A 43,132-nucleotide genomic window follows, 5' to 3' on the forward strand; every position below is an offset into this window, starting at 1 on the left:
CTGCGGCCTGGCGCTGAAGATCGGGAAGGCGGTCGGCTATCAGAATGCCGGCACGGTCGAGTTCCTGATGGATATGGACAGCGGCCAGTTCTACTTCATCGAGGTGAACCCCCGCGTGCAGGTCGAGCATACCGTGACCGAGGAGGTCACCGGCATCGACATCGTCCAGGCCCAGATCAGGATCGCCGAGGGCGCGACCCTGGCCGAGGCAACCGGCCATGCCCGGCAAGAGGACATCACCCTGTCCGGCCACGCGCTGCAATGCCGTGTGACGACCGAAGATCCGCAGAACAACTTCATCCCCGATTACGGGCGGATCACGGCCTATCGCAGCGCCACGGGCATGGGCATCCGCCTCGATGGCGGCACGGCCTATTCCGGTGGCGTCATCACGCGCTATTACGATTCGCTGCTGGTCAAGGTGACGGCCTGGGCGCAGACGCCCGATCAGGCGATCAAGCGGATGGACCGGGCCTTGCGCGAATTCCGCATCCGGGGCGTCTCCACCAATATCGACTTTGTCATCAACCTGCTGAAGCATCCTGCCTTTCTGGATGACAGCTATACGACCAGGTTCATCGACACGACCGAAGAACTGTTCGAGTTCAAGAAGCGGCAGGACCGGGCGACCAAGATCCTGACCTATCTGGCCGATATCAGCGTCAACGGGCATCCCGAGACGGCGGGCCGCCCCCGGCCGCCCGCTCAGGCGGTCGCGCCCAAACCGCCCGCGCCTTTGGCCGAACCCGTGCCCGGCACGCGCCAGTTGCTGGAGGAGAAGGGCCCGCAGGCAGTGGCCGATTGGATGGCCGCGCAGAAGCGGTTGCTGATCACCGACACCACCATGCGCGACGGGCACCAATCGCTGCTGGCCACGCGGATGCGCTCGATCGACATGATCCGCGTGGCGCCATCCTACGCCGCGAACCTGCCGCAGCTGTTCAGTGTGGAATGCTGGGGGGGCGCGACCTTCGACGTGGCCTACCGCTTCCTGCAGGAATGCCCCTGGCAGCGGCTGCGCGACATCCGCGCGAAGATGCCGAACCTGATGACGCAGATGCTGTTGCGCGGGTCGAACGGGGTGGGTTACACGAATTATCCCGACAATGTGGTGCAGTTCTTCGTGAAGCAGGCGGCCAGGACGGGCGTGGACGTGTTCCGCGTTTTCGACAGCCTGAACTGGGTCGAGAACATGCGCGTCGCGATGGATGCCGTCCTTGAAAGCGGCAAGATCTGCGAGGGCACTGTCTGCTACACCGGCAACATGCTGGACCCGAACCGGTCCAAGTATGACCTGAAATACTATCTCCGCACCGCGCAGGAACTGAAGGCTGCGGGCGCGCATGTGCTGGGTGTCAAGGACATGGCCGGGCTGCTGAAGCCGGCGGCTGCGCGCGTCCTCATCAAGGCGCTGAAAGAGGAAGTGGGGCTGCCGATCCATTTCCACACGCATGACACCAGCGGCATGGGCGGCGCGACGATTCTGGCCGCGGCCGAGGCCGGGGTGGACGCCGTCGATTGCGCGATGGATGCGTTGTCGGGCAATACCAGTCAGCCCACGATGGGCAGCGTGGTCGAGGCGCTGGCCCAGACCGATCGCGACACGGGCCTCGATATCGGCGCCATCCGCGCGATCAGCAATTACTGGGAACGCGTGCGCGAGGGTTACGCGGCCTTCGAATCGGGCCTGCAATCGCCGGCCTCCGAGGTCTATCTGCACGAGATGCCCGGCGGGCAGTTCACCAACCTCAAGGCTCAGGCGCGTTCGATGGGGCTCGAGGATCGCTGGCACGAGGTCGCGCAGGCCTATGCGGATGTGAACCGACTGTTCGGCGACATCGTCAAGGTCACGCCCTCGTCCAAGGTGGTGGGCGATATGGCGCTGATGATGGTCGCGCAGAACCTGACGCCCGAGGACGTGGCCGATCCCGCGCGCGAAGTCAGCTTCCCCGAATCGGTGGTGGACATGATGCGCGGCAATCTGGGTCAGCCCCCCGGCGGCTGGCCCGAGGCGATCCAGCGCAAGGTGCTGAAGGGCGAGACCCCGATCACCGATCGCCCCGGCGCGCATCTGCCGCCCGTGGACCTCGAGGCCGAGCGCGCCAAGCTGTCCCAGATGCTGGACGGTCGCGCCATCGACGACGAGGATCTGAACGGCTACCTGATGTATCCCAAGGTCTTCACCGACTACATGGCCCGCCACGAGATCTACGGCCCGGTCCGCACCTTGCCGACCCGCGCCTTTTTCTACGGGATGGAGCCAGGGCAGGAGATCAGCGTCGAGATCGACCCCGGCAAGACGCTGGAGGTGCGGTTGCTGACCATTGGCGAGACCGACGAGAAGGGCGAGGTCAAGGTTTTCTTCGAGTTGAACGGCCAGCCTCGGCAGGTCCGCGTGCCGAACCGCAAGGCGGGCGGCGGCGCTGCGGCGCGCCCCAAGGCGGATTCGACGAATCCTGGCCATGTCGGCGCGCCAATGCCGGGCGTCGTGGCCTCGGTCGCGGTGACGGTGGGGCAGGTGGTCAGTCAGGGCGATCTGATGCTGACGATCGAGGCGATGAAAATGGAGACCGGCATCCATGCCGAGCGCGAGGGCACGGTCAAGGCCGTCCATGTCGCTCCTGGCCAGCAGATCGACGCCAAGGATCTTCTGGTCGAAATCGACTGACGGCGGCCTGCCGGCGCGATTGCGACAAGATGTCGGCCCCGACAGGGCGCCGCCGGGCTGGAACGACACTGCGCAAGGCCCCATATTCGTGGGCATCACCCCGTTCCGGGGTTGATGCCCGTCACGCCGTCCGGGCTGCCCCATCACCCGGATCATGGTCCAATTCGACGCGGAAACAGCCTTTCGCGCCCGTTGACCCGGATGTCTGCCGGGTCTAAACGGCACTCAGCCAACCCGTCGCGGGGGAAGCCAAGATCCCCGCGACCGACAAGGGGATCAAGCCCGTGGAAAATCTTCTGCAGGATTATCTGCCCGTCCTCGTCTTTGCGGGGATGGCTGCTGCGCTCGCGTTGATATTGCTGCTTTCGGCCATCGTGATCGCGGTCCGCAACCCGGACCCCGAGAAGGTCAGCGCCTATGAATGCGGCTTCAACGCCTTTGACGACTCGCGGATGAAGTTCGACGTGCGCTTCTACCTTGTCGCCATCCTGTTCATCATCTTCGATCTGGAAGTCGCCTTCCTGTTTCCCTGGGCCGTCAGCCTGTCGAACATCAGCGATACGGCGTTCTGGTCGATGATGGTGTTCCTGGGCGTGCTGACCATCGGCTTTGCCTATGAGTGGAAGAAAGGGGCCTTGGAATGGGCGTGATGGCTGGGGCGAATACGGCCGGTCCCGATCGCGAGGTCGCGACCGCCGCGCTGAACCGCGAATTGCAGGACAAGGGCTTCCTGCTGACCACGACCGAGGACATCATCAACTGGGCGCGCAACGGCTCGCTGCACTGGATGACCTTCGGGCTGGCTTGCTGCGCGGTCGAGATGATGCACACCTCGATGCCCCGCTATGACTTGGAGCGCTTCGGGACTGCGCCGCGCGCCAGCCCGCGCCAATCCGACCTGATGATCGTCGCGGGGACGCTGACCAACAAGATGGCACCCGCGCTTCGCAAGGTCTATGATCAGATGCCCGAGCCGCGCTATGTCATCAGCATGGGGTCGTGCGCCAATGGCGGCGGCTATTACCATTACAGCTATTCCGTGGTGCGCGGCTGCGACCGGATCGTGCCCGTGGACATCTACGTCCCCGGCTGCCCGCCGACTGCCGAGGCGCTGCTTTACGGCATCCTGCAACTTCAGCGCCGCATCCGGCGCACCGGCACGCTGGTGAGGTAATGATGGCCGTCTATCCCGATCTCGACGCGCTGGATCAACTGGCCGAACACATCAAGCTGCGCCGTCCCGACCAGGTCATCGACGCAGGCACCGCGCATGGCGAACTGACCGTGACCGCCACCGCGGCGGGCATTCTTGACCTGATCGAGTTCCTGCGCGGCGACAGCGCCTGCCGCTTCTCGACGCTGGTGGACATCACGGCGGTCGATTACCCGGCGCGTCCGCAGCGCTTCGACGTGGTCTATCACCTGCTGTCGATGTATCAGAACCAGCGCATCCGTGTGAAGGTGGCGATCCGTGAGGACGAGATGATGCCCTCTCTGACGGGCATCTTCCCCGCGGCCAACTGGTTCGAGCGCGAGGTGTTCGACATGTTCGGCATCCTCTTCACCGGGCATCCGGACATGCGCCGCATCCTGACCGATTATGGTTTCACCGGACATCCGCTGCGCAAGGATTTCCCGACGACCGGCTATGTCGAGGTCCGCTATGACGAGACCGAGAAGCGCGTCGTCTATGAGCCTGTCAAGCTGGTGCAGGAATACCGCCAATTCGATTTCCTGTCGCCTTGGGAAGGCGCGCACTACGTCCTGCCCGGCGACGAGAAAGGGGCCGCGAAATGATGGACGGCGACATCCGCAAGAAAGATTATGATGACGGCACCTCGGATTTTCTGACCGACGAGCAGCGCATCCGGAACTTCAGCGTCAATTTCGGCCCGCAGCACCCCGCGGCGCATGGCGTGCTTCGTCTGGTGCTGGAACTGGATGGCGAGGTGGTCGAACGTGCCGATCCGCATATCGGGCTGCTGCATCGCGGCACCGAAAAGCTGATGGAAAGCCGCACCTACCTGCAGAACCTGCCTTATTTCGACCGGCTGGATTACGTCTCGCCCATGAACCAGGAACATGCCTGGTGTCTGGCGATCGAGCGTTTGACCGGCACGGTCGTGCCGCGCCGCGCCAGTCTGATCCGGGTGCTTTACTCGGAGATCGGGCGCATCCTGAACCATTTGCTGGGCCTGACCACGGGCGCGCTGGACGTGGGGGCGCTGACGCCGCCGCTCTGGGGGTTCGAGGCGCGCGAAGACCTGATGATCTTTTACGAACGCGCCTGCGGGGCGCGTCTGCACGCGGCCTATTTCCGCCCCGGCGGCGTTCATCAGGATCTGCCGCCCGACCTGATCGACGATATCGAAGCCTGGTGCGAGAAATTCCCCCGGGTGCTGGATGATCTGGATACGCTGCTGACCGAAAACCGCATCTTCAAACAGCGTCTGGTCGGCATCGGCGTAGTCACTCAGCAGGATGCGCTGGATTGGGGTTTCTCGGGCGTGATGGTGCGCGGTTCGGGCATGGCCTGGGATCTGCGCCGCGCCCAGCCCTACGAGTGCTACAACGAATTCGACTTCAGGATCCCGGTCGGCACGAATGGCGATTGCTACGACCGCTTCCTGTGCCGGATGCAGGAGATGCGCGAGTCGGTGTCGATCATGAAGCAGGCCATCGCCAAGCTGCGCGAACCGGCGGGGCAGGGCGACGTGCTGGCGCGTGGCAAGCTGGCCCCGCCCAAGCGCGGCGACATGAAGCGCGACATGGAAAGCCTGATCCACCACTTCAAGCTCTATACCGAGGGCTTCAAGGTTCCGGCAGGCGAGGTCTATGCCGCAGTCGAGGCGCCCAAGGGCGAATTCGGCGTCTATCTGGTCAGCGACGGGACGAACAGGCCCTATCGCGTCAAGCTGCGGGCGCCGGGCTTCCTGCATCTGCAATCCATGGACTGGATGGCCAAGGGTCATCTGCTGGCCGATGTGCCCGCGCTGATTGCCACCCAGGATATCGTCTTCGGAGAGGTTGACCGCTGATGCTGCGCCGCCTGCACCCCGTCCAGCCGGACAGTTTCGAATTCACCCCCGCAAACCTGGAATGGGCGCGGGCGCAGATGACCAAATACCCGGAAGGCCGCCAGCAATCGGCGATCATCCCGGTCCTGTGGCGCGCCCAGGAGCAAGAGGGCTGGCTGTCCCGTCCTGCCATCGAATATTGCGCCGATCTGCTGGGTATGCCCTATATCCGGGCGCTCGAAGTGGCGACGTTCTACTTCATGTTCCAGCTGCAACCTGTTGGAACAGTGGCCAATATCCAGATCTGCGGCACGACGACCTGCATGATCTGCGGCGCCGAGGCGCTGATCGAGGTCTGTAAGCGCAAGATTGCGCCGACGCCGCACACCTTGTCGCCCTGCGGCAAGTTCAGTTGGGAAGAGGTCGAATGTCTGGGCGCCTGCGCCAATGCACCGATGGCCCAGATCGGCAAGGACTATTACGAGGATCTGACGCCCGAGAGTCTCGAAGCGTTGATCGACCGCATGTCGGCGGGCGAGGTTCCGCTGCCGGGCTCGCAGACCGGCCGCTTTGCCTCGGAGCCTGCGACGGGGCTGACCAGCCTTGCCAATGAGGCGAGGGACGAGAGCGCGAATGCCAGCGTGGCGCTGGCCCGCAAACTGGGCGAAACGCTCAAGCGGATCGACGGAACCGAAGTGCCGATCCTGACCAAGTGGCTGGAGCGCAAGCGTCCCGAGGCGGCCGCCGATGACCGTGAGGGTGAAAACACTGTCCCCGAGGCCGATCCCAAACCGTCCGAGGGCAAACCCGCCGACAAGACTGGCGTGACCGTGCAGGAGGCGCAGGCTTCCTCTGCCGCCCGCCCAGTATCGGCGCGCGAGCCGGCAGGCATCCGCGACGACGAGCAGGCGGCACAGAAGGACGGATAATCGGATCGAGGCCCGGTAGCAGGAGAAGGCGATGAACCGCGCGACGCGCAGCACATGCGGCATCTTCGGCGCCCTTGGCGGGGTGCTGGCAGTCTTGTCGCTTGGGCTTTTCGGCTGGCCGGCGTCTCTGCTTCCGGGCGCGATGCTGGCGATCATTCTGTCGGGGCTGCCGGTCTTGTTGAGCCACGCAGGCCAGACGGGCATGGATGGCGAGGTCTGTCCCCGGACCGTTCCTGCTGAGGTTGGCACTGCCCATGTCCTTTTGGTGACGGTGACGCAGGCCGCGCAATCGGAGGGTGCGCAATGACCCCCGAACAGCGTGATGCGCAGCAGATGCGGCTTGTGGGCATCGTGATCGCGGTCACGATGGTGGCCTGGCTGGGCATGCAGATGCTTGGCCGAGAATTTGACTTGGCGGCGCGATGGGCCTTTCTGGTCGATCTTGCCGCCATCGGCGCTTTTGTCTGGTCGCTTCTTGTGACCTGGCGTATCTGGCGGCGCAGGAATGCGTGACGCCCGGATGAGAGGATCGAGGAACGGATGCTGAAGGACCAGGACCGCATTTTCACCAACCTCTACGGGATGGGCGATCGCAGCCTGGCCGGCGCACGAAAGCGCGGCCATTGGGATGGCACCGCCGAGATCATCTCGCGCGGACGCGACAAGATCATCGAGCAGGTGAAGGCCTCGGGGTTGCGCGGCCGGGGCGGGGCGGGTTTTCCCACGGGTCTGAAATGGTCCTTCATGCCCAGGGAATCGGATGGGCGTCCCAGCTATCTGGTGATCAATGCTGACGAATCCGAGCCCGCGACCTGCAAGGACCGCGAGATCATGCGCCACGATCCGCATACCCTGATCGAGGGTGCGCTGATCGCCAGCTTTGCCATGGGCGCGCATGTCAGCTATATTTATCTGCGTGGCGAATATATCCGCGAGCGCGAGGCCCTGCAGGCCGCGATCGACGAATGCTATGATGCGGGCCTTCTGGGCCGCAATGCCTGCGGTTCGGGCTGGGATTTCGACCTCTACCTGCACCACGGCGCTGGCGCCTATATCTGCGGCGAGGAAACCGCGCTGCTGGAAAGCCTGGAAGGCAAGAAGGGTATGCCGCGCATGAAACCGCCCTTCCCGGCGGGCGCTGGTCTTTACGGCTGTCCGACCACGGTGAACAACGTCGAATCAATCGCAGTGGTGCCGACGATCCTGCGTCGCGGGCCGGAATGGTTCGCCAGCTTCGGGCGTCCGAACAATGCCGGCGTCAAGCTGTTCGGCCTGACCGGCCACCTGAACGCCCCCTGCGTCGTCGAAGAGGCCATGTCGATCCCGCTGCGCGAGCTGATCGAAAAACATGGCGGCGGCGTGCGCGGCGGCTGGAAGAATCTCAAGGCGGTGATCCCCGGCGGCGCCTCATGCCCGATCCTGACGGCCGAGCAATGCGAAAACGCCATCATGGATTATGACGGGATGCGCGAGCTGCGATCCTCTTTCGGCACTGCCTGCATGATCGTGATGGATCAGTCCACCGATGTCATCAAGGCCGTGTGGCGTCTGTCCAAGTTCTTCAAGCACGAAAGCTGCGGACAATGCACGCCCTGCCGTGAGGGGACCGGCTGGATGATGCGCGTGATGGAGCGTCTGGTCACCGGCGAGGCCGAGATCGAGGAAATCGACATGCTGCTGGACGTGACCAAGCAGGTCGAGGGTCACACGATCTGCGCCTTGGGCGATGCGGCCGCCTGGCCGATCCAGGGCCTGATCCGCAACTTCCGCGGCGAGATCGAGGACCGGCTGAAAGCCAGAAAGACCGGGCGCATGGGGGCGCTGGCGGCGGAATGATCCAGGGGGCGGCATATCACGCGACGCGCACGCGCTCGTGTCGGGCGAAAACCCGGTCCGGTGCTTATGTGGGGGCTCGAACCCATCGAAAGGACCGTGCCATGTTTCGCCCTCTGATCGCTGCTGCCCTGCTGGCCGCCACCCCTGCCGCTGCCCTGGAGCCCCTGTCCGAGAACACCTATGTCATTGACCGCCTTGTTCAGGCGCGCGTGGCAGACGTGCTGCGCCGGGGCTGTCCAACGCTGGATGCGCGCATGGTGCGCGCCTTCCGCGAGGCGCGCGCGCTCAAGCGCCACGCGCTGGACCAAGGTTACAGCGAGGCAGAGATCGACGCGTTTCTGGGCGATCGGGAACAGCGTCAGCGCATCTACGCAGAGGCCGACCGCTACATGCGCGCCAATGGCGTGGTGAACGGCCAGCCCGACACGTTTTGCCGCCTCGGGCGGGACGAAATCGCACGGCAGACGGTCGCCGGATCGCTGTTGAGTGCCAGGTAAGGATGAAATCATGGCAGAATTGCGGACAATCAGGATCGACGGCAAGGATATCGAGGTCGATCCCAACCTGACCCTGATCCAGGCCTGCGAACAGGCCGGGATCGAGATCCCGCGTTTCTGCTATCACGAGCGGCTGTCCATCGCGGGCAATTGCCGCATGTGCCTGGTCGAAATCGTGGGCGGTCCCCCCAAACCCGCGGCCTCTTGCGCCATGCAGGTCAAGGATCTGCGCCCCGGCCCCGATGGCGCGCCTTCGGAAATCCGCACCAACAGCCCCATGGTCAAGAAGGCCCGCGAGGGGGTGATGGAGTTCCTGCTGATCAACCACCCGCTGGATTGCCCGATCTGCGACCAGGGCGGCGAGTGCGATCTTCAGGACCAGGCCATGGCCTATGGCGTCGATTTCAGCCGCTATCGTGAGCCCAAGCGCGCGGCCGAGGAACTGAACCTCGGCCCGCTGGTCGAAACGCACATGACCCGTTGTATCAGCTGCACCCGCTGCGTGCGCTTCACGACCGAGGTCGCGGGCATCACCCAGATGGGCCAGACCGGCCGCGGCGAGGATAGCGAAATCACCAGCTACCTGAACCAGACGCTGGCCTCGAACCTTCAGGGCAACATCATCGACCTTTGCCCGGTGGGCGCGCTGGTCTCGAAGCCCTATGCCTTCACCGCCCGTCCCTGGGAGCTGACCAAGACCGAGACCATCGACGTGATGGACGCCCTTGGCAGCAATATCCGTGTCGATACCAAGGGCCGCGAAGTGATGCGGATCCTACCGCGCAACCATGACGGCGTGAACGAGGAATGGCTGTCGGACAAGTCGCGCTTTGTCTGGGACGGCCTGCGCCGCCAACGCCTTGACCGTCCCTATATCCGCGAGAACGGCAAGCTGCGCCCGGCTTCGTGGTCCGAGGCCCTGTCGGCCGCGGCCGCTGCGATGCGTGGTGGCAAGGTCGCCGGTCTGGTGGGTGATCTGGCTCCGGTCGAGGCGGCATTCAGCCTCAAGTTGCTGATCGAGGGCCTGGGCGGCTCGGTCGAATGCCGGACGGACGGCGCGAAACTGCCCGAGGGGAATCGTTCGGGCTATGTCGGCAACGCACAGATTGCGGATCTGGACGATGCCGCCTTCGTCATGCTGATCGGCACCAATCCCCGCGACGAGGCGCCGGTGCTGAATGCCCGCATCCGCAAGGCCTGGACACGCGGGGCCGATATCACGCTGATCGGCGAGCCGGTCGATCTGACCTATGACTACACCCATGCTGGCAATGACCGCGCGGCGTTGGCGAAACTGCTGGCCCAGGCTGGGCCGCAGGACAAGCCCGGCGTGGTAATCGTGGGGCAGGGCGCCCTGCGCGAGGCTGACGGCGCGGCCGTTCTGGCCCACGCGATGGCGCTGGCCGAGGCGACCGGCGCGCGCCTGATGGTGCTGCACCTGGCTGCGTCGCGTGTGGGCGCCATGGATATTGGTGCGGTCACGCGGGGCGGCCTGTCGGCTGCCATCGAGGGTGCCCAGGTCATCTACAATCTGGGCGCCGACGAGGTCGAGATCGCGGCCGGGCCGATGGTGATCTATCAGGGCAGCCACGGCGATCGCGGCGCGCACCGCGCCGATATCATCCTGCCCGCTGCCTGTTATACCGAGGAAATGGGCCTCTTCGTGAACACCGAGGGGCGTCCTCAACTGGCGATGCGCGCGAATTTCGCGCCGGGCGAGGCCAAGGAGAACTGGGCGATCCTGCGGGCGCTGTCGGGCGAACTGGGTCGGACTCTGCCCTGGGACAGCCTGACGCAACTTCGCCGCAAGCTGGTCGAGGCCGTGCCGCATCTGGCCGAGGTCGATCAGGTCGCCGAAAACGACTGGCAGCCTGTGCCGATGGCCGAACTGGGCCAAGCGCCCTTCGTCTATCCGGTGCGCGACTTCTATCTGACCAACCCGATTGCACGCTCTTCGCCGCTGATGGGGGAATTGTCGCGGATGGCGGCGGCGCGCAACGCGCCCGCCCTTGCGGCCGAGTGACGGTCATGGCGCGCCTTGCTCGCCAGATCTGGACGCGCGGCGCCCTTCTTCTGGGGGCACTGGCCTTTGCCGCCTGTGCCGACAAGACCGGCCATGGCCGGGATGGCAGCGAACGTCCGCGCGCCAAGCCCGCCGAGGTGACGGCGCTTTTGCCAGGTGGAGGCGCGGATGTCGAAAGCCTCAGCCGGGCGCAGATTTCGACCGGATCGGGTGAGATCCTGATTCTCGAACCCGATGGCAGCGTGACCACCATGTCGCTGGACAGCCCCGAGGGCCGCGACGCCTTCATGGTGACACAGGCCGATCTGGAGGCGCTAAACGCGAACCTGGATCTTGACCTTTCCGCGTTGGTCGCGCCCGACATGCCGCGCCGCAAGACCGCGCAGGAACGGGCGCTGGAGGAATTCGCCGCCCGCACCCAACCCGCCCTGCCGGCACTGCGACCCGGAATCGAGATCAAGGACGAGGACTTCATCGCTGCTCGCGTGGACAGTCTGAACCCCGAGCGCGGCAATGATCTGGTCGAGGTGACTGCCAATCTGCGCGAGGGGGTGGACGCCGAAATCGGCTTTGCGTATGCCACCTGCGCATTGGCAGGCTGGGCCGACAGGAACGGGATCGCCTTTGGGCGCCATATCCGCACCCTGTCCGCCACGCGGAACGGCAAACTTCTGGTCGGCTCGGCCTTCACCCTGTCGGGTGACAGACCACTGGGGCTGCGGGTGATGGAAACGAAAGAGACCTTGCGCGAATGCGAGGCACGCGGCATTCCCGCGGCTTAGGAACTGGGGACAGGCGACATGGCTGAATTCTGGCAATCTTCGTGGGGCATCGCGCTGATCCTGCTGGCGCAGGGGCTGGCAATCATCGCCTTCGTGATGCTGTCGCTGGTCTATATGGTCTATGGCGACCGCAAGATCTGGGCCGCGGTCCAGATGCGGCGCGGCCCGAACGTCGTGGGCCCCTGGGGTCTGTTGCAGACCTTTGCCGATGCACTGAAATTCGTGGTCAAGGAAGTCGTCGTGCCTGCGGGCGCGGATCGCTTCGTGTTCTTTCTCGCGCCCTTCCTGTCGATGACGCTGGCGCTGCTGGCCTTCGTCGCGATTCCCTTCGCGCCAGGCTGGGTCATGGCCGATCTGAACGTCGCCATCCTGTTCATCTTCGCGGTCTCCTCGCTGGAGGTTTACGGCGTGATCATGGGGGGCTGGGCGTCGAACTCGAAATATCCGTTCCTCGGCTCGCTGCGTTCTGCCGCGCAGATGATCAGCTATGAGGTCTCGCTGGGCCTCATCATCATCGGCGTGATCATCTCGGCGGGCTCGATGAACCTGACCGCCATCGTCGAGGCGCAGCGCGGCGCGGGCGTCCTGTCCTGGTTCTGGCTGGCGCATCTGCCGATGCTGGCGCTGTTCTTCATCTCGGCTTTGGCCGAAACGAACCGCCCGCCCTTCGATCTGCCCGAGGCCGAATCGGAACTGGTGGCGGGCTTCATGTCGGAATATTCCTCGACCGCCTATCTGCTGTTCATGGCCGGAGAATACATCGCCATCTGGCTGATGTGCGCGCTGATCTCGCTGCTGTTCTTCGGCGGCTGGCTGTCGCCCATCCCGGGCCTGCCTGACGGGGCGCTCTGGATGTTCCTGAAGATGGTGTTCTGGTTCTTCATGTTCGCCATGGTGAAGGCCATCGTGCCGCGCTATCGCTATGACCAGCTGATGCGCGTGGGTTGGAAGGTGTTCCTGCCGCTGTCGCTGGCCTGGGTGGTGATCGTCGCCTTCCTCGCCCGCTTCGAGGTCGCCGGCGGCTTCTGGGCCCGCGCGGCGGGGATGTGAGCCCGATGATGCAAGACGCCAGGGTCCGGTCGCCCAAGCAAGGAGAGCAAGTCTGATGGCTTTCGACATCGCACGCGCCACCAAGTATTTCCTGTTGGTGGACTTCCTCAAAGGGTTCGGGGTGGGAATGAAATATTTTTTCGCGCCCAAGGCCACGCTGAACTATCCCCACGAAAAGGGCCCGCTTTCGGCCCGTTTCCGGGGCGAGCACGCGCTGCGCCGCTATCCGAACGGCGAGGAACGCTGCATCGCCTGCAAATTGTGCGAGGCGATCTGCCCCGCTCAGGCAATCACCATTGATGCCGAGCCGCGCGAGGATGGCTCTCGCCGGACCACGCGCTATGACATCGACATGACGAAGTGCATCTATTGCGGCTTTTGTCAGGAAGCCTGCCCGGTCGATGCCATCGTCGAAGGGCCGAACTTCGAATTCGCCACCGAAACGCGCGAGGAACTCTATTACGACAAGCAGAAGCTGCTGGATAACGGCGCCCGGTGGGAAGCCCAGATCGCCCGCAACCTTGCGATGGATGCGCCCTACCGATGACCGATGCGTTCCGACAGATGTTCCAGCAGATGCTTGCCCAGGGGCAGGAGATGGCGCGGGCCTTCAACCCCGCGCTGGAGCATCTGGACCTGCGCGCCTTCGAGAAGATGATTCCGACCATGCCGGCCGAGATGCTGGAGATGTGGTTCGGCAAGACCTTCAACCGTGACGGTCTGGATGCCAAAACGCGGCTTCTGGTCACCATCGCCGCGCTGACCGTTCAGGGCGCTCATGCCGAGCCGCAGCTGCGCCTGACCATTCGCCATGCGATCGAGGCCGGTGCCAAGCCGCGCGAGATCGCCGAGGTGATCTGGCAGATGGGCATGTTCGGCGGCCTGCCCGCCATGCAGAAGGCGCTGGAAATCGCCCAGGGCGTCTTTACCGAATCCGATAGGAGCGAGACCGCATGATCACCTTTGCCTTCTACCTGTTCGCGATCACGGTCTGCCTGTCGGGCATCATGGTCGTCATGGCGCGCCATCCGGTCCATTCGGTCCTGTGGCTGATCCTGGCCTTCATCTCGGCGGCGGGGCTGTTCATCCTGCTCAGCGCCGAATTCGTCGCCATGCTGCTGATCATCGTCTATGTGGGCGCGGTCGCGGTTCTGTTCCTGTTTGTCGTGATGATGCTGGATGTCGATTTCGGCAGCCTGAAATCCCAACTGGTGCGCTATGTGCCTGTGGGCGGGCTGATTGCGCTGATCCTGCTGGCCGTGCTGGCCATCGCCTTCGGCGACTGGCAGAGCGCCGATGATGCGCTGGCGATGCGGGCCGTCCCGGTCGAGCCGGGCGTGCAGAATACCCCTGGCATCGGCATGGTGCTTTACGATCAGTATATCCTGCCCTTCCAGGTGTCGGGTCTGATCCTGCTGGTGGCGATGATCGGTGCGATCACGCTGACCATGCGCCACCGCCGCGACATCAAGCGTCAGGACGTGCTGGCCCAGATGCACCGCGACCCCGCCAAGGCCATGCAGCTGCGCGACGTGAAGCCGGGGCAGGGGCTCTGAGGCCCCCGCCGACCGCCAGGGAACAGCAACGGGTGAACGACCCGGAGGGACAGAACAGATGATCGGATTGTCACATTACCTGATCGTGGGGGCGGTGTTGTTCGTCACCGGGATCTTCGGCATCTTCGTGAACCGGAAGAACGTCATCGTCATCCTGATGTCGATCGAACTGATGCTTCTGGCGGTCAACATCAACTTCGTGGCCTTCTCGGCCTATCTGGGCGACCTGACGGGACAGATCTTCACACTGTTCGTCCTGACGGTGGCCGCCGCCGAGGCTGCGATCGGCCTTGCCATCCTGGTCGTGTTCTTCCGCAACCGCGGCTCGATCGCGGTGGAAGATGTCAACGTGATGAAGGGGTAAGCGGATATGGCGCAATTCATCCTTTTCGCGCCCCTGCTGGGCGCACTGATCGCAGGCTTCGGCTGGCGCCTGATCGGAGAGCGGGGCGCGCAGGTGCTGACCACCGCGATCCTGTTTGCCGCCGCCGCCGCCAGCTGGTTCGTGTTCCTGACCTTCGACGGCCAGCTTCAGCGCATCCCGGTGCTGGACTGGATCGTGTCGGGCGATTTCGTCAGCGAATGGGCGATCCGTCTGGACCGGCTGACCGCAATCATGCTGATCGTCGTCACCTCGGTTTCGGCCCTGGTTCACCTCTACAGCTTCGGCTACATGGCCCATGACGAGAATTTCGGCGATGACGAGCCCTACAGGGCGCGCTTCTTCGCCTATCTCTCGTTCTTCACCTTCGCCATGCTGATGCTGGTCACGGCCGACAACCTGCTGCAGATGTTCTTCGGATGGGAGGGCGTGGGCGTCGCGTCCTATCTGCTGATCGGCTTCTACTTCAAGAAACAATCGGCGGGCGCGGCGGCGATGAAGGCCTTCATTGTCAACCGCGTGGGCGATTTCGGCTTTCTGCTGGGCATCTTCGGGATCTGGTGGCTGACCGGCACGATCCAGTTCGACGAGATCTTCGCGCAGGTTCCCGCGCTGGCCACGACCGAGATGACGTTCCTGTGGCGCGACTGGAATGCGGCCAACGTGCTGGCGGTCCTGCTGTTCATCGGCGCGATGGGCAAGTCGGCGCAGCTTTTCCTGCATACCTGGCTGCCCGACGCGATGGAAGGCCCGACCCCGGTGTCTGCGCTGATCCACGCGGCGACCATGGTGACGGCGGGCGTGTTCCTGGTCTGCCGCATGTCGCCGCTCTACGAATTCGCGCCCGAGGCGAAAATGTTCATCGTTTATATCGGCGCGACGACGGCCTTCTTTGCCGCGACCGTGGGGCTGGTGCAAAACGACATCAAGCGTGTGATCGCCTATTCGACCTGCTCGCAACTGGGCTACATGTTCGTGGCGGCGGGTGTCGGCGTTTACTCGGTCGCGATGTTCCATCTGTTCACCCACGCCTTCTTCAAGGCGATGTTGTTCCTGGGCGCGGGCTCGGTGATCCACGCCATGCACCACGAACAAGACCTGCGCAATTACGGTGGTCTGCGGAAAAAGATTCCGTTCACGTTCTGGATGATGATGATCGGCACGCTGGCCATCACCGGCGTCGGCATTCCGCTGACCCATATCGGCTTTGCGGGCTTTCTGTCCAAGGATGCCGTGATCGAGAGCGCGTTTGCTTCGGGCAGTGGCTATGCCTTCTGGATGCTCGTGATCGCGGCGCTGATGACGAGCTTCTATTCCTGGCGGCTGATGTTCCTGACCTTCTTCGGCAAGCCGCGTGGCGATCATCACGCGCATGAGCACGCGCATGAGGGTCCGCGCGTCATGACCATTCCGCTGGCCGTGCTGGCTGTCGGTTCGATCCTTGCAGGCATGGTCTGGTACAATGCCTTTTTCGGCAAGGACGAGACCGTGCGTGGCTTCTTCGGCATCGAGATCGCGGCCGCTTCACATGGGGATGACCATGGCGCCGATCACGGGGCCGAGGCTGCGGGGCTGGACACCGCGCTTGAGGGCAGTGTGGCCGAGGCCGATCATGCCCAACCCGAAGGGGGCGCTGTCCACCCTGCCGCGGGCGCGGCCGCTGATCCGGCCCAGATCAATGTGGGGCCGGGGGCGATCTTCATGCATCCCGACAATCATGTGATGCATGACGCGCATTATGTTCCGACTTGGGTCAAGGTCTCGCCCTTCGTCGCCATGCTGATCGGTCTGGCGCTGGCCTGGCTGATGTATATCCGCTATCCCGAGGCGCCGGCCAAGCTGGCCGCCCAGCAGCGCGGGCTTTATCAGTTCCTGCTGAACAAGTGGTATTTCGACGAGATCTACGACTTCCTCTTCGTCCGTCCCGCACGCTGGCTGGGTGCCAGGTTGTGGACGGGCGGCGACCGGGCCGTCATCGACGGCGCGATCAACGGGCTGGCCCTGGGGGTGATCCCTCGGCTGACCCGCTTTGCCGGGCGGGTTCAGTCCGGCTATGTCTTCCACTACGCCTTTGCGATGGTTCTGGGCATCGTGGGCTTGCTGATCTGGGTGATGATGCGGGGCGCGCACTGACATGACGAACCTTCTTTCGATCATCACCTTCCTGCCGATCGTCGCGGCGGGGATCCTGGCCCTGTTCCTGCGCGGCGATGACGCGGCCGCGCAGAAGAATGCCAAATGGCTTGCCCTGATCGCCACCAGCGCGACCTTCCTGATCTCGCTGTTCCTGCTGGCGGGCTTCGACCCCTCGGATACGGGCTTCCAGTTCGTCGAGGATCATGCCTGGATCATGGGCCTGCGCTACAAGATGGGTGTGGACGGCATCTCGATCCTGTTCGTGCTGCTGACCACCTTCCTGATGCCGCTGACGATCCTGTCCTGCTGGGAGGTCAAGCACCGGGTCAAGGAATACATGATTGCCTTCCTTGTGCTGGAAGGCCTGATGGTCGGCGTCTTCACGGCGCTGGACCTGATCCTATTCTACCTGTTCTTCGAGGCGGGCCTCATTCCGATGTTCCTGATCATCGGCATCTGGGGCGGCAAGGATCGCATCTACGCGAGCTTCAAGTTCTTCCTCTATACCTTCATCGGCTCGGTCCTGATGCTGGTCGCCATGATCGCCATGGCGAGGACCGCGGGCACCACGGATATCGAGGCGCTTCTGGCCTTTGATTTCCCCTCGGATACGATGCGGATTCTGGGGCTGACGGTGGTCGGCGGAATGCAGACGCTGCTGTTCCTGGCCTTCCTGGCCAGCTTCGCGGTCAAGATGCCGATGTGGCCGGTCCATACCTGGCTGCCCGATGCGCATGTCCAGGCGCCCACCGCCGGGTCTGTCGTGCTGGCCGCGGTGCTGCTGAAGATGGGGGGCTATGGCTTCATCCGCTTCAGCCTGCCGATGTTCCCGGTGGCTTCGGACCTGATGCAGCCGCTCGTGCTGTGGCTCTCGGCCATCGCCATTGTCTATACTTCGCTGGTGGCACTGGCGCAGAGCGACATGAAGAAGCTGATCGCCTATTCGTCGGTCGCCCATATGGGCTATGTCACCATGGGCATCTTTGCGGCGAACCAGCAAGGTCTGGACGGCGCGATCTTCCAGATGCTGTCGCATGGCTTCATCTCGGGCGCGCTGTTTCTGTGCGTCGGTGTGATCTACGACCGGATGCACACGCGCGAGATCGACGCTTATGGCGGCCTGGTGAACCGGATGCCGGTCTATGCGCTGGTCTTCATGTTCTTCACCATGGCCAATGTCGGCCTGCCCGGCACCTCGGGCTTCGTGGGTGAGTTCCTGACCCTCTTGGGTGTGTTCCGGGCAAATACCTGGGTGGCCTTTGTCGCGGCGACGGGTGTGATCCTGTCGGCGGCCTATGCGCTGTGGCTTTACCGCCGCGTGACGATGGGTGCCCTGATCAAGGAAAGCCTCAAGACGATCACCGACATGACGCCGCGCGAAAAGTGGATCTTTGCGCCGCTGATCGCCATGACCCTGATCCTGGGCGTCTATCCGCGCCTTGTCACCGACATCACCGGCCCGTCGGTCGAGGCGCTGCTGGTGAATTTCCACGACGCCCTGCCGACCCAGGCCGAGGCAAGCGACGATCTGGCGCAAGCCGCCGTCAGCCATTGAGGACAGTTTGATGACCGGAATCGATTTCTCCACCATCCTGCCCGAGCTTTGGCTGGCCATCTACGCGCTGGCCGCGCTGATGGCGGGCGCCTATTTCGGCAAGGACCGGATCGCGCGGCCGATCCTCTGGGCCAGCGTTCTGGCGTTGCTCGTCGCCGCCTTCTACATCGGCGTGACCGAGCGTCCCGACCAGGTCTCGTTCTTCGGCATGTTCGCCGATGATGCCTTTGGCCGCTTCGCCAAGGTGACGCTGCTTCTGGCCGGTGCTGCGGTGCTGGCCATGAGCGCGGATTACATGGAGCGTCACGCGCTGCTGCGCTTCGAATACCCGATCCTGATCGTGCTGGCCTCGCTTGGCATGATGCTGATGGTCTCTGCCAGCGACCTGCTGACGCTGTATATCGGCCTCGAACTGCAATCGCTGTCGCTCTATGTCGTGGCGTCGATCCGCCGGGACAGCGCGAAGTCCTCCGAGGCGGGGCTGAAATACTTCGTGCTGGGCGCGCTCAGTTCGGGCGTGCTGCTCTATGGCGCATCGCTCGTTTACGGCTTTGCGGGCACGACGAATTTCGCGGGCATCCTTCAGGTCGTGTCCGAGGGCGAGCTGTCCACCGGCCTGCTGTTCGGTCTGGTCTTCCTGCTGGTCGGTCTGGCCTTCAAGGTCTCGGCGGTGCCCTTCCACATGTGGACGCCCGACGTTTATGAGGGCTCTCCCACGCCGGTCACGGCCTTCTTCGCCACCGCGCCCAAGGTCGCGGCCATGGCGCTGCTGGCGCGGCTGATGTTCGACGCCTTCGGCAATGTCGTCGCGGACTGGACGCAGATCATCGCCTTTCTTGCGGTGCTGTCGATGTTTCTTGGCGCGATCGCCGGGATCGGACAGCGCAACATCAAGCGGCTGATGGCTTATTCCTCGATCGCGCATATGGGCTTTGCGCTGGTGGGGCTGGCGGCCGGAACGGCAGTCGGCGTGCAGGCGATGCTGCTCTACATGGCGATCTATGCGGTGATGAACGTGGGCAGTTTTGCCTTCATCCTGTCGATGGAGCGTGACGGCCGCCCGATCACCGATCTGGACAGCCTGAACCGTTTCGCCTCGGCGGAACCTCTCAAGGCGCTGGCCGTGCTGTTGCTGATGTTCAGCCTTGCGGGCGTGCCGCCTCTGGTCGGGTTCTGGGCGAAATACGGCGTGCTGACGGCAGCCGTCGATGGCGGATTGGCCTGGCTGGCGGTGGCCGGTGTGATTGCCTCGGTGATCGGCGCCTTCTATTATCTGCGGATCGTCTATTACATGTATTTCGGCGCCGAGACCGAGGGCCTGACCTCTCGCATGGGCGCAGTGCAATATGCCGCGCTGATCGTCCCGGCTTTCGCGCTGCTGCTGGGTTCGATCACGCTTCTGGGCCTGGACGACGCAGCGGCGGTTGCGGCCGAGTCGCTGGTCGGCGCGCTGACGGCTGCGGGTGAGTAAGGCGCCCGTGGCCACCTGGCCCGAGGGCGTGGCGCGCCACGTCCTCGACCGCGTGGACAGCACCAATGCCGAGGCGCTGCGGATGGCGCCGCATCTCTCGGGCCCGACCTGGATCATGGCCCGCCGGCAAGAGGCAGGCCGCGGCCGGCGGGGCAGGCCCTGGGCCGATCCTCGCGGCAATTTCGCGGCGACGCTGCTGCTGCGTCCCGATGGCGGCGCGGGACAGGCGGCCTTGGCCTCGTTCGTAGCCGCGCTGGCGGTGCACGACGCGGTGCGGAGCCTGTGCGGTCCGCAGGGTTCGCTTTTGCTGAAGTGGCCCAATGACGTGCTTCTGAATGGCGGCAAGCTGTCCGGCATCCTGCTGGAAAGCAGCGGTTCGGGCCGGGGTGTCGTCGCGCTGGCCGTGGGGATCGGGATCAATCTGACCGATGCACCCGAAGCCAGCCAGGTCGAGCCCGGCGCGGTGCGGCCCGTCAGCCTGGCCGGAGAGACGGGCATCGCCCCCAGCCAGGACGAGATGCTGGACGCGCTGGCCGCGGCCTTCGATCACTGGTGGCGCCAGTTGCAGACCTACGGCTTCGCGCCGATCCGAGCCGCCTGGCTGGCCCGCGCTGCCAAGCTGGGCGAGACGCTGACTGCACGCCACGGCACCGGCCAGACTGTCGGACGGTTCGAGGGCATCGACGAAACTGGCGCGCTGATCCTGACGACTGCACGGGGGCGCGTGGCCATCGCTGCCGCCGACATCCATTTCGGAGAAGCATAAGATGCTGCTCTGTATCGACACCGGCAACACGAATACGGTCTTTTCCATCTGGGACGGCGCCCGCTTCGTCGCACATTGGCGCATCAGCACCGATCACCGGCGCACGGCGGACGAATACTTCGTCTGGCTCAGCACGCTGATGCAGCTGACCGGCCGCGACGGTCTGAACGTCGATGCCTGCATCATCAGCGCCACGGCGCCGCGGGTGGTCTTTAACCTTCGCGTTCTCTGCAACCGCTATTTCGATACGCGCCCTCTGGTCGTGGGCAAGCCCGATTGCCTGCTGCCCGTGCCCCCGCGCGTGGACGAAGGCACGACGGTCGGCCCCGACCGGCTGGTGAACACGGTCGGCGCCTTCGACCGGCACGGCCCCGATCTGGTCGTGGTGGATTTCGGCACCGCCACGACCTTCGACGTGGTGGACACGGATGGCGCCTATATCGGCGGGGTGATCGCGCCGGGCGTGAACCTGTCGCTGGAGGCGCTGCATATGGGGGCGGCCTCGCTGCCTCATGTCGATGTGACCATGCCCGCGCGCGTGATCGGCACGAATACGGTTGCATGTATCCAGTCGGGCGTGTTCTGGGGCTATGTTGGACTGGTCGAGGGCATTGTGCGCCAGATCCGTGTCGAGCGCGACCGGCCCATGAAGGTGATTGCGACCGGAGGGTTGGCGCCGCTGTTCGATCAGGGGTTTGACCTCTTCGACGCAATCGAGGACGATTTGACGATGCATGGGCTGAGGCTCATTCACGACTACAACAAGGAGATGGGCAATGGCTGACCGCCTGATCTATCTGCCGCTTGGCGGCGCGGGCGAAATCGGCATGAACGCCTATGTCTATGGCTATGGCCGCCCCGGCAAGGAGCGGCTGATCCTTGTCGATCTGGGCGTGACCTTCGGCGACATGGACAGCAGCCCCGGCATCGACCTGATCATGCCCGATATCGCATGGCTGGAGGAGAACCGGGATCGGCTGGAGGCGATCTTCGTCACCCACGGGCACGAGGATCATATCGGCGCGATCGCGCATCTCTGGGGACGGCTCGACGTGCCGATCCATGCGCGCGCCTTCACCGGCCGTCTGGTCCGGCTGAAGATGGAGGAACACGGCCTGCCGACCGAGGCCGTCAATATCGTGAACCCGCGCCCCGACGTGACCGAGGCCGGACCGTTCCGCGTGCAATATGTGCCGATCAGCCACTCGATCCCCGAAAGCTCGGCCCTGATCATCGACACTCCCGCCGGGCGGATCCTGCATACGGGCGACTTCAAGCTGGATGTCAGCCCCGTCGTGGGTGAGGCCTTCGATCCGATGCTCTGGCAGGAGATCGGAGCCGAAGGCGACGGCGTGAAGGTTCTGGCCTGCGACAGCACCAATATCTTCTCGACCCATCCGGGCCGGTCGGAATCGCTGCTGGCGACGCCGATCCTGGAATGGGTCATGGCACAAAGGGGCATGGTCGTCGCGACCACCTTCGCCAGCAATGTCGCGCGGCTGAAGACGCTGGCCGAGGCGGCCCGCGCTTCGGGGCGCAAGGTCTGCCTGCTGGGCCGCGCCATGCGCCGCATGGTGGCGGTGGGCCTGGAAACGGGCGTTCTGACGGATTTTCCCGAAACGATCAGCGCCGATGATGCAGCGCGCCTGCCGCGCCACGAGGTCTTGCTGATCGTCACCGGCAGCCAGGGCGAGCGCCGCGCCGCCAGCGCGCAGTTGTCGCGCGGCCGCTATCTGGGCCTTTCGTTGCAGGAAGGCGACAGCTTCCTCTTCAGTTCGCGCACCATTCCGGGCAATGAACGCCCCGTCGCGCGCATCATGAACGCGTTAAGCGAACTGGGCGTTGAGGTCTTTGATGCCGATGACGGGCTTTACCATGTGTCGGGCCATGCCAACCGCCCGGATATCGAGGCGATGCATGACCTGCTGAAGCCGCGCATTGTCATCCCGATGCACGGGGAACATCTTCATCTGCGCGAACATGTGATGCTGGCCCGCAGCAAGGGAATGGCAGCCGAAGTCGTCGTGAACGGCATGATGGTCGAACTGACCGGCGAGACGCCGCGCGTGGTCGATCAGGTGGAATCGGGCAAGCTGTATCTGGACGGAACGGTGCTGATCGGCGCAATGGACGGGATCGTGCGCGACCGCATCCGGATGGCGCTGAACGGGCACGCGCTGGTCAGCGTCATCGTGGACGAGGATGACAATGCCTTGCCGGATGCCTGGGTCGAGCTGATGGGCCTGGCCGGGCGCACGCGCGCAGGTCAGGATCTGGCCCGCCATATCGAGGGCGAATTGTCCGACTTCCTGGAGCGCGCCGATGCCCGCACCGTGGCCGACGATGCCAGGATGGACGAAGCGCTGCGAAAGATCACCCGCCAGGTCGTCATGGAGGAGATCGGCAAGAAGCCCGAGGTGACGGTGATCATCAGCCGCCTGATGGCCGACTGAGACCGTTTTTCCGTTGCGTCCCGCGATGGCCGGGGGGCCAGCCCCCCGGACCCCCCTCTGCAGCCCGGCGCGTGACGGGCTGCGCATCAGGGTCGCGGGAAGGCTTGCAACCGGCCGCATCATGCGGCAATCCCCAGCCATGAGCGACAAGACCAGATCAGCCTTTGACCCGAACCCGCCGCGGCGCAATTTCTATGGCCGCCGCCATGGCAAGACCCTGCGCCAGAGCCAGAAGGGCTATCTGTCCGAGGATCTGGGTCATCTGCGTCCGCGCGGCATCACGGTCCAGGACAATCCCGAGCGTAAACCTGTCGATCCTCGGGCCATTTTCGGCAATGATCGCCCGATCTGGCTTGAGGTCGGTTTCGGGGGGGGCGAGCACATGGTCCACATGGCCGCGACCTATCCGGACATCAACATCATCGGCTGCGAACCCTTCATCAACGGCGTGGCCATGCTGCTGGGCAAGATCCGGGCGGCGGGAGTGAGCAATGTCAGCGTCCATCCGGGCGATGCGCGCGACCTGATGGACGTGCTGCCCGATGCCAGTATCGAGCGCGTCTTTCTGATGTATCCCGATCCCTGGCCCAAGGCGCGCCACCACCGCCGCCGTTTCGTGACGCCCGAACATCTGCTGCCCCTGGCACGGGTGATGAAATCGGGCGGTCTGTTCCGGGTGGCAAGCGACATTCCCGATTATCTCCGGCAGACCCGCGAGGAAGTGCCGATGGCGGGTTTCGAGCTGGTCTCGGACACGGCCGAGCCTTGGGAGGACTGGATCAGCACGCGCTACGAGCAGAAGGCCCTGCGCGAGGGGCGTGTGCCGCATTACGTGACCTTCCAAAGGCTCTGAGCCCCGGCGCCGCGCCAGGAGGCGGCGCTGCCGGGTATTTGGGCAACGGAGAAGGAACGCAGGCCGACGCTATTCGACCGTTACGGATTTCGCAAGGTTTCTGGGCTGGTCCACATCGGTGCCCTTGGCGACGGCGGTGTGGTAGGCGAGATACTGCATCGGCACCGCATAGAGCATGGGCTGGAAGATGCCGCCGCCCTGCGGCAGCGCCAGGCTGGCCGTCACGCCGTCGCCCGCCGCCGCGATCCCGGCCGCATCCGAAATCAGCAGGACGCGGCCATGGCGGGCCATCACCTCCTGCATGTTCGAGATCGTCTTGTCGAAGAGCGCGTCATGTGGCGCCAGCACCACCACCGGCACGTCGCCGTCGATCAGCGCGATCGGGCCGTGTTTCAGCTCGCCCGAGGCGTAACCCTCGGCGTGGATATAGCTGAGTTCCTTGAGCTTGAGCGCGCCCTCCAGCGCCACGGGATAGAGTGCACCCCGGCCGAGATAGAGCACATCGCGCGCCTGAGCGAGCCAGTCAGCCTGGACCCGGCATTCGTCCGATAGTGCCAGCGCCTGCGCGATCAGGGCGGGCACCGCGCGCAGGTCGCGCAGATGCGCGGCAAGGGCCGCATCGTCGATCCGGCATCGCGCGCGGGCCGCTTCCAGCGCCAGCACCGCCAGAACCGCCAGCTGGCAGGTAAAGGCCTTGGACGAGGCCACGCTGACCTCGATCCCCGCCAGCGTCGGCAGAGCCAGATCGGCGTCGCGCGCGATGGCCGAGGTGCCGACATTGACCAGCCCCACGCTGCGCGCCACCTTGTCGCGGGCATAATGCAGCGCGGCCAGCGTGTCGGCGGTCTCGCCCGACTGGCTGATCGCGACGAAGAGGCTGCGATCCGACAGGGGCGGCTCGCGGTAGCGGAATTCCGAGGCCACGTCGATGTCGCAGGGCAGGCCCGCAAGCTGCTCGAACCAGTATTTGGCCACATGGCCCGCCAGATGCGCCGTGCCGCAGCCGACCAGCACGATCCGGTCGATGGCGGCGAAATCCAGCCCTTCGGGCAAAACGATCCGGTCGCCCTTGAGATAATGGTTCAGCACATTGCCGATCACGGCGGGCTGTTCGGCGATCTCCTTGGCCATGAAGTGACGATAGCCGCCCCGGTCGATCGCGGTCGCGCCCACGTCGATCCGGGCTGTGGCGCGATGCGTCTGCCGACCCGCCGCATCCCAGATCTGGACGCCTGCGCGCGTCAGCACGGCATGGTCGCCATCCTCGAGATAGGTGATGCGGTCGGTGAAGGGCGCGAGCGCCACGGCGTCGGAGCCCAGGAACATTTCGCCCGTGCCATGGCCGACGGCCAGGGGGCTGCCCTTGCGCGCTGCGATCAACAGGTCAGGTTCGCCCTCGAAGAGGAAAGCCAGCGCGAAGGCGCCTTCGAGACGCGCGAGGGTTGCCCGCGCGGCCTCCAGCGGGGTCATGCCCTGATCGAGATGATACCCGGTCCAGAGCGCGACGGTCTCGGTATCGGTCTGCGATTGCGGCTGGATACCGAGCGACTCCAGCTCCGCGCGCAGATCGCGGAAGTTCTCGATGATGCCATTATGGACCACGGCCACGCGGCCGAAGCGGTGGGGATGAGCATTGGCCTCGGTCGCGGCGCCATGGGTGGCCCACCTGGTATGGCCGATGCCGGAATGGCCAGGCAGCGGGTCATGGACCAGCCGGTCGCTGAGATTGACCAGCTTGCCCACCGCGCGCCGCCGGTCCAGCCGCCCCGACGCATCCACCGTCGCCACGCCCGCGCTGTCATAGCCGCGATATTCCAGACGCTTGAGCGCCTCGACCAGTTGGGGGGACACTTCGTGACTGCCCAGAATGCCGATGATGCCGCACATCAGCGGGCCTCCTTTCTTGCGCGCAAAGCCGCCATCAGGCGCAGGGCCAGACCGGGTTTGGTGACCTGTCTGGCGCGGCCGATTGCCAGCGCGCCGTCGGGCACATCCTCGGTGATGGTGCTGCCGGAACCGGTCATTGCATCCGCCCCGACACGAACGGGCGCGACCAGCATCGTGTCGCTGCCGATGAAGGCGCGGGGGCCGATCATGGTGCGGTGCTTCATCACGCCGTCGTAATTGCAGGTGATCGTGCCGGCGCCGATATTCGTATGCTCGCCCACACGCGCGTCGCCCAGATAGGTCAGGTGGCCGACCTTGACGCCTTCGTCCAGCACGCTGTTCTTGATCTCGACGAAATTGCCGACATGGACATCGCCGCCCAGTTCCGCGCCGGGGCGCAGGCGGGCGAAGGGGCCGACCGTGGCGCCGGCGCTGACATGGCAGCCTTCCAGATGGCAGAAGGGCAGGATCTCGGCGCCCGATTCCACAGTGACGCCGGGACCGAAGACGACGTTCGGGCCGATCACCGCATCGCGGCCGATCACCGTGTCCAGCGCGAACCAGACGCTGCCCGGATCGGTCAGCGTCACGCCGTCCTCCAGCGCGCGGGCGCGCGCGCGGGCCTGGAACAGCGCCTCGGCGCGGGCCAGTTCGGCCCGGGTGTTGATGCCGAGTGTTTCCTCTTCGTCGCAGGTGACGACATCGGCGTGCAGCCCTTCGGACCGGGCCAGGGCCACAAGGTCGGTCAGGTAGTATTCGCCCGCCGCATTGTCGTTGGTCAGGCGCGGCAGAAGCTGGCGCAGAAGGCTTGCCTGCATCGCCATCACCCCGGAATTGCACAGCGCGATCTGGCGCGTGGCAGTGTCGGCATCCTTCCATTCGACGATCCGTTCCAGTCCCTGCGCGGTCACGACAAGGCGGCCGTAGCGGCCGGGATCCTCGGCCTCGAAGCCCAGGACGGTCAGATCTGCGGGGTGGCTGGCCAGAGTGGCCAGGGTATCCCCGGTGATGAAGGGGGTGTCGCCATAGAGGATGATCACCCGGCCCTCGAACCCTTCCAGCGCGGGCAGGGCCTGCCGGACTGCGTGACCCGTGCCCAGCTGTTCGGCCTGAAGTGCGATCGCGGCCTCGGGGTCGAGCTTGGCCAGCGCCTGGCTCACCAGCTCGGCGCTGTGGCCGGTGACGACGACGATCTGTTCGGGTTCAAGGCTGCGCGCCGCTGTCAGGGCATGGGCGACCAGCGGCACGCCGCCCAGCCGATGCAGCACCTTGGGCAGGTCCGATTGCATCCGGCTGCCCTGACCCGCCGCCAGAATCACCACTGCCACCGCGTCTTTGGTCATGCCCGCCCCTTCGCCTGTTTGCTTTTTATCATGGGCGTTCTAATCGGGGCGCAGGGCGCTGGCTAGGGCTGGCGCATTCACCTTTGTTTTCGGATCGTTTCGGAGGGTGCGGATGGCGGGAACAGTGGTCTTTGACCTGGACGGAACCTTGGCCGATACATCGGGCGATCTGGTCGCGGCGGCGAATGCCTGTTTCCGCGCGCGCGGCTTGGGCGATCTGCTGGACCCGGTTGCGGACGCGCAGATCGCCTTTCAGGGCGGGCGCGCGATGCTGCGGGCGGGCTATGCGCGCATCGGGTCGGACATCCTGCTGCCGCCCGGCGCCGAGGACGAGGATTATTCCCGCCTGCTGGGCCATTACGGCGAGGCGATCGCGGTGCATACGCGGCTTTATCCGGGCGTTGAGGCTGCGCTTGACCGATTGGAGGCCGATGGGCACCGGCTGGCGGTCTGCACGAACAAGCCGGAAGCCCTGGCCGAGACGCTGCTGTGCAAGCTGGGCCTGCGGGATCGTTTCGGCGCGCTGATCGGGGCTGATACGCTGCCGGTCCGCAAGCCCGATCCGCGGCCCTATCGGGCGGCAGTCGAGGGCGCGGGCGGGATCCTGGAACGCTCGTTTCTGGTGGGCGATACCGAGACGGACCGCCTCACGGCGGCTGCTGCGGGTGTCAGGGTCGTGCTGGTCTCGTTCGGGCCAGAGGGAAGGGGTATCGAGCGCCTCGCGCCAGAGGCTCTGCTGGAGCATTTCGACGCGCTGCCGGGAATAGCCCGCGATTGGCTGAGTTAGGAAGGAGCGCTGCCCCCATCGCGCAAGCGCGATGCCCCCAGGATATTCGGACCAAGGCATAAGCGGGATGCCTTGGCCCTGGCTGCGTCATTCGGCCTCGTTCGCAGGTTTGGCGTTCAGATGGCCGTAATTCTGGGCGCCGATCGTGTCATAGAGGCCGATCTGCGTTTCGAGGAAGTCGATATGGCCTTCCTCGTCGGCGATGAGTTCCTCGAAGAGGTTCTTGCTGACGTAATCGCCCACGCTCTCGCAGTAATCGCGTGCCTCGATATAAAGCGTGCGAGCGTCATGTTCGGCTGCAAGGTCGCTTTCCAGCGTCTCGCGCAGGGTCTGGCCGATCCGCAGCGGGTCGAGCTTTTGCAGGTTGGGATGGCCTTCGAGGAAGATGATCCGTTGGATCAGCTTGTCGGCGTGGTGCATCTCCTCGATGGATTCCTCGCGCGATTTCGCGGCGATCCGGCCGAAGCCCCAGTCTTCCTGCAGGCGGTAATGCAGCCAATACTGGCTGACCGCAGTCAGTTCAGACCGCAGCGCGGCGTTCAGATAGTCGATGACCTTGGCGTCGCCCTTCATGGGTGGCTTCCTTCTTGCTGTCATTGCGGGGCCGCAAAATCGGCGGTGCAACTTCCAAATTATCGCAAGCGCGCATCGTGTCCAGAAAGAGCGGCATGCAACCGCCGCAATCGGCACGTTTTCCAAGGGCGTGATAGATCTTGCCCGGCGTGATGATCGTTTCGGGATCGGCGGCGCGCATCCAGTCGATGGCGGCGCGAATGTCGTGATCCGAAATCTGGGTGCAGTGGCAAACGATCATGGCGGGCTCCTGTGCGATAATATCTGACTTGTTTTGTCGGTTGTGTAAAGGCCGAGATTTTTACTTGGAGATCACAGCCGCTTGACGGACCAGCGCCGAGGTCGCAGAAGCGGGGCATGAGACTGTCCGATTTCGATTTTCCTCTGCCCGATGAGCTGATCGCGACGCGGCCTGCGCGTCCGCGCAGTTCGGCCCGGCTGCTTCATGCCGAGGGCAGGGCTCTGGCTGATCGCCGTGTCAGCGATCTGCCGGTGATCTTGCGGCCTGGCGATCTGCTGGTGCTGAACGACACCCGCGTCATCCCCGCACGGCTGAGCGGCACGCGCAGGCGCCGCACGCCGCAGGGCGATGCCGTTGCCGGGATCGAGGTCACGCTGCTGGAGCCCGCCGCCCAGGGCTGGCAGGCGCTGGCCAAGCCGCTGCGCAAGCTGCGGCAGGGCGAGGTGATCCGGTTTGGGGACGCGCTCTCTGCCACCGTGGCCGAGATCGGCGAGACCGGTCTGCGGCTGGTCTTTGACGCCGAGGGTGATGCCTTCGACGCGGCGCTGCGGCAGGTGGGGGCGATGCCCCTGCCGCCCTATATCGCCTCGCTCCGGGCGCCGGACGAGCAGGATCACGAGGATTACCAGACGGTCTGGGCCGCGCAGGACGGTGCCGTCGCGGCCCCGACGGCCAGTCTGCATTTCGACCAGCCGCTGCTGGACGCCCTGGCTGCGCGCGGGGTGGAATTCGTGCATGTCACGCTGCATGTGGGTGCCGGCACCTTCCTGCCGGTCAAGGTCGAGGATGTGACCACCCACAGGATGCACGCCGAACGCGGCTTGATCACCCCCGAGGCCGCCGCGACCATCAATCGTGCCAAGGCCGAGGGGCGGCGCGTGATCCCGGTGGGCACGACCGCGCTTCGGCTGATCGAATCGGCGGCGACGGGGCCGGGGCAGGTCGCGCCCTTCGACGGGGCGACCGACATCTTCATCTATCCCGGCTTTCAATTCCGTGTGACGGACGGGCTGATGACCAATTTCCATCTGCCCAAATCAACGCTGATGATGCTGGTCTCGGCGCTGATGGGCACGGAAAGAATCATGGATCTCTATGGACATGCCGTCCGGCAGCGTTATCGTTTCTTCAGCTATGGCGACGCGTCGCTGCTGATCCCGTAAGTTCGCTTGGGGGCTGGCTCATCGTCGCCAGAGGCTTTAGGGCAGGCGTTCTGACCCTTTCATGCCCCTGACGACGAGGCCGCGATGATCTCGGTTCTGCGCACGACCTGGCCCCTTCTGCTGGGCATCCTGTTGCTGATGGTCGGCAACGGGATGCAGGGCACGCTGCTGGGTATCCGGGGCGATATCGAGGGCATTCCGACCTTTCTGATGTCGCTGGTCATGTCGGCCTATTTCGGTGGCTTTCTGCTGGGCAGCCTGCTGGTGCCGGATCTGATCAAGCATGTCGGCCATGTGCGAGTCTTCGCGGCGCTTGGCTCGCTGATCTCGGCGGCCTTGGTTCTGTTTGCGGTCGAGCCGCACTGGATCAGCTGGGCCGCGCTGCGTTTCCTGATCGGCTTCTGCTTCTGCGGGGTCTATGTGACGGCGGAAAGCTGGCTGAATGCGGGCTCGACCAACGAGAACCGGGGTCAGTCGCTGTCGGCCTACATGATCGTGCAGCTTCTGGGCATCGTGGTGGCGCAGGCACTGTTGAACGTGGGCGATCCGGCAGGCTATCTGCTGTTCATCATCCCCTCGGTGCTGGTTTCGCTGGCCTTCACGCCGATCCTGCTGTCGGCCCAGCCCGCGCCCCAATTCGACACGATCAAACGGATGTCCTTTGGCAGGCTCTACCGCGCCTCGCCGCTTGGCTGCGTGGGAATCTTCCTGATGGGCGGCGTCTTTGCGGCGCTGTCGGGCATGTCATCGGTCTGGGGAGCAGTGATCGGCCTGTCGGTGGCGGAAATCAGCCTGTTCGTCGCCGCGATCTATGCGGGCGGGCTGGTGCTGCAATATCCCATTGGCTGGATCTCGGATCGCTATGACCGCCGCAAGCTGGTGCTGATCCTGTCGGCCATCGGGGGGCTCTGCGGGCTGCTGGTGATTGCCGGGCAGCCGGGGACCGTCGGTCTGGTGATCGCCGGGGCGATCATGGGCGGCGTGGCCAATCCGATCTATGCGCTGTTGCTGGCCTATACGAACGATTACCTGGACCAGAGCGACATGGCCTCGGCCTCGGCGGGGCTGTTATTCATCTACGGGATCGGCAGTATGGGCGGCCCTGTCATCACCGGCTGGCTGATGGATCTGGTCGGGCCGGACGGATACTGGGTCCATATGGCCGTGCTGCTGGCCGCGCTGACCGCCTATGCCGCATGGCGCGCGACGCAGCGCCGGGCGCTGACGCCCGAGGAACAGGGCAGTTTCGCCGTCATCACCCCAAGCGCTACCCCCGTCGCGGTCGAGATCGTGCTGGACGAGGCGCAATCGGACGGCGCCCAAGGCACCGCCTGACCGGGGCTTCCGGCCTGTCCGAGGGCGCGCTTGCCGCTTGCGCGCAAATGATTTAACGCTGAACTATCTTTCAGGCAGCGGGGAATGTCATGGCCCAGACTTACGACATGGTGGTGATCGGCGCCGGACCCGGCGGTTACGTTGCGGCGATCCGGGGCGCGCAGCTCGGGCTCAAGGTCGCCTGCATCGAGCGCGAGCATCTGGGCGGCATCTGCCTGAACTGGGGCTGCATCCCGACCAAGGCCATGCTGCGCTCGGCCGAGGTCTATCACCTGATGCACCGCGCCAGGGATTTCGGGTTGAAGGCCGAAGGCATCGGCTATGACCTCGACGCGGTGGTCAAACGCTCGCGCGGGGTTGCCAAGCAGCTTTCCGGCGGCATCGGGCATCTGTTCAGGAAGAACAAGGTGACGGTCATCATGGGCGAGGCGAAGCTGGCCGGCAAGGGCAAGGTCTCGGTCAAGACCGACAAGGGCCACGAGGAGATCGCCGCAAAATCCATCGTGCTGGCCACCGGCGCGCGGGCGCGCGAGCTGCCGGGGCTGGAGCCGGACGGAAAGCGGGTCTGGAACTACAAGCACGCGCTGGTGCCGCCGCATATGCCCAAGAAGCTGCTGGTCATCGGATCGGGCGCCATCGGCATCGAATTTGCCAGCTTCTTCAACACGCTCGGCGCCAAGACGACCGTCGTCGAGGTGATGGAGCGCGTGCTGCCCGTCGAGGATGAAGAGATCAGCGCCTTCGCCAGGAAGCAGTTCGTCAAGCAGGGCATGACGATCATGGAAAAGGCGACCGTCAGGAAACTGGACCGCAAGGATGGCGTCGTGACCGCCCATATCGAGACCGGAGACAAGGTCGAGACGCAGGACTTCGACACGGTGATTTCCGCCGTGGGCATCGTTGGCAATACCGAGGGTCTGGGCCTTGAAGAGGCCGGGATCAAGATCGACCGCACCCATGTCGTGACAGACGAATATTGCCGGACCGGGGTGGATGGCATCTATGCCATTGGCGATCTGGCCGGCGCACCTTGGCTGGCGCACAAGGCCAGCCATGAGGGTGTGATGGTGGCCGAGCTGATCGCCGGTCGGCATCCCCATCCGATCAAGCCGGGCAGCATCGCGGGTTGCACCTATTGCCACCCGCAGGTCGCTTCGGTGGGCCTGACCGAGGCCAAGGCCAAGGAAATGGGCCATGATGTCAAGGTCGGCCGCTTCCCCTTCATCGGCAACGGCAAGGCGATCGCGCTCGGCGAGCCCGAAGGCATGATCAAGACGGTTTTCGACGCCAGGACCGGCGAGTTGCTGGGCGCCCATATGGTCGGCGCCGAGGTAACGGAACTGATCCAGGGCTATGTCATCGGTCGCCAGCTTGAAACGACTGAACAGGATCTGATGGAAACGGTCTTCCCGCACCCGACCCTGTCCGAGATGATGCACGAGGCGGTTCTGGACGCCTACGGCCGTGCGATCCATTTCTGATCGCTCCGGCCGCTTGTTCTGACGGTTCTCGCTCTGATGGGGGCTTGTGCCCCCCTCCTGTCCCGGCCCTCAGTTCGCTGGAACCAGCGTGGTGATCCCGACCGAGGCCGCCCGCGCCAGCGCCGGGTCCAGCGACATGCCGATATATTCACCCCGCCGCCAAAGCCGCGACAGGTCGTCGTAGTGGCGTGACAGCGGATGGCCTGATTGCCCGGTCGAAACGATGAAGACCGAGGAATCCGGATCGGCCAGATCGAAGACGCCCCGGAAGGTTGCGCCATCCTGGGCGGTAAAAGGCTTGGGTCCGCGTCCGAAAAGCCCGCTGCGCGCGACCGTGAAATCCCCGCCCGAGACCGATTGCGTGATGTTGGTGATCCAGCCCAGCGCCGGCAGGTTGCCCAGGCCGGGATGGATGTGCCGCGCCTCGTGCCGGTCGCCCCATCGCCAGCTTTCCACGTCGGGGCCGAAGCGCGCGGTCAGATCCTGGATCGCGCGGTCCAGTGCTTGCCGGGCGATGGTCGTGCAATCCTCGGTGGCCGCGCTCTGGACGATGTCGCACCAGCGCGCCGCGCCGCCGGTGTTGCGAAACACGGCCTCGATGAAGGCGGGTTGCAGGCTGTGGATGTCATCCGCCAGAGGGCCGATCTCGTCCCGGATCAGGCGGTCCTGCAGCGCGCTCATCCATGCGGCATAGATCAGCGGCTCGGGCAGATGCTCGTTCATCGCGCCGTCCCATTCCGCCAGCAGCGCCAGCGCGTCCTGACGCTGGCGTTCGGGCGTGCCCGGCATGGCGGGGTCGCCGGTGAACCACAGATCCGCGCCGACCACGGGCAGCAGCGCGCGCGCTGCGGGGCTGACGATGTCCAGCTGCGCGGCGATGAAGCTGTCACGGGAATGGACCTCGCGGTCGCCCAGCAGACGCGCCAGACGCGATCGCCTCGGATCATGGCGGCCAGGCTCTTCGGTTGCCAGCGCGATTCCGCTTTCGGGCTGGGCCGGCGTATCGGCCAGAGCCATCTGGCCCACCCATTCGGCTGCGGGCAGCCAACCCGGCGCGGGCAGAAGCCCGGCGGTCGGGTGATCGGCCCGGCGCTGCGGCATTGCGCCCGCCACAAGCGTATGGATCGCCTCGTCCGAGGCCAGCAGCACGTTCAGCGCGGGCGCAACCAGCGGGCGTAACGCCTCGGCCGCGCGGTCGGCATCGGGACTGCGCATCAGCGCCATCAGCGCCGACATGCTGGCGTCGTCGGGTGTCAGGCCGGTCCAGCGCAGGGCGGCGACATGGCCGATGGGCACCACATCGCGCAGCCCCGGCTCAAGCCCCGGCACGACGGGGCCGTTGCGGGTGTCGCGCAGGGTGATGGTCTGATCCTCGCCGTCCAGCACGCGGATCAATTCGTGCCGGGTCTCGAAGTCCAGCCAGCCTTCAGGGCCGCGATAACGGTTCGGATTGCCCGGTTGGACCTCTTCGATGACGATATCGGCATCGTCCAGCCCGGCGGGCGTCAGCGCCCAGGCCAGATGCGGATTGCGCCCCGTCAGGACCAGCGGCATACCGGGAATCGTGGCGCCGATCACCCCGCCAGAGGACAGTTCCAGCCGCGCCAGGTAGAACAGCGACGGCGCGGTCAGGGGGCCATGCAGATCGCCCGCCAGCAGCGCGCCCTCGCCGATGGTGCGGCGGGGGGCGGCGGCAAAGGCGGTCGCGCCAAGCGACAGGCCGGGGCGCAGATAGGTCAGCGGCGCGCGCACGGCGTCACGGTCGCTGCGTCTCTCGGGATTGGCAAAGCGGGCCTCGGGGAAGATCTCGGCATAGGGCAGGGCGGGTTGGGGCAGGCCGGGCCGGGCGATGATTTCGGTGCCGTGCTGCGGCCAGGCCAGCGACAATCGGGCGCGCAGGATCTCGTCCGAGACCGCGTCGGTCATGCTGGCCGCGTAGAGCTTGAGGATCGCCAGCGAATCGGCGGGCTGCCAATAGGCGATCTGGTCGGGGAACAGGAAGAACTCGGGCGCCCCGCGCCCCCGCGCGCCCTCGTTGACGATGCGGATCCACTGGTTCACCCCGGCCGCGTAGGCCGCCAGCGCCTCGCGCGTGGGTTCGTCCTGCGCCTCGACGGCGCGGCGCGCCAGCGCATGAAGCCCCAGCCGCCGCATCAGGTCATCCTGCGGCAGGGCCCGGGGGCCGTGGATCTCGGCCAGGCGGCCCTGTGCGGTGCGCCGCAGCAGCGTCATCTGGAACAGCCGGTCCTGTGCATGGGCCAAGCCAAGTGCGAAGAATATATCCGCATCCGTTTCCCCGAAGATATGCGGCACGTTCTCGGTCGAGCGCACGATCTCGACCGGGGCCGAGATACCCTCGACCCGATGGCTGGCGGTATAATCGGGCAGAGATCGGACCGTGAAATACCAGGTCAGAACGCCCGCCAGAACCGTCAGGACCAGAAGCCCCACGGTCAGCCGCAGCAGCCAGCGAAACAGGGTCAGCATCGGGAAAATGTCCTTGGGGCTGAGGGTCGGCTGTCGGGCGGCGGGGGATTGACCCTGCCGCGCTTCGGGTGATGCTGTGGTCCATAAGCCAGCGCGCGGCTCATTTCAACGCAGGCGGGCGCGCGGGCAGGTTTGCGGCAACAAGGGGGCGACATGGCAAGGATTGCGTTTCTGGGCCTGGGGGTGATGGGCTTTCCGATGGCGGGTCATCTGATGCGCGCGGGCCATGGGGTGACGGTCTATAACCGCAGCCCTGCCAAGGCCCAGGCATGGGTTGCGCAGCATGGCGGCACCCACGCGCCCACCCCGCGCGAGGCGGCGTCCGGGGCCGATTTCGTGATGGCCTGTGTGGGCAATGACGACGATCTGCGGCAGGTCTGCCTGGGCGCTGACGGCGCATTCGCGGGCATGACGCCGGGCGCGGTCTTTGTCGATCACACCACGGTCTCGGCCAAGGTCACGCGCGAACTGGCCGAAGCCGCGCGTCAGGCCGGTCTGGGCTATGTGGATGCGCCGGTTTCGGGAGGGCAGTCGGGGGCCGAGAATGGGCAGCTTTCGGTCATGTGCGGCGGCACCCCCGAGGATTACGCGAGCGCCAAGCCCGTGATCGACGCCTATGCCCGGATCTGCCGGCGCATGGGCGATGCGGGCGCGGGACAGATGGCCAAGATGTGCAATCAGATTGCCATTGCCGGGCTGGTCCAGGGCCTGTCGGAATCGCTGGCCTTCGCGGAACGCGCGGGTCTGGACATCGAGCTTCTGGTCGAAGTCATCAGCCAGGGCGCCGCCGGAAGCTGGCAGATGGTCAACCGCCACAAGACCATGGCCGAGGGCCATTTCGACCACGGTTTCGCGGTGGACTGGATGCGCAAGGATCTGGCCATCTGCCTTGAGACCGCGGACGAGATCGGCGCCTCGCTGCCTGTCACCGCGCTGGTCGATCAGTTCTACCATGAGGTTCAGCGCATGGGCGGGGGGCGGTGGGACACGTCCTCGCTGATCGCGCGGCTGCGGCGCTAGGGGGCGCTGTGCGCGCGGGCCTCGGTCCGCGCCAGCACGAACAGCCGCAGCGCGGTCGCAAGCCCGACACCGGGCGGGCGCTGCCGGTCGATGGCGCCGATCAATGCCGCGCGGGCCAGTCCGAGCGCCTCGGCCTCGCGTCCGAGGGCGCGCCAGAACGCATCCTCGAGCGTGACCGAGGTGGCGTGCCCCTCGATCAGGACAGAGCGTTTGCGCGGCGCGTCCAGCGGCGGCAGATCAGGCATCATCGCGTTCGGTCCGGTGGCCTTCCAGCCGGCGGCGGTCCAGTTCGGCCCTGGCCTCGCGGGCCTCGCGCAGGGCACGGGGTTCGCCATGCCTGGCGGCATTCGCATCGGCGGCCGCGCGGGCCTGGGCGCGGGCGCGGTTCTTGCGGAACTGGCGCAGGTTGATCGGCTTGGTCATGGCCACCGCCTTGCAATGCAGAAGGGCGCCCCAGTCTGGCGCGCCCTTGTCGTCATGGTCAAGAGGGATCAGCCCTTGGGGCCGATCATGTCTTCGGGGCGCACGATCCGGTCGAAGGTCTCGCCATCGACGAAGCCCAGATTGATCGCCTCTTCGCGCAGGGTGGTGCCGTTCTTGTGCGCGGTCTTGGCGACCTTGGTCGCGTTGTCATAGCCGATGGTCGGCGCCAGCGCCGTCACCAGCATCAGCGATTCCTTCATCAGCTTCTCGATCCGTTCGACATTGGCCTTGGTGCCCACGACCATGTTGTCGGTGAAGCTGGAAGCGGCGTCGCCCAGAAGCTGCATGGATTGCAGCACGTTATAGGACATCATCGGGTTATAGACGTTCAGCTCGAAATGGCCCTGAGACCCGGCAAAGCCCACGGCTGCGTCATTGCCCATGACATGGGCGCAGACCATGGTCAGCGCCTCGGCCTGGGTCGGGTTCACCTTGCCGGGCATGATGGACGACCCCGGCTCGTTCTCGGGCAGGATCAGCTCGCCCAGACCCGAGCGGGGGCCAGAGCCCAGCAGCCGCATGTCATTGGCGATCTTGAACAGGCTGCCCGCCACCGTCTTGAGCGCGCCCGAGAACATGACCATCGCATCATGCGCGGCCAAAGCCTCGAACTTGTTGGGCGCGGTGACAAAGGGCAGGCCGGTGATCTTCGCGATCTCGGCAGCAATCGCCGTGTCCCAGCCCTTCCTGGTGTTCAGCCCGGTGCCGACCGCGGTGCCGCCCTGGGCCAGTTCGTAGATGTCGGGCAGGCAGGCCTTCACCCGTTCGATCCCCTTGCGGACCTGATGGGCATAGCCGCCGAATTCCTGCCCCAGGGTCAGGGGGGTCGCATCCTGCGTATGGGTGCGGCCGATCTTGATGATGTCCTTGAATTCGTCCGACTTTGCCTCAAGCGCGGCGGCAAGCTTTTCCAGCCCCGGCAACAGCACGTCGCGCGCCAGCATCCCGATGGCGATGTGCATTGCGGTCGGGAAGGTGTCGTTGGACGACTGACCCATGTTGCAGTGATCGTTGGGGTGGACGGGTTTCTTGCTGCCCATCTCGCCGCCCATGATCTCGATGGCACGATTCGAGATGACCTCGTTGGCGTTCATGTTCGTCTGCGTGCCCGATCCGGTCTGCCAGACGACCAGAGGAAAGTGGTCGTCCAGCTTGCCCTCGAAAACCTCCAACGCGGCCTGTTCGATGGCATCGGCCAGATCGGCGGGCAGGTCGCCATTGGCGCGGTTCACGCGGGCGGCGGCCAGCTTGATCGCGCCAAGCGCCCGGATGATCGGGACCGGCTGGCGTTCCCAGCCAATCGGGAAGTTCATGATCGAGCGCTGCGTCTGCGCGCCCCAGTATTTCGAGGCGTCAACCTCCAGCGGGCCGAAGCTGTCGGTTTCGGTGCGGGTCTTGGTCATCGGGTCGCTCCCTCACGGTTTCGCGCGTGGTCTATCCTGTCGGGGCCTCGGGCGCAATTCGTATGCGACGGTATGCCGTCGCTAACATCAGCCGCCCATCGCGCGGATCGCAGCGCGCAGGGCGGGCAGTTCGCTGTCGGGCAGGGGCAGGACGGGGGGCTGGGGGTCGGCCTCGGTCAGGTCCATCAGTTGGGCTGCGGCATGCATGACACGCAGGCTGCCATGGCGTCGGAACAGATCCCAGAGCGGCTGGAACCGATCCTCGGTCGCGGCGGTGCCCGGCGCGTCTCCTGCCTGCGCCGCGCAGGACAGGGTCAGCGTCGCTTCGGGCCACAGCCCCGCCGCCACGCTGAACCAGGCATCGGCCCGGTCCAGCAGCGCCCGCGTGCAGCCCCAATCGCCGCTATAGCCGATGACAAATCCCTCGGGCAGGGCGGGGCGCAGGGCCGCGATCTCGTCGGCGATGCTGCCTTGCGCAGGCAGCGGCATCTTGACCGCAGCGACATGGGGCAGGGCGGCCAGCCGCGCGATCAGGCCATGCGACATGGCGACATGGGTGGTCGAGGGGTTGTTATAGATGCAGAGCGGCAGGCCCCCGGCACCGGCCACGGCGGCGTAATGGGCGGCAATCTCGTCCTCGGTCAGGGGGGTGTAGCTGACCGGGGCCAGCAGCAGCCCCGCCGCCCCCGCATCCGCCGCATGGCGGGCCAGCGCTACGCTGTCGCGGGTGCTCAGCGCGCCCACGCCCACGATCACCGGCACCCGCCCGCGTGCCACGTCCAGCGCAATCTCCGAGGCGCGGCGGCGTTCGTCCAGCGTCAGATAGGCATAGCTGCCGGTGCTGCCCAGAAGGCCGATGCCGTCCACACCGGCCCGGACCAGCCGTGTCAGGATGCGGCGCAGGTCATCCTCGATGACGCGGCCCTCGGGGGTGGCGGGGGTGATGGGAAAGGCCGACAGGCCGCGCATGACCGACATGGGGCCTCCTCTGCTGCGATGGTCCGCATCAAGCCCGGTTGCGCCGCGTCAGGCAAGCCCCCGCGATGCCTCGAGCAGCGGCGGCAGGTCGGCTGCTACTTGCGCCAGCGGTCCAGACGCACGACCTCGCCCCCGCCCGGGGGGGGCGTGTCGTCGCCGTCATCCTCGGCGTCCAGCTCGTATTCGGCGTCCTCGTCCTCATCCTCGTCGTCATCGTCCTGGGTCTCGAAGCGCAGGCCGAACTCGACCGAGGGGTCCACGAAAGTGCGCAGCGCATCAAAGGGGATGCGCAGCGGCTCGGGCGAATTGCCGAAGTTCAGGGTGATGGTGAAGCCCTTGTCGTCCACAATCAGGTTATCGAACCAGTGCTGGATGACGATGGTCATTTCCTCGGGATAGCGGGCGCGCAGCCAGTCGGCCATCTGCACGCCGGGGTCGCGTGTGTCGAAGGTGATGAAGAAATGATGCTCGCCCGGCAGCCCCTCGTCGGAGACCTTGCGCAGGACGTTGGCGATCAAGCCCTGCATCGCGCGATGCATCATCCCGCCATAATCGATTCCGGCACGCGCCATGTCGTCACCCTTGCTGTCTTGATATCAAGCATAGGGATATGGGCGCGGAAGAAAAGGGGCGATGAGGCAGGGGAGGAAGGCAGGGAAATGCAGGATCGCCTGTGTGGATGGGTTTGTTTTTTGCAAGGGTGATTTTCGGGCGTTCGTGATCTGTGCGGATTGCGGCGATGTGTTCGGCCTGTCGAGGCGTTATCACTTCACCGCCGGCCTTGATGAATTCGGCTACGCCTGGATACCTGCCATGGCATCGTCCCGCTCAGGGTGACATGCTGCCCCCGGAGCCACGATCTGCGGCACAGCTTCGCCGACAAGACCCTCCTGGACGACTGCTGGGCGGGCGAGCCCGGCTCCCGCCTCGCGATCCTGTCCACCTGCCTTGGGCATACCGATCCCGGCAATATCTGCTGTTACTGTTGGCGGTGCCGAAGCTGCTGGCATTGAAAGGCGAGAGGCTCAAGCGACACCCGACACAGCGCCAAGTCAGCCCGCAGGCCTATCGCAAGCCGCCGGGAAAGCTCGGCATCGAGGATCTCGTTGCGCTTCTGATGGGGCCTGCCGCGATGCGGTCCAGTGCCGGTTGGCCGGGCTCGTCACGGGCGCGACAGCCCGGTGCCCATCCCTGGCGCGCAAGCGGGCGACCATGCGTGGACTGCGGCATTCGGCGGCCATGCGCCTGCTGCGGGGCGGCATCGTCACCTCGATGATCGCGCTTTGGCTCGGACACGAGCAGGTTGAGAGAATCCGGACTGCGCGCACGCGGACCTGTAAATCAAGAAATGGGCTGTCGAAAGGGCCGCCCCATCACCGTGAAACCCGGCCGCTTCCGGCCCAATCCTCGCCTTCCTCGAAGCTCTCTGATCATACCCCCCCTTCGCAGCCCTCCTCTCCGGAAACAACGGCTTACAGACCTGCATCGGCATGATCCGGGCATCAGCATAATGGGCGGACAGACCGAAATCCTCGGGGGAGCCATCCTCGGTGGTGATCAGCAGCAGCGCCGGCAGGGCGGATCGAGGGCGGAGCCCGGGGGGCAGATGCGGGCGGGGCAAGCCCTGGGGTTCGGTCTGGTCCAGCAGGGTGATGCCCCGGGCCAGTCGCGAAGGGTCGCTGCTGTGGTGGCCCTTCGTGAAACGGTCGATGTTCTCGGCGGCGGCCTCGGAGGTCTTGCCGTGCGCGTGCAGCCCGGCGACCCATCGCCAGCCAGGCCTGTTCGACAAGGGGCAGCCGTCGATCAGATGCCGCAGGAAGAAATCCGCACCGACCCGCCCGGCAGGTCCAGCGTGAAGATCCAGATCGAGACGAGCCACATTCGTGCATGATTGTGCAGATAGCCCGTCTCGTGTCAGTCTTGCACCCGGGCATCCGTGCAGGCGATGCCGGTTCGACTCGTCTCGACGGCCTCGATGCGTGCGGTGGGGTCGGGATCGTGCGCGGTGGCGGCCAGATCAAGGGCGCTGTTCCAGCCATCCCTTGAGACACTCGAAATAACTGCGGCCGACAACTTCCTGCACGAATTTTCGGTGCCGGCGTCATGGGCTTCGACGGCGCGGGCCACGACATCCTGTTCGGTCAGCAGGCGGTAACAGATCCACGGCGACAGGCCCGATACGCTCTGATATCGGCCCGGTCCCAGGTCGTGATTGCGCCGCGCGGCGTAGCGGCGGCCCATGCAAGGGGTGAAGGCATCCAGCCGGGCAAGGGTTTCGGTGCGCATGGGCAGGGGTTGGCTCATGCAGGGTTCCCGGTTGCGATCGGGCGTTATCACTCGCCTTGGGCCGGGCCTGCGCCAAGGGTCTTGTGCCAAGGGTCTTGTGCCAAGGGTCTCAAGAGGGTCTGAAAAGCCGCAGGGAACTCTGGCGCCTGCATCGGGTTGGATGGCAGACCCTGCATTCGGGACAAGGAGACGAGGATGCGAAATCACCTCAAGGGAAGCGTCGCGATGCTGGCCCTGCTGGGCGGCCCGGCCATCGCGCAACAGGCACAGGAGGCACAGGGCGTCGTGGTCGAGACCTGCGCCCCGGTCGTGACCGTCACCCAGACCCCACCCGAAATCCGCATCACCATCCCCGAAGACCCCGCCGCCGATCCTCAGGTCGTGGTTCTGCAGGCGCCCCCGGCGGTCGAGGTCGTGCAATGCCCGCCCGTCATCACGGGCGCCGAGGCACAAATCACCGAGGCCGAGCCGGAAATCGTCGTGAACGCCGCCGAGACGGCCGAACTGGTCGTGACACGCATGGATGCGGCAGGACAGGCTGCGGAGGATCAGACCGATCAGCAGACCGAAGAGGCCGCAATGTCGTCGGATCAGCCCGCCGACGAAGCCGATAACGGGCTTGTCGTCGATGAGGCCGCTGGCTCGGATACGGCGACCGGCGCGACGGGCGATCAGGCTGCGCAGCCGCCTGCCGGACTGGTGGGCGAGGGCGAGGGCGCAGCCGAGGACGCGCCGGATGCCGCTGCCGACCAGCCTGCCGAGGCCGCGCCCGAAGGCCCCGAAGGCGCTGACGTGCAGGTGCCCGGCGATGCGGGGGGCCAAGGCGCCCAGACCGATGCCGAGGCGGCCGGCAGCTCGCCCGCCGGGCCCACCGGCGCGGTTCAGCCCTCGACCGGAACCGGCGCGACCTCTCCTGCCACCACGCTGAACACGCAGGCCGAGGCAACCGAGGGCCCCGTCACCGAGGGCTTGGCGGTCGAACAGAGTCAGGCCGACGGCCTCGCCCCGGACGCGACCGCGCCCTTGGCTCAGCCCGCGCCGGATGCGTCGGCAGAGCCGGTCACGGGCAGGCCGCAAGGCCAGCCCCTGCTGCGAGAGGGCAATGTGGCGCTGACCCTCGATGAGGCCATGGCCGCGGATCTTGGCGGTGCTGATGTGATTGCCAGCGATGATGAAGCCGTTGGCCGGATCGACAGCGTCGATGCGGCGTCGGGAACGATTCTGGTCGGTGTCGGCGGCTTTCTCGGTCTGGGAGAGCGTGACTTGACGCTGCCGATGGACGAGGTCTCGTTCCAGCGCGATGCCGATGGTGTTCTGCGCGCCTATCTTGCCATGCCCTCGGAAACGGTCGAGGCGATGGCCGAAGAACAGGCAGGCGAGGCGGCGCAATAAGCCCCGCCCGACGCGCGCGCCGATCTTTTTTGGCGCGCGCTCTTGACGGGGGCAGGCGCTCTGCGTAAACCCCCCCTCACCCCGGCAGGCGATGCAAGCTGGGGGGGATGAGTTGGGCGGTTGTAGCTCAGTTGGTTAGAGTACCGGCCTGTCACGCCGGGGGTCGCGGGTTCGAGCCCCGTCAACCGCGCCACACCTCATTCATTCGCCGGAAGAAAAGCGCGGTTGTAGCTCAGTTGGTTAGAGTACCGGCCTGTCACGCCGGGGGTCGCGGGTTCGAGCCCCGTCAACCGCGCCAC

At 65.4% G+C, this 43,132-nt stretch carries 42 protein-coding genes and 2 tRNA genes (1 of these 44 only partly in view); 33 read left to right on the forward strand and 11 right to left on the reverse strand.

Going from position 1 to position 43,132, the window contains the following annotated elements:
* The 24 genes from pyc to trmB form a co-directional block, all read left to right on the forward strand.
* Positions 1 to 2,668, forward strand: partial view of a pyruvate carboxylase gene (gene pyc, locus KY389_RS07820; protein WP_219830334.1) — the 3' portion only. Its footprint begins 767 nt before the window's first position; the window shows 2,668 of its 3,435 coding nt (coding positions 768-3,435); its start codon lies beyond the left edge, outside the window; it ends in the stop codon at positions 2,666 to 2,668.
* Between the two features lie 332 nt (positions 2,669 to 3,000).
* A complete protein-coding gene (gene ndhC, locus KY389_RS07825) occupies positions 3,001 to 3,318 on the forward strand; it encodes an NADH-quinone oxidoreductase subunit A (protein ID WP_246588023.1) in 318 nt (105 codons plus the stop codon).
* Entirely contained in the window at positions 3,309 to 3,842 is a 534-nt protein-coding gene (locus KY389_RS07830) for a NuoB/complex I 20 kDa subunit family protein (protein WP_219830336.1), read from the forward strand. Before ndhC ends, KY389_RS07830 begins: the two co-directional genes overlap by 10 nt.
* A 2-nt stretch (positions 3,843 to 3,844) precedes the next feature.
* Entirely contained in the window at positions 3,845 to 4,465 is a 621-nt protein-coding gene (locus KY389_RS07835) for an NADH-quinone oxidoreductase subunit C (protein WP_219830337.1), read from the forward strand.
* Positions 4,462 to 5,706, forward strand: coding sequence for an NADH-quinone oxidoreductase subunit D (locus KY389_RS07840; RefSeq protein ID WP_219830339.1), 1,245 nt, complete (start codon positions 4,462 to 4,464; stop codon positions 5,704 to 5,706). The genes KY389_RS07835 and KY389_RS07840 overlap by 4 nt, the downstream gene beginning before the upstream one ends.
* Positions 5,706 to 6,614 carry an NADH-quinone oxidoreductase subunit NuoE gene (gene nuoE, locus KY389_RS07845; protein WP_219830341.1) on the forward strand — a complete coding sequence of 303 codons (909 nt, stop codon included), beginning with the start codon at positions 5,706 to 5,708 and terminating at the stop codon, positions 6,612 to 6,614. The genes KY389_RS07840 and nuoE overlap by 1 nt, the downstream gene beginning before the upstream one ends.
* A gap of 31 nt (positions 6,615 to 6,645) precedes the next feature.
* Complete coding sequence (locus KY389_RS07850) at positions 6,646 to 6,921, forward strand: hypothetical protein (RefSeq protein ID WP_219830343.1); 276 nt, start codon at positions 6,646 to 6,648, stop codon at positions 6,919 to 6,921.
* Positions 6,918 to 7,127, forward strand: coding sequence for a DUF5337 domain-containing protein (locus KY389_RS07855; RefSeq protein ID WP_219830345.1), 210 nt, complete (start codon positions 6,918 to 6,920; stop codon positions 7,125 to 7,127). The genes KY389_RS07850 and KY389_RS07855 overlap by 4 nt, the downstream gene beginning before the upstream one ends.
* Before the next feature lie 27 nt (positions 7,128 to 7,154).
* Positions 7,155 to 8,450: an NADH-quinone oxidoreductase subunit NuoF gene (gene nuoF / locus KY389_RS07860; RefSeq protein WP_219830347.1), complete on the forward strand. Its 1,296-nt coding sequence runs from the start codon at positions 7,155 to 7,157 to the stop codon at positions 8,448 to 8,450.
* A 101-nt stretch (positions 8,451 to 8,551) separates the two neighbouring features.
* Positions 8,552 to 8,947: a DUF5333 domain-containing protein gene (locus KY389_RS07865; RefSeq protein ID WP_219830348.1), complete on the forward strand. Its 396-nt coding sequence runs from the start codon at positions 8,552 to 8,554 to the stop codon at positions 8,945 to 8,947.
* Between the two features lie 10 nt (positions 8,948 to 8,957).
* Entirely contained in the window at positions 8,958 to 10,970 is a 2,013-nt protein-coding gene (gene nuoG / locus KY389_RS07870; RefSeq protein ID WP_219830349.1) for an NADH-quinone oxidoreductase subunit NuoG, read from the forward strand.
* Positions 10,971 to 10,975: 5 nt separating this feature from the next.
* Positions 10,976 to 11,752 (forward strand): hypothetical protein, encoded by a 777-nt coding sequence (locus tag KY389_RS07875; protein ID WP_246588019.1) that lies wholly within the window; start codon positions 10,976 to 10,978, stop codon positions 11,750 to 11,752.
* A gap of 18 nt (positions 11,753 to 11,770) precedes the next feature.
* Entirely contained in the window at positions 11,771 to 12,802 is a 1,032-nt protein-coding gene (gene nuoH / locus KY389_RS07880; RefSeq protein WP_219830350.1) for an NADH-quinone oxidoreductase subunit NuoH, read from the forward strand.
* A gap of 55 nt (positions 12,803 to 12,857) precedes the next feature.
* Positions 12,858 to 13,349, forward strand: a complete 492-nt coding sequence (gene nuoI, locus KY389_RS07885; protein WP_219830351.1) for an NADH-quinone oxidoreductase subunit NuoI — start codon at positions 12,858 to 12,860, stop codon at positions 13,347 to 13,349.
* A complete protein-coding gene (locus KY389_RS07890; RefSeq protein WP_219830352.1) occupies positions 13,346 to 13,759 on the forward strand; it encodes a carboxymuconolactone decarboxylase family protein in 414 nt (137 codons plus the stop codon). Before nuoI ends, KY389_RS07890 begins: the two co-directional genes overlap by 4 nt.
* Positions 13,756 to 14,358: an NADH-quinone oxidoreductase subunit J gene (locus KY389_RS07895; protein ID WP_219830353.1), complete on the forward strand. Its 603-nt coding sequence runs from the start codon at positions 13,756 to 13,758 to the stop codon at positions 14,356 to 14,358. The genes KY389_RS07890 and KY389_RS07895 overlap by 4 nt, the downstream gene beginning before the upstream one ends.
* Before the next feature lie 58 nt (positions 14,359 to 14,416).
* Positions 14,417 to 14,722, forward strand: coding sequence for an NADH-quinone oxidoreductase subunit NuoK (gene nuoK / locus KY389_RS07900; protein WP_219830354.1), 306 nt, complete (start codon positions 14,417 to 14,419; stop codon positions 14,720 to 14,722).
* A 6-nt stretch (positions 14,723 to 14,728) separates the two neighbouring features.
* Entirely contained in the window at positions 14,729 to 16,873 is a 2,145-nt protein-coding gene (gene nuoL / locus KY389_RS07905) for an NADH-quinone oxidoreductase subunit L (protein ID WP_219830355.1), read from the forward strand.
* Between the two features lies 1 nt (position 16,874).
* Complete coding sequence (locus tag KY389_RS07910) at positions 16,875 to 18,431, forward strand: NADH-quinone oxidoreductase subunit M (protein WP_219830356.1); 1,557 nt, start codon at positions 16,875 to 16,877, stop codon at positions 18,429 to 18,431.
* Positions 18,432 to 18,441: 10 nt separating this feature from the next.
* A complete protein-coding gene (nuoN, locus tag KY389_RS07915) occupies positions 18,442 to 19,902 on the forward strand; it encodes an NADH-quinone oxidoreductase subunit NuoN (RefSeq protein WP_219830357.1) in 1,461 nt (486 codons plus the stop codon).
* Positions 19,903 to 19,909: 7 nt separating this feature from the next.
* The gene (locus KY389_RS07920) at positions 19,910 to 20,668 is read left to right on the forward strand and encodes a biotin--[acetyl-CoA-carboxylase] ligase (protein ID WP_219830358.1); all 759 of its coding nucleotides are present in this window, start codon (positions 19,910 to 19,912) and stop codon (positions 20,666 to 20,668) included.
* 1 nt (position 20,669) lies between these two features.
* Complete coding sequence (locus KY389_RS07925) at positions 20,670 to 21,452, forward strand: type III pantothenate kinase (protein ID WP_219830359.1); 783 nt, start codon at positions 20,670 to 20,672, stop codon at positions 21,450 to 21,452.
* A complete protein-coding gene (locus KY389_RS07930; RefSeq protein WP_219830360.1) occupies positions 21,445 to 23,121 on the forward strand; it encodes a ribonuclease J in 1,677 nt (558 codons plus the stop codon). The genes KY389_RS07925 and KY389_RS07930 overlap by 8 nt, the downstream gene beginning before the upstream one ends.
* A 139-nt stretch (positions 23,122 to 23,260) precedes the next feature.
* Positions 23,261 to 23,974, forward strand: a complete 714-nt coding sequence (trmB, locus tag KY389_RS07935; protein ID WP_219830361.1) for a tRNA (guanosine(46)-N7)-methyltransferase TrmB — start codon at positions 23,261 to 23,263, stop codon at positions 23,972 to 23,974.
* Between the two features lie 69 nt (positions 23,975 to 24,043).
* Here trmB and glmS read toward each other — a convergent pair whose 3' ends face one another.
* Together glmS and glmU are read right to left on the reverse strand one after the other, a co-directional pair.
* Complete coding sequence (gene glmS, locus KY389_RS07940; protein WP_219830362.1) at positions 24,044 to 25,861, reverse strand: glutamine--fructose-6-phosphate transaminase (isomerizing); 1,818 nt, start codon at positions 25,859 to 25,861, stop codon at positions 24,044 to 24,046.
* Entirely contained in the window at positions 25,861 to 27,204 is a 1,344-nt protein-coding gene (glmU, locus tag KY389_RS07945) for a bifunctional UDP-N-acetylglucosamine diphosphorylase/glucosamine-1-phosphate N-acetyltransferase GlmU (RefSeq protein ID WP_219830363.1), read from the reverse strand. The genes glmS and glmU overlap by 1 nt, the downstream gene beginning before the upstream one ends.
* A gap of 112 nt (positions 27,205 to 27,316) precedes the next feature.
* On the opposite strand from glmU, the gene KY389_RS07950 reads away from it, so the two are divergent.
* Entirely contained in the window at positions 27,317 to 27,991 is a 675-nt protein-coding gene (locus KY389_RS07950) for an HAD family hydrolase (protein WP_219830364.1), read from the forward strand.
* 87 nt (positions 27,992 to 28,078) lie between these two features.
* On the opposite strand, the gene bfr is transcribed toward KY389_RS07950, so the two are convergent.
* Positions 28,079 to 28,564 (reverse strand): bacterioferritin, encoded by a 486-nt coding sequence (gene bfr, locus KY389_RS07955; RefSeq protein WP_219830365.1) that lies wholly within the window; start codon positions 28,562 to 28,564, stop codon positions 28,079 to 28,081.
* Positions 28,512 to 28,805 (reverse strand): (2Fe-2S)-binding protein, encoded by a 294-nt coding sequence (locus KY389_RS07960; RefSeq protein ID WP_219830366.1) that lies wholly within the window; start codon positions 28,803 to 28,805, stop codon positions 28,512 to 28,514. The genes bfr and KY389_RS07960 overlap by 53 nt, the downstream gene beginning before the upstream one ends.
* A gap of 116 nt (positions 28,806 to 28,921) precedes the next feature.
* On the opposite strand from KY389_RS07960, the gene queA reads away from it, so the two are divergent.
* The 3 genes from queA to lpdA all read left to right on the forward strand — a co-directional run bounded on the left by queA (position 28,922) and on the right by lpdA (position 32,784).
* On the forward strand, positions 28,922 to 29,968 hold the full coding sequence (gene queA / locus KY389_RS07965; RefSeq protein WP_219830367.1) for a tRNA preQ1(34) S-adenosylmethionine ribosyltransferase-isomerase QueA: 1,047 nt from the start codon (positions 28,922 to 28,924) through the stop codon (positions 29,966 to 29,968).
* Positions 29,969 to 30,052: 84 nt separating this feature from the next.
* A complete protein-coding gene (locus KY389_RS07970) occupies positions 30,053 to 31,303 on the forward strand; it encodes an MFS transporter (RefSeq protein WP_219830368.1) in 1,251 nt (416 codons plus the stop codon).
* A gap of 89 nt (positions 31,304 to 31,392) precedes the next feature.
* Complete coding sequence (gene lpdA, locus KY389_RS07975) at positions 31,393 to 32,784, forward strand: dihydrolipoyl dehydrogenase (protein ID WP_219830369.1); 1,392 nt, start codon at positions 31,393 to 31,395, stop codon at positions 32,782 to 32,784.
* A gap of 69 nt (positions 32,785 to 32,853) precedes the next feature.
* Here the strand turns inward: lpdA and KY389_RS07980 are convergent, their stop codons facing one another.
* Positions 32,854 to 35,271, reverse strand: coding sequence for a penicillin acylase family protein (locus tag KY389_RS07980; protein ID WP_219830370.1), 2,418 nt, complete (start codon positions 35,269 to 35,271; stop codon positions 32,854 to 32,856).
* 153 nt (positions 35,272 to 35,424) lie between these two features.
* Between KY389_RS07980 and KY389_RS07985 the strand changes: the two genes are divergently transcribed.
* On the forward strand, positions 35,425 to 36,291 hold the full coding sequence (locus KY389_RS07985) for an NAD(P)-dependent oxidoreductase (protein WP_219830371.1): 867 nt from the start codon (positions 35,425 to 35,427) through the stop codon (positions 36,289 to 36,291).
* Here KY389_RS07985 and KY389_RS07990 read toward each other — a convergent pair.
* The 5 genes from KY389_RS07990 to KY389_RS08010 all read right to left on the reverse strand — a co-directional run bounded on the left by KY389_RS07990 (position 36,288) and on the right by KY389_RS08010 (position 39,727).
* Positions 36,288 to 36,539: a ribbon-helix-helix domain-containing protein gene (locus KY389_RS07990; RefSeq protein WP_343222923.1), complete on the reverse strand. Its 252-nt coding sequence runs from the start codon at positions 36,537 to 36,539 to the stop codon at positions 36,288 to 36,290. The two genes, KY389_RS07985 and KY389_RS07990, sit on opposite strands and share 4 nt — an antisense overlap.
* Positions 36,529 to 36,714: a DUF4169 family protein gene (locus tag KY389_RS07995; RefSeq protein WP_219830372.1), complete on the reverse strand. Its 186-nt coding sequence runs from the start codon at positions 36,712 to 36,714 to the stop codon at positions 36,529 to 36,531. The genes KY389_RS07990 and KY389_RS07995 overlap by 11 nt, the downstream gene beginning before the upstream one ends.
* 68 nt (positions 36,715 to 36,782) lie before the next feature.
* Entirely contained in the window at positions 36,783 to 38,177 is a 1,395-nt protein-coding gene (fumC, locus tag KY389_RS08000) for a class II fumarate hydratase (protein WP_219830373.1), read from the reverse strand.
* Positions 38,178 to 38,264: 87 nt separating this feature from the next.
* Positions 38,265 to 39,155 carry a dihydrodipicolinate synthase family protein gene (locus tag KY389_RS08005; protein ID WP_219830374.1) on the reverse strand — a complete coding sequence of 297 codons (891 nt, stop codon included), beginning with the start codon at positions 39,153 to 39,155 and terminating at the stop codon, positions 38,265 to 38,267.
* A gap of 95 nt (positions 39,156 to 39,250) precedes the next feature.
* The gene (locus KY389_RS08010) at positions 39,251 to 39,727 is read right to left on the reverse strand and encodes an SspB family protein (protein WP_219830375.1); all 477 of its coding nucleotides are present in this window, start codon (positions 39,725 to 39,727) and stop codon (positions 39,251 to 39,253) included.
* 1,115 nt (positions 39,728 to 40,842) lie between these two features.
* Between KY389_RS08010 and KY389_RS08015 the strand changes: the two genes are divergently transcribed.
* Positions 40,843 to 41,046 (forward strand): hypothetical protein, encoded by a 204-nt coding sequence (locus KY389_RS08015; protein ID WP_219830376.1) that lies wholly within the window; start codon positions 40,843 to 40,845, stop codon positions 41,044 to 41,046.
* 23 nt (positions 41,047 to 41,069) lie between these two features.
* On the opposite strand, the gene KY389_RS08020 is transcribed toward KY389_RS08015, so the two are convergent.
* Positions 41,070 to 41,459 (reverse strand): hypothetical protein, encoded by a 390-nt coding sequence (locus KY389_RS08020; protein ID WP_219830377.1) that lies wholly within the window; start codon positions 41,457 to 41,459, stop codon positions 41,070 to 41,072.
* Between the two features lie 177 nt (positions 41,460 to 41,636).
* Between KY389_RS08020 and KY389_RS08025 the strand changes: the two genes are divergently transcribed.
* The 3 genes from KY389_RS08025 to KY389_RS08035 all read left to right on the forward strand — a co-directional run bounded on the left by KY389_RS08025 (position 41,637) and on the right by KY389_RS08035 (position 43,131).
* Positions 41,637 to 42,833, forward strand: a complete 1,197-nt coding sequence (locus KY389_RS08025; protein WP_219830378.1) for a PRC-barrel domain-containing protein — start codon at positions 41,637 to 41,639, stop codon at positions 42,831 to 42,833.
* A gap of 116 nt (positions 42,834 to 42,949) precedes the next feature.
* Positions 42,950 to 43,026: transfer RNA gene (locus tag KY389_RS08030), tRNA-Asp, on the forward strand.
* Between the two features lie 28 nt (positions 43,027 to 43,054).
* Positions 43,055 to 43,131, forward strand: a tRNA-Asp gene (locus KY389_RS08035).
* The last annotated feature ends 1 nt before the right edge of the window (position 43,132 follow it).

It is taken from the genome of Paracoccus bogoriensis (assembly GCF_019431455.1).
In the GTDB taxonomy this organism is placed as follows: domain Bacteria; phylum Pseudomonadota; class Alphaproteobacteria; order Rhodobacterales; family Rhodobacteraceae; genus Paracoccus; species Paracoccus bogoriensis.

Bases quoted from the DNA above. Each gene is read 5' to 3' on its own strand.
- glmU (WP_219830363.1), bottom strand. From the start codon at position 27,204: ATGACCAAAGACGCGGTGGCAGTGGTGATTCTGGCGGCGGGTCAGGGC.
- nuoF (WP_219830347.1), top strand. From the start codon at position 7,155: ATGCTGAAGGACCAGGACCGCATTTTCACCAACCTCTACGGGATGGGC.
- KY389_RS07960 (WP_219830366.1), bottom strand. From the start codon at position 28,805: ATGATCGTTTGCCACTGCACCCAGATTTCGGATCACGACATTCGCGCC.
- KY389_RS07970 (WP_219830368.1), top strand. From the start codon at position 30,053: ATGATCTCGGTTCTGCGCACGACCTGGCCCCTTCTGCTGGGCATCCTG.
- nuoN (WP_219830357.1), top strand. From the start codon at position 18,442: ATGACCGGAATCGATTTCTCCACCATCCTGCCCGAGCTTTGGCTGGCC.
- lpdA (WP_219830369.1), top strand. From the start codon at position 31,393: ATGGCCCAGACTTACGACATGGTGGTGATCGGCGCCGGACCCGGCGGT.
- KY389_RS07890 (WP_219830352.1), top strand. From the start codon at position 13,346: ATGACCGATGCGTTCCGACAGATGTTCCAGCAGATGCTTGCCCAGGGG.
- KY389_RS08010 (WP_219830375.1), bottom strand. From the start codon at position 39,727: ATGGCGCGTGCCGGAATCGATTATGGCGGGATGATGCATCGCGCGATG.
- fumC (WP_219830373.1), bottom strand. From the start codon at position 38,177: ATGACCAAGACCCGCACCGAAACCGACAGCTTCGGCCCGCTGGAGGTT.
- glmS (WP_219830362.1), bottom strand. From the start codon at position 25,861: ATGTGCGGCATCATCGGCATTCTGGGCAGTCACGAAGTGTCCCCCCAA.
- queA (WP_219830367.1), top strand. From the start codon at position 28,922: ATGAGACTGTCCGATTTCGATTTTCCTCTGCCCGATGAGCTGATCGCG.
- KY389_RS07865 (WP_219830348.1), top strand. From the start codon at position 8,552: ATGTTTCGCCCTCTGATCGCTGCTGCCCTGCTGGCCGCCACCCCTGCC.
- KY389_RS08005 (WP_219830374.1), bottom strand. From the start codon at position 39,155: ATGTCGGTCATGCGCGGCCTGTCGGCCTTTCCCATCACCCCCGCCACC.
- KY389_RS07855 (WP_219830345.1), top strand. From the start codon at position 6,918: ATGACCCCCGAACAGCGTGATGCGCAGCAGATGCGGCTTGTGGGCATC.
- bfr (WP_219830365.1), bottom strand. From the start codon at position 28,564: ATGAAGGGCGACGCCAAGGTCATCGACTATCTGAACGCCGCGCTGCGG.
- KY389_RS07850 (WP_219830343.1), top strand. From the start codon at position 6,646: ATGAACCGCGCGACGCGCAGCACATGCGGCATCTTCGGCGCCCTTGGC.
- KY389_RS07895 (WP_219830353.1), top strand. From the start codon at position 13,756: ATGATCACCTTTGCCTTCTACCTGTTCGCGATCACGGTCTGCCTGTCG.
- KY389_RS08025 (WP_219830378.1), top strand. From the start codon at position 41,637: ATGCGAAATCACCTCAAGGGAAGCGTCGCGATGCTGGCCCTGCTGGGC.
- KY389_RS07840 (WP_219830339.1), top strand. From the start codon at position 4,462: ATGATGGACGGCGACATCCGCAAGAAAGATTATGATGACGGCACCTCG.
- ndhC (WP_246588023.1), top strand. From the start codon at position 3,001: ATGGCTGCTGCGCTCGCGTTGATATTGCTGCTTTCGGCCATCGTGATC.
- KY389_RS07995 (WP_219830372.1), bottom strand. From the start codon at position 36,714: ATGACCAAGCCGATCAACCTGCGCCAGTTCCGCAAGAACCGCGCCCGC.
- trmB (WP_219830361.1), top strand. From the start codon at position 23,261: ATGAGCGACAAGACCAGATCAGCCTTTGACCCGAACCCGCCGCGGCGC.
- KY389_RS07980 (WP_219830370.1), bottom strand. From the start codon at position 35,271: ATGCTGACCCTGTTTCGCTGGCTGCTGCGGCTGACCGTGGGGCTTCTG.
- nuoH (WP_219830350.1), top strand. From the start codon at position 11,771: ATGGCTGAATTCTGGCAATCTTCGTGGGGCATCGCGCTGATCCTGCTG.
- KY389_RS07830 (WP_219830336.1), top strand. From the start codon at position 3,309: ATGGGCGTGATGGCTGGGGCGAATACGGCCGGTCCCGATCGCGAGGTC.
- KY389_RS07875 (WP_246588019.1), top strand. From the start codon at position 10,976: ATGGCGCGCCTTGCTCGCCAGATCTGGACGCGCGGCGCCCTTCTTCTG.
- nuoG (WP_219830349.1), top strand. From the start codon at position 8,958: ATGGCAGAATTGCGGACAATCAGGATCGACGGCAAGGATATCGAGGTC.
- KY389_RS07985 (WP_219830371.1), top strand. From the start codon at position 35,425: ATGGCAAGGATTGCGTTTCTGGGCCTGGGGGTGATGGGCTTTCCGATG.
- nuoL (WP_219830355.1), top strand. From the start codon at position 14,729: ATGGCGCAATTCATCCTTTTCGCGCCCCTGCTGGGCGCACTGATCGCA.
- KY389_RS08020 (WP_219830377.1), bottom strand. From the start codon at position 41,459: ATGAGCCAACCCCTGCCCATGCGCACCGAAACCCTTGCCCGGCTGGAT.
- KY389_RS07950 (WP_219830364.1), top strand. From the start codon at position 27,317: ATGGCGGGAACAGTGGTCTTTGACCTGGACGGAACCTTGGCCGATACA.
- KY389_RS07930 (WP_219830360.1), top strand. From the start codon at position 21,445: ATGGCTGACCGCCTGATCTATCTGCCGCTTGGCGGCGCGGGCGAAATC.
- nuoK (WP_219830354.1), top strand. From the start codon at position 14,417: ATGATCGGATTGTCACATTACCTGATCGTGGGGGCGGTGTTGTTCGTC.
- KY389_RS07990 (WP_343222923.1), bottom strand. From the start codon at position 36,539: ATGATGCCTGATCTGCCGCCGCTGGACGCGCCGCGCAAACGCTCTGTC.
- KY389_RS07925 (WP_219830359.1), top strand. From the start codon at position 20,670: ATGCTGCTCTGTATCGACACCGGCAACACGAATACGGTCTTTTCCATC.
- KY389_RS07910 (WP_219830356.1), top strand. From the start codon at position 16,875: ATGACGAACCTTCTTTCGATCATCACCTTCCTGCCGATCGTCGCGGCG.
- KY389_RS07835 (WP_219830337.1), top strand. From the start codon at position 3,845: ATGGCCGTCTATCCCGATCTCGACGCGCTGGATCAACTGGCCGAACAC.
- nuoE (WP_219830341.1), top strand. From the start codon at position 5,706: ATGCTGCGCCGCCTGCACCCCGTCCAGCCGGACAGTTTCGAATTCACC.
- nuoI (WP_219830351.1), top strand. From the start codon at position 12,858: ATGGCTTTCGACATCGCACGCGCCACCAAGTATTTCCTGTTGGTGGAC.